Raw genomic sequence first — 55616 nt, forward strand, 5'->3', positions numbered from 1 at the left:
GCAGATTGACCCACAGTTGGATGCCGTGGAACCAGCCGCCCGCGATGACCAATTCCTCGGCGGGCAGTTCATCGTGCAGGATGCCGGAACCGGCCGTCATCCACTGGGTATCGCCCTCGCTGATGACGCCACCGCCGCCATTGGAATCGTGATGCACCATGGTGCCGTCCATGACGTAGGTGACGGTCTCGAAGCCGCGATGTGGATGCCACGGCGCGCCCTTGGCCTCGTACGGCTCATAGGCGACCGGACCCATCTGGTCGAGCAGGATGAATGGATCGGCCGAGCGCAGATCCATGCTCGGGAACGGCCTGCGCACCTCGAAGCCCGCGCCTTCGCGCTGCTGATGTGCGGTGCTGATGCTGCTCACCTTGCGTTCCCGCGTCGAATCCGTGGGTCGAGGGAGTCGCGGCAGCACCATGATGTCGGGGACGGTGATGGCCGGCATGGGCACCTCCTGAATAGTTGGTGTCCATGTCAACCAATCGCTGGCTAGGATCATTCCCGTGGTGCGTTGGTTGAGCGATGACGAGCAGCAGACCTGGCAGGCCTTCATCCGGCTGCGCCAGCGCCTCGATGCGGCACTATCGGCCGGGCTGGCCCAGGACGGCCTGTCCACCGCCGACTACGAGCTCCTGGTGCCGTTGTCGGCCGCGCCCGGCGCCTGTCTGCGCGCCAAGGAATTGGCCGCCGAGGTCTGCTGGGAGAAGAGCAGACTTTCGAAACACTTGGCGCGCATGGCCGCTCGCGGACTCGTCGACCGTCGCCCGGCCGAGGACGACGCCAGGGGGATTCTGGTCGAACTCACACCCCAGGGACGCAAGGTCCTCGAGAAGGCGGCCCCGAACCATGTCGAACTGGTGCGCCGGATCTTCGTCGATCCGATGACACCCGCCGAGGCGCGTGCGCTGCGCTCGCTGGCCGACAAGGTGGTCGTCGAGGCCGAGAGCGAGTCCGAACTCGGCTACTGAATCACCACGGGGTGATCGGCGGTTTCACCCACAGCAGCTTCTCGTCGCTGTGATTGCGCTGTGCCGCAGGATGATTCGGATGACGAGCGGCCCAGGTGTCCTTCTCGTCGAGCAGCTTCGCCACAGTCGTCCACGTCTCGTCGGTGCTCGGCGGATTCGTCTCGGCCGCGCGCGCCAGCTTCCGGCGGACCGCGGCCGGCATATCCAGCAGTTCCGTTCCGGTGATGCCGCGATCCCAGATAAAGGTGGCCAGGCGGCGCGCCTTCTCGGCGCGGCTCTTCGACGCATGGTCGGAGTGGGCGTAATCGGTCATGGCGGAATCCGCATCGGTGGTGGTCGGTCCTGGTCGACCCTACGACAATGCCTCCCCGCCATCGGGCGGGGAGGCATTGTTCGCGAAGTCGTGGATCAGTACGCCGAGTTGACGTTATCCATCGAGCCGTAGCGGTGGGCCGCGTAGTTGCAGGCCGCGGTGATGTTGGCGACCGGTTCGTAGATGTCCCAGGAAGTGCCCTCGACGTGGTAGGCGTTGAAGGTTGGGTCGATCACCTGGAGCAGGCCCTTGGACGGGATGCCGGCGGCGGCGTTGGAGTCCCACAGGTTGATGGCCTGGGGGTTGCCGCCCGATTCGCGCATGATGTTGCGGTAGATGCCGTCGTAGCTACCCGGGATGCCCTGCGCGCCCATGATGTCGAGCGCGTGGTGGATCCAGCCGTTGAGGTTGTCCTCGTAGACCGGTGCCGGGGGCGGCGGCAGGGGCAGGCCGGGGACCTGCGGCAGTTCCGGCAGCGCGGGCAGACCGGGAATGAGCGGCGCATCGACCGGCGTGGCCGCGGCATCGACCGGTGCGGCCGCGGGGGCGGGCTGCTGCTCGGCGACCATGGCAATGCGCGACGGAACGCTGTCGTCGGCCAGCGCGACTACGGAGGAGGTGCCGACGGCGATGACACCGGCCGCGGCCACAGCGAGGGTGACACTGTCACGCAGCGATAGGCGGCGGAAAGAGGGGAGGCGTTTGTCGAGCATTTCGAAATCAGTTCCTTGATCGTTTCCAGAGAGGCGATCCGGCCCGGTTCAGGCAGCGCGGATCTCCGACGGGGCACCCGGTGGGAAGGCCCGCCTGAATCGGTTCCGTATGCTGTTTTCGGGTTTTGTTATGAAGGCCAGGCGAGCCCTGGCGCGCGACGCGGTGTAAGCCACCCGGGGTCGGTTCCCGGCGGGTGCCGCTGTCGAGCGAGGAGAAGGCGGTCACGGGCTGTGGTGCCGCTGGTATCTCCGGCGACCGCGGCGGGTGAAACCCATCTGCCGTTTCGGTCGTTTTCCGACTGTGTGTGGATTGCTCCACGGTGTAACCAAACTGTAGGTCTGCTTGCGACCTGATCTCAGCTTGGTCACGGTCGGTTAACGCAGCATGAACGAATAGTGAATGGCAGGGGTTGCCGATCTTGGAAAGCCCTGGTCGAGCTCCTGGAAACCCTCCGTATGCGGGGAGTTTGCCGCTAAACGTGATGTGACGCAGGTCACGGAAATTTCAGGGTAACCCAGGCCACTTTGTCTCGATTTGGTCACCAAGAGGCCGGACGGACCCTTCCGGGGGCCACCACGCGGGTCAAAGTGTTACGCAATTCGGCCACCGTGGAATCGCCCAAAACGGACGCCCACTGATCGGCGAATTCGGCCGCGGCGGCATCGGCCGCGCGCGTGCAAGCCCACCCCTTCGCGGTCAGTGTGATCATCCGTGCACGCGCGTCGTCCGGATGCGCGTTGCGCTCGGCGTAACCCTTGCGCACGAGTTCGTCCACCAACTGGCTGGCCGCCTGTTTGGTCACTCCCAGATGTTCGGCCAACTCGCCGACCGTTGCCCCGTTCGGCGACAGCCGCACGAATGCGAACCCGTGCGTCGGCCGCACATCGGCGAATCCGGCCGCGACCACCCCGGCGTGAATGGCGTCGGTGGCAGCAGCCCCTGCGGCGAGTAGCAGCAGCGCGAGATCCTGGCCGGGTCGCAGGGTCGAAGCGGGTTTCAGATTCGACATGACTGACATCTTGACACGTATAGGCAAGTTGCTTGACTATATAGTCAACCTGCTTGACCAAATGAAGGAGTTAGGACATGCCAGTAACCCGCGCCGCAGATGCCGAAGTCCACGAAATGCACGGCACCCGATTCACCTCCTACATCCGCCCTGGCACCGGCAGCACCGAACTCTGCGTCTGGCAGATCCAGGTGTCGGCCGAGACGGAAGGCGTGCCGCACAAGGTGTTGCGCGAGGAGGCCTTCGTAGTGATCCAGGGGGCGGTGACGATCACGATCGATGGGCAGGCGGAGGCGCTGGTGGCCGGTGACGCTGCGGTGGCACCCGCGAATTCGATGATCTCCCTGACGAATTCGGCCGCCGAGCCAGCCGTGCTCGTCGTGACGGTTCCGGTCGGATTCCAGGGTGAATTGCCCGACGGAACCGTCATCAACCCGCCCTGGGTCGGCTGAGCCGCGATGCCCCCGCGTGGCGGACCGGGTGATGAACACACCCGGCGTTACCGCTTCGATGGCGGTGCGTAACCGGAGCCGCCGGTTGGTGCAGTAGGCCACGAACTTGTGCAGCCACGCACAGCGTCGAGGCGCTATCCGCCGAATCCGATCAGTGCGTCCGCGAGGTTATCGGTGTCGAGCACATCGAGGGCGCGCTGACGTACGTCGGGGCAGGTCTGGACGGTGACGCGGTCGATGATGGTCTTGTCTCGGATGACGTCGTCGTTGAGGCCGTCGTTGCGGATAGCCCAGTCCTGGACGGTGCCGTTGAAGCTCACCTTGGCGATGACCGTGCCCTGGTCGCGCCAGTTGTCGATTTCGGTTCCGATCATGTCGCACAGCTGACGGGCTGCCTGGGGCGTGATGTCGGGACCCGTCGACGGCGAAGACGTCGGCCTCGAGGTCGTCGGCAGAGTGCGCGTCACTACCTTCTCAGCGTTGTCGTTGTTGTCGGAGCATCCGGTGAGGGCTGCCAGACCCAATGTGCCGACAGCGAGAAACGAGCGTGCGATGTGGTGGTGTGTCGACATGGCATCTCCTTCGGGGAGTATCGATCTGGGCATCACATGGGGACGACGGTCTTGACCCATCCGTCTTCGCGGCGATCGAATGTCTCGTAGGCGTCGATCATCGACAGCGGCTCCGCGTGCTGGGTGATGAACCGCAGCTGGGGTGTGGCGTCGTCATGATCGCCTGCGCCGCAGGATGATCCAGGTGAGCACGGCGGCGGAACCGGCGGTGATCGCCGCGACGGGCACGCGGCTCCTGCGAGCCGAATCCGCGACCTGTTTGCCTACGTCCTGGAGCGGTTCCGATACCGACGGCGTCGGGTTCTCGACCGGCGGGGTATAGGGGAGGTCTCCGGTCATCGTCGACTCCGATCTGCTCCGGTGGCCCGATCCTGCAAGCGAACTCGCCGCGTCTCGGCATGCACGCGGTGCGTCAACCGCATGGTCGCATCGGCGACTGGTCTCGACGTCGGACGTGTTTCGGTGTCCGGTCGGTTCCGCGTGTGGTGGACCATGGATACCTCACCTCCTGTGCGCCGCCTACCCGTCGACGCCTGGATGAAACGGGAACACTCCGTGCGAGCTTCTCGACGCGCTGCGACCGCCCTCGGACGTGCCGAGCGTGCACGGATTCGTTCCTGCTGCGTCGGGTAAACGGGGACAGTCAGCTGATCGCTCGTGGAGCGGTCACAGGCGCGATGACGTCGAGCGTCGCTGGGCGCGGGAGGAAAGGAGTGATCTCGCCGAAGGCTTGGACCCGCCGCGGTGAGGTGGGTGCACCGATATCGGTTCGCGCTCGCTAGCGATCCGGGTGCGGTACCGAAACCCGTTGCCTGGCAGTGCAGTTAGCTGGTCGGTAGTGAGGCGTGATCGCAACGCAGGTTCGACGTAGTCGAAAAAGACGGTGAGCGATTCGGGTTTCGCAACCGCAGGTGTGAGTGCGACTGACGTCCGGTTGTATTCGTGGCCGCAGGTGCCGTCACTGCCTGTTCGAGCGTTTCGGCGTCGAAAGTGAGGCAGCGCGGTGGGACCCAGGGTTGCGGAGGCGGCACCGAGCCTTATTTCGACTTGCGCGACCGTTTCGCTGGGGCTGGCTCGGGTAGGTGCTTATCCGGGCACGGATCCTTTGTGACTGTGACTGCCGGTGCGAGACCAGCCCACGCGCCGGAAACGACCTGGCGACCAATCGGAAGAAGGCCCATGATGCGGCGAAAGTCCGGCCCCGAGGTGCGGCAGCTCAGCTCTGGCACATTGACGGTCACGCTGTGGGTGCCCGGCTACCACGAATTCGTCTTCAGCGCCGACTCGATTCATGTCCCCACCGCCGATGGTGCACGCGTGATCGAACCCGGACACCGTCGACTGGACATCACAGTCGACGTCGGGGTGCTTACGGTGCGTGCTGGTGCGAAGGAGTGGCTGGCCGCGTTGCACGGCGGACGGCTGCGGGCCGATGACGACCAGGTTCGTCTCGTGGCCGAGACCCTGGAGTTCGCCGAGCGCATCGATGTGGGCCGAGCGCGCGCCGCGCAAGCGGATGCGGCGCAGCGGCTGGAGTCCGATCGTGCGGATACCGAAGCCCATGCGGCCTTGCGGCGCGCGAATCTTCGGCTGGCGGTCGCGGCCCGCGTTCACCCTGATCCTGGCTCGTGCACTGTTTCACCGGCCTGAATCCGGACACCCTGCATAGCGGATCGGATCGACCCACGGCGTGGCCGTGATCGCTAGCCGCGCATCCCGGTCACCACGAAGACGGGAGAAATCCAAATCGCTGAGTGCGCGATCGTCGGCTATGAGGATGGCGCCCACAAGATTTTCGGTGACGTGGACGATTGCGGGGCCGCCGATGTCGGGGTGGGCATGTCGCGCTCGGCGTGGATCTCCGCGCCTCACGGTGCGATACCCGGCCGTGCCTTGTTCGCCTATTTGGGGCGCACGATGATCATCGGGATTTCCGCTGAGTGCAGGAGGACGCTGCTGGTGGAGCCGAGGATCATGGTGGCGAAGCCCCCGCGGCCGTGGCTGCCGACGATCAGGAGTTGGGCATTGGCGGATTCTTCGAGGAGGCAGCGGCCGGGCCGATCGACGACGACGATCCGACGGACCGGGACGTCGGGGTATTTGGCGGTGTAGCCTGCCAGACTTTCGGCGAGTACGACCTGTTCCTGCCGATGTAAGTCCTCCCAGTCGCCGATCGGCAGATCCAGGCCGGTGACGTCGCTCCAAGCATGCAGGGCGATAACGCCGACGCCGCGTAGCGAGGCTTCCTCGAAGGCCAGTTCGACGGCGGGAACGCTGTTGGCGGTGCCGTCGACGCCGACCAGGATCGGCTTGGTCGCCGACACCGCGTCGATTCCGGACGTGCTGTGGATCACCGCGACCGGGCAACGAGCGTGGTGAGTGGCAGCCGTGCTGACCGAGCCGAGCAGCTCACGCCGGAATGCGCCCACGCCGCGGCTACCGACAACCAGCATTCTGGTGTGGTCGCTTCGATCGATCAGCGTGGGAATGATCGAGTCGAACGTCACCTCGCTGGTGATATCCGGCTCTGTGCCGTGCGCGGCCGTGCGGGCCACACGCGTTGCCTCGTTCAGGACCCGTTCACCGTCGTGGCGCAGCGACTCCAGGTCGGTTTCCCCGAGCGACATGCCCGGACCGAAGCCGGTCGGGATCGCCATCGAGGTGAGAATGTGCAGCGGGCTGCGATGCAGCGTGGCTTCTACCGCCGCCCAAGCGACGGCATGATAAGAGCTGGGCGAGCCGTCCACGGCCGTGAGAATCGGTGGATTGCCTACCATGGGTTACCTTTCGCTGCAGAGATCACTACTTGGTCGCATGCGGGATACCCGGTTCCGGCGGCGCGACGCCGAGCCGCGATTCAGTTGGCCGACGCGGGAATCGGTTTCGGGCCTGCCAATGGCGAAGCGCCTCGCGCAGGACTCCGGGTGGTAACCCAGGTGGATTCGCCCACTTCATTTCGTGGGTGCGCTACGACGCCGTCGCTGTCCGAGTCGACCCGCCGAGCAACTCGATGTGCTACGCGGCCTCACCGCGCATGAAAGCCAGTTTCCGGCGGAACGGTCGGGGCGAGCAACCGCCTCCGCGGTGCGGTGTCGTCGCCACAATGACGGGTATGTCGCTAACGACCCTCGACGTCGAGCGAAGGAGCGGACATGCGAGTCGTTGTCGTCGGCGCGACCGGAAACGTCGGAACGAGTGTGCTGGAGGCGCTATCGGACGAAGCGGAAGTCAGCTCGATCGTTGGGGTTGCGCGGCGCGTACCGGGCAAGCTCCACGCCGGCGTCGAATGGGTGCGTGCCGATGTGCGGACCGACGATCTGGAATCCTGCTTCCATGACGCCGATGTGGTAGTTCACCTGGCGTGGTTGTTCCAGCCGACCCATCGGCCGTTGGTCACGTGGCGCGCGAACGTCGGCGGCACCGAACGTGTGCTGCGCGCCGTGGCGGCGGCCCAGGTACCCGCATTGGTATACGCCTCCTCGGTCGGTGCGTATTCCCCGTGTCAGGACGACCGGCCGGTACCTGAGAGCTGGCCGACCGACGGCTGGCCTCCGGCCGCGTATATGCGTGAGAAAGCCTACGTGGAACGGCTTTTCGACCGATTCGAGGCCGAGCACCCAGAGCTCCGGGTGGTTCGGATGCGACCGGCGTTCACCTTCTGCCGGGAGACAGCGAGCCAGCAGCGGCGATTGTTCGCCGGTCCACTGCTACCGAATCGCCTGATCAGACCCGGGATCACGCCGGTCCTGCCGGTTCCGCGCGGCCTGCGGTTTCAGGCCGTGCACAGCCGTGACGTCGGTCGCGCCTACGCACTGGCGATCAATTCCGATGCCCGCGGTCCGTTCAACCTGGCCGCGGAGCCGGTGATCGACCGTTTGCGTCTGGCCGAACTGTTCGGTGCCCGTGTGGTGTCAGTGCCGCCCGCACTCGCGCGCACGGCGCTCGCGGTGGGATGGCACGCGCGAGCGCTGCCTGCGGCGCCGGAGTTGTTCGATGCGGTGATGCACCTGCCGATTCTGGATACCGGGCGGGCCCGAGCCGAGCTGGGGTGGACGCCTCGTTTCACGGCGGTCCAGGCACTCCGACAGATGCTGGCCGGTCTTCGTGCAGGCACTGGAGAGGACACCCCACCCCTGACAGCCGACGCGGGCGGACCATTGCGATGGCGCGAGTTCCTTTCCGGAGTCGGTGGTCGAGACCTCATCGACCAGCGGGGCTGAGATCCCGGTTGCCGTTGCGGCGGCTGAGGCAGTGTCGGTTTTCGGCCGATATCGGCGGGTACGGCCTGGATATGACGGCTCGCATCGACATCGAGATCACCCACGCGGACCGGGTGCTGTTCCCGGCCGACGGAATCACCAAGGGCGACCTCGTCGACTACTACGGCGAGGTAGCCGCCGTGATGTTGCCGCACCTGAAGGACCGGTCCGTTGATGCTGCAGCGGCATCCGCGCGGCATCGGGGAGCAGGGCTTCGTTCAGAAGGATTTCGCCGACTCACTGCCGGACTGGATGGACCGGGCAGAAGTCGCCAAAGCGGGTGGGACCGTTGTACACCCGCTCGCCGAACACCGTCAGTCACTCGAATGGCTGGCCAACCAGGACTGCAGCACGCCGCATACCTGGCTGTCGCGGCAAGGCCGCCTCGACACACCGGACCGGATCGTGTTCGACCTCGACCCCTCCGACAATGACTTCGCTGCGATACGCGCCACGGCCCACACCCTCGCAGCCGTACTGAAAGAAATCGGGCTGGTCCCCTACGTACAGACAACAGGCTCACGGGGACTGCACGTCGTCGCGTCGTTGCGCGCCGAGGCCGACTTCGACACGGTCCGGCAGTTCGCCCGCGACGTTGCCGAACTGGTCGCCGACGATGATGCCGCGCACCGCACCATCGAGGTTCGCAAGGAAAAACGCGGCGACCGGATCTACCGAGACATCATGCGCAACGCCTACGCGCAGACCGCGGTCACCCCGTACGCGGTACGGGTCCGCCGCGGCGCGCCGGTCGCCACCCCGCTGGAGTGGGACGAACTGGACAGCAACGACATGCGGCCGGACCGGTTCACACTGCGCGACATACCCAAACGGATCGCCGCGCAGCCCGACCCCTGGGCCCACCTGAACAGGCACGCCCGCTCACTGACCCGCCCGAGCCGGCGCCTGTCCAGACTGCGAGGCGACCCTTCCTGAACTGAACACGACAAGGCCACCTGACAGCCCGTTCGAGGCGGTTGCTGGCACGCACCCTGCAGCCTCAGCGGATTTGCGCGCGGATGATCGCAGCGTGGGCGTGCAGGACGGTGGGCAGCGTGCCGATAAGAACGGCGGTCGAGGCTTGATCGATGACCGAGGTATCGGCGCGGCATACCGTGAGGTTGCAGCCGATCAGCGGCCGCTCCAGTAAAGACAAGGCTCGGGTCCAATGGTCGATGTCGATGCGGCGGGCGAGCTCATCGAGCGCGGCGGCGACCTGCGTGCCGCTGCCGATGTGATACACGCTCCACCACACGCCCCGACCAGCGGGCCAGGTGAGGTCGACCAGGCAGTCCAGCTGCTCCGCAGGGCTCACTACCGATCGGGTGGCCACCGAATCATTGTCCTCCTCATGATCGACGGCGGCGACTCATACGGCTAGACGCAGCGTTTCCCGCCTGTGCAGACCCGATCTCGGGCCAGGCAAATCGATATGAGCCGGCGCGCTCCGGCGAAGCCGGTTGATTCAGTGCAATTCGTACGTAGACAAGCCATTTCCCAATCGGAAGGATTCGACGAGTTCTTTCAGCCCGAGCCTTGCCATGCTTCGCTGTCGTGCGGCACCGGTTCCGTGGTGTTCAATCCCGGTCAGCAATCGTCTGGCCACCGCGGTGTCACCGGCTTCTTCGAGTTCGTCGGCGATCCACTCGATCAGATTGCCCAGCATTTTCAAAGCGGGCACCTGTACTTCCTCGACCGTATCGATCGCGGGTCCGGTGAGACCATGTCGGGCAGCCGACCAAACCGCGGCCGCCCCGACCTGTTGGTCGATATGCGGGCCCTCGATTCCGGCGTCCAGTGCGGCGATCGCGGTTTGCACCAGCCCACGTGTCAGTACCGCCTGCAGGACGGCATCGTCGACGGTCGCGGCAGTGTCGGCGGCGCGAACTTCTACGGTGGGGTACACGTCGGAGGGGCGAGCCAGCCAGAACGACATGTGGTCGTCGATGAGGACGCCGGATTCGACGAGCGTCGCCACTCGATTCTCATAGTCGTCGGCCGAACGCGCATACGGCGGCAACCCCGAACCAGGGAACCGAGACAACTCGGCGATCCGCCACGAGCTGTAGCCGGAGTCGTGACCTTCATGGAAGGGCGAATTCGCGCCGACCGCGATCAGCGTCGGTAACCATGGCCGTAGATGATTCACCACGGCGACGGCCTGGTCGTCCCCGTCGACGCCGACATGCACATGCGCACCGCAGGCGGTATAGGTTTGCGCCATTTCTCGATATCGGTTGTGGATACGCGCGTATCGGCTGTCCTCGGTGCCGCCACAGTGCGGGGTGCCGCAGATGGGCGCGTAACCGATCGGGAGAACCAGCAGTTCGCAGTCGTGCCCAGCGGTCGCGAGTTTGCTGCGTGCCGCGCTCAAATCCGACTGCAGGGTTTGCATCGTCGTGTGGACGAGGCTGACCGACTCGATCTGAACGCGTTGCAACTCCGGTTTGAATCTGTTCGATTCATCGGGTCCGAGATTCGTATGGATCCAGTCGATAACCGCGTCCACCCCCGCGACCGGCACTCCACCGACGTCGAGTAGGAGAAATTCTTCCTCGAATCCCACTGTGCGCCGTTGCGGCATCGGATCTACCTTCGTCGCGAATACTCCTGCCAAGTCGGCATACCCGCGAAATATTGTGGCAAACACCTGGCATCCGCAGCGTGTGCGCAGCGCACGCCCCGTTGGCCCGCGCCCGGCAGGCGAAGCTCTGCCGCGTGATCCGCCTGTAGTCGATAAACGTTTCTTTGCAATCAAGGCGTTTCAGTGGCCCATTCGGGCTCACGCAGGGAACTGCACGCCCCGTCGCGCACGTCGAATTCTCAGCCCGCAACCGAAGCGGATCAGGTTTCCCATCGGATCCGGCCCGGTTGCCGTGTCTCACCGAGGTAGCCGAGGTTCGCGTCCGTCCGGACTCGTGGCCATCTCCCGCTTCGCGACCCGGCCGGACCCCGGCGAAGCCCTCGAGACCTGAGCGTCCAACCGTGCTAGGTGTTCGCCGGGCCGGGAAGCGCGCGGGCGGTGATCATTTCGTGCGGGGTTTGCTGATGGCGTCTTTGGCGCGGTCCATCATGGCCGCGAATGGTCCGACGAGCAGATTCGCGCTCGCGGACTCGACGCCGGGGTGCGGACGTGTCGGTGCCATGGCTTCGGCGAATTTCACCGCGTTGCGCAGGCGCTCGAGCTCGTTGGGTTCCAGCTGGGAACGCAACCGGTTGAACTCCTCGTGCTCCTCGTGTTCGGCGTGTGCGAGCACTCCGTCGCGCAGGGCCGCGAGCTTGGCGTCGAACTCGGGAGAATTGATGTCGACTGCTTCGATGTCGGCGAGCTGGCGCTTGGCTTTGTTCTCTTCCTCGAGTCGAGCCTCGATGATGTCGGCGCCGTCGTGGACTTCTCGCCGGAAGCGCGGGTGGATGATTTCTTCCTCGGCGGTTTCGTGGACCGCCAGCAAGCGGCGCAGTTCGTAGAATTTCTGCTCTCGCTGTTCTGCTGTTGGGGCCTGCTCGACCTGGGCGAACAGCTCGCGGATGCGCACGTGCTGCTCGATCAGGAACGTGACGACGTCATCGGTGGTGTTGATCGATGTTGCTTCCACGATCGTCTCCTTCGGCAAGTAGTACGGTCAGCGCGGATTGCGCTGCTGCGGCCTTACCCCTGGAAGGGGACAGCAAACACCTCGCATGCTTGGGGAAACCGTCCGCCGGGCAGTCGAGGGAGTCGACGGATGGACACCTTCAGGGCGGCGTCGGCGAGTTGCAAGCCGTCAGCGGTCTCACTGTTTCCTCGGCCTGTCCGGAACGGGTTTCCAGGAGCCGACGGTCTAACCCGCCGCCTAGGGGTGGAGTGGTGCGCGATCCGCACAACTTCAACCGGACATGGCGGGACGCACGAGGCATTCGGTACAAGGATGTGACTCAGTACACATTCTGGAAGACAGTCGCAACGCTGATTGCTGAGGGGTCGGATTCGAAGACGGCCGCGAAGCAGTTGGGGCATTCTCGTGAGGGCATCACGGAGCGGCATTACATCGTCTCGCCGGAGCAGCCACCGGACTCATCGCCTGTGCTGGGCACGGCCAGCTGAGAAACCATTGGTGGTGACTTTTTGATGTTTGTTTGGTGACGGTCCGGTAGAGCAAAACAGGCCCGATCATGAAATCGGGCCTGAACTGCTAATTTATGTGCGCCATCAGGGACTCGAACCCCGAACCCGCTGATTAAGAGTCAGCTGCTCTGCCAATTGAGCTAATGGCGCGTGTCTTGCTGCGCTCCGTGTTCCGGTGCGGGACAAAGATTAACAGGCCGAGTACCCAGAAGTGAAATCGCTTTCTGACCGGGGGCGATGGGGGAGTTCGCGATGGGTGTTAACACCCGGCGGGGTGCGGATGATCTAACCGGTGGAACTCGCCTGTGACGGAGTGATTTCACATTGGACTGGACCCGTTGAACTGGCAGAATGTCTGGAGCGTGGTCCAGACCGAACTCCGTCGGCGTTGCGGGAGGAGCGTGGTCGGGTTGGATCCGAAGCCGTCGGTGCCCTGGCTGCATCGGCACTTGAAACGGGGTTGGTAATGAGCGTTGGTCAGGGTCGACATCGGTCGATGAGAAAGATCACGGGACCGGTAATCGTATGCGCGGTGTTGGCGCTGGCCTTGACGGCGTGTTCGTCGTCCAACGCCACCGACGCCTCGACGGTGGCCATCGACCGTAATCCGATCACCGAACTGATAAAGCCCAAGCTGTTGTCGCCGGTCAAGGACGGTGACATGGGAGTTTCGCCGGGCGTGCCGCTGACCTTCAAGGTCGACGACGGCAAGTTCACCACCGTGACATTGACCAGCCCGCAGGGTGTTCCGGTCGCGGGCAAGCTGGCAGCGGACGGCCGGACCTGGGAGAACACCGAGGTACTCGGCTACGGCAAGACCTACAGGCTGAAGGCCGACGCGATCGGTCTTGGCGGCGCGAACTCCACGATGTTGAGCTTCACCACCAGCTCCCCGGACAGCCAGACCAAGCCGTATCTGCTGCCGGGCGAGGGCGAAGTGGTCGGCATCGGCCAGCCGGTGGCCGTGCAGTTCGACGAGAACATCCCGGACCGCATGGCCGCGCAGAAGGCAATCAAGATCACCACGGAGCCGCCGGTCGAGGGCGCCTTCTACTGGGTGAACAAGCGCGAGGTCCGGTGGCGGCCGGAGCATTTCTGGGCGCCGGGAACCAAGGTCACCATCGATGTGAACGTCTACGGCCGTGATCTCGGCAGCGGGCTGTTCGGCCAGGACAATATCCACTCGTTCTTCACCGTCGGCGATCCGACGATCTTCACCGCGGACGACAACACCAAGGAGGTGACGGTGGAGATGAACGGTCAGGTGGTGCGGACCATGCCCACCTCGATGGGTAAGGACAGCACCCCCACCGATAACGGCATCTATATCGTCGGTGACCGCTTCGACCGCATCATCATGGACTCCTCGACTTACGGCGTCGCGGTGAGTTCGCCGAACGGCTACAAGACGCCGGTCGACTACGCGACCCGACTTTCCTACTCCGGCATCTTCTTTCACTCCGCACCGTGGTCGGTCGGTGCGCAGGGCTCCTCGAATACCAGCCACGGCTGCCTGAACCTGAGCCCCGCGAACGCGCTGTGGGTTTTGCAGAACGCCAAGCGTGGCGACATCACCATCGTCAAGAACACTGTGGGCGGCACGCTTTCGGGCGTCGACGGACTCGGTGACTGGAACATTCCGTGGCCGGAGTGGAAGGCGGGCAACGCCGACAACCGCTAGGCAATCGCCTCTACGCGCAACTGAGCGTCGCCCCGACGGCGCTCCCGAGCGCGGCACACAGCAGCGGCCCGCCGAACAGCAGATTCTCGAAGCCGGACATCGCGGCACCGGCCGAGCCGGTGCCCGAGGAGCCGGTGGTGGTGACACCGCCGGCAGATCCGGTGGTGACCGAGCTCGAACCCGTGCTGGATCCGGTGCCCGGTTCGATCGCGATATCCGCGGTTGCGGTACCGGTGGCGCCTGCGAGCAGGGTTGTGCCGACGAAAGCTGCGATTACCGCGGAACGCATCACGAACTTGGTGTCTTTCTGATCAGCCGGGGTGGCGTCCCGGTGACACCGCCCCTGATGACCGCAGTCTACGGAGTGAAACGGCGATCTGTCAGATAATCGGTGATAGTAAACGGCTATCGACAAGGGGTTGATATGCCAAGCTGTGAAGGTGAGGCTCGAGGGCGTTGAGCTGCGTCGGCTGGGCCTTCCGCTACGCAGCCCATTTCGGACCTCGTTCGGGGTCGAATTGTGGCGCGACATTCTCCTGCTGCGGGTGGTTGCCTCGGACGCCCAGGGTTGGGGCGAGTGCGTCGCACTGCCCTCTCCGAGTTTTTCCTCCGAGTACATCGATGGCGCCGCCGACGTCATCCGCCGGTTTCTGTTGCCGGCGCTGGCCGGCCGAGATCTCGACCCGGATGATGTAGCGCCCACGCTCGCGCGGTTTCGTGGTCATCGAATGGCCAAGGCCGCGTTGGAGATGGCGATCCTCGACGCCTGGCTGCGCTCCCGACGACGTTCTTACGCCGGATATCTCGGCGCGACTCGCACATCGGTGGCCGCGGGTGTCTCGATCGGGATCATGGACGAGATACCCGAACTGCTGGATACCGTTATGGAATATCTGGAACAGGGCTACCAGCGGATCAAGCTCAAGATCGAGCCAGGATGGGATATCGCGCCCGTGCGGGCGGTACGGGAGCGGTTCGGTGACGCTCTCGAGCTGCAGGTCGACGCGAACGGCGCCTATACATCGGCCGATGTAGACCGCCTCGCTGGTCTCGACGAGTTCGGACTCGAACTGCTGGAACAGCCTCTTGCCGCGGACTGCTGCCGCGATCACATCATGCTCGCCCGTCGCTTGCGTACGCCGATTTGCCTCGACGAATCGATTCTCTCGGCCCGGGGCGCTGCCGATGCGATCGAGCTGGGGGCGTGCTCGGTGGTGAATATCAAAGCCGGACGTGTCGGCGGCTATCTCGAGGCACGCTCGACGCACGATGTCTGTGTGACACACGGCGTACCGGCATTTTGCGGCGGAATGCTGGAAACCGGGCTCGGTCAGGCGGCGAATCTGGCGGTAGCGGCGCTACCCGGTTGTACGTTGCCCGCGGACATCGTGGCCTCGGATCGCTATTACGAACGAGACATCATCGAACCGCTGCGGCTGGAAGCCGGATACATCACAGTGCCGGACGGGCCCGGCCTCGGTGTCGACCCGTTGCCGGATGCGCTGGAGGCGGCAACGACGAGTAAGGAATGGTTGTCGCCGATATGACCCGAACCGCGGGGGCGAAAAGATCTCCGCCGAGGAGGTCGAGAACCTCGTCTACCAGCTAGCCGAGGTCAGTCAGGTTGCGGCGGTCGCGATGCCCGACCCGATACTGGGAGAGCGGGTGTGCGTCTATGTCGTGCTCAAACCTGGTGCGCCGCTCGCCCTGGAGGAAATCCGGTCGACGATGGACCGCGCCGGTGTCGCCCGCTTCAAGCTTCCGGAACACCTGGTGATCGTGGACGAGCTGGCGACAACCAAAGTCGGCAAGATCGACAAGAAGGCATTGCGAGGCGGATATCGCCGGACGGACATAACGATCCGGCTGGGGTACTAGGCGCGTGCGGTGGCCGCGCCCCACTCGTGGGCCAGTGCGGCCGCCTCGCCGCGTGAGCCGACGCCAAGCTTCTCGAGGATCTTCGCCACGTGAAACTTCACCGTGGACTCACTGATGTGCAGTTCGCCGGCGATATCCCGGTTGCGCCGTCCGCGGGCCAGCTGAGCCAGCACTTCCAACTCCCGCGCGCCCAGCACGGTCAGCGGGTCCTCCCGCGGGGTGTCCGGCGGTCCGAGCGGGACCTGGACGGTCACCGTCGTGCCCCAGCCCGGTACCGCGTCCACCTCCAGCCGCCCGCCCAGCGGGCCCAGCCGTTCGCTGACCCGGCGTGCGTCGAGGGCGCCACGCGACAGCGCGCCGGGGCCGTCGTCCCGCACGGTGGCGCGCAGTTCGGCTGCGTCGATCTTCCAGCTGACGTGGATCCGCCGCACCTGCCGCTGGTCGTCCAGCATCGCGTGCACGACAGCCCGGACCACCGCGCGTGCCGCGGCGGCGACGTCGGCGGGCAGCACCCGGTCCGCGCCTTCCTCCGCGCCGGGCGTGCCCAGTTCCAGCAGCACGCCGCGGGGGCGCAGGACGCGGCTCAGCGACTTGGCAAGCCGGTCGAACGCGTCGCCGGCCCGCTCCTCGGCCATCGCGTGGTCCAGTTCGGCCCGTGCACGCAGCTCGACCAGCGCAGTGACGGCGAGGTCGACGGCGCGGGTCCGGGCGTCATCGTCACTGAGCGAACGGTCGCGCAGGATGCGGAGCAGGGCGGTCAGCGCGGTCCCGTGCGCGTCGCCGAGGTCGGAGATGGCTACGGCGCGTGCCGCCGCGGCCGCCCGGGACATGGCCAGCCATTCGGGCGCGGCCTCGTTCCGCAGGCCCTCCCGGTGGGCGGTCACTATGTCCCACACCGCCAGGGCGGACGCCAGCGCCTCTTCCGGCACCGGAGTGTCCTCGGTCCGCACGAGGACCAGCAGCGCACCTTGCTCGGTGGCATCGCTGGCCAGGGCCAGCACGGGCACCTCGACGCCTGCCATTGTGGCCCGTCCCTGCCAGGTGCCCCGCGCGGGCATCAGCGGCCGGATCGCGGCGAGGTCGGCGATCGTGACGGACGAACCCGGCGCGCCGGGCGACTCGCCGTAGGTCTTGAACGGCGCGAACGGGCAGTTGGCGGACAGCTGGGCGAGCGTCCGGTGCGGGATCGCCTCAGCGAAGGCCGCGGACAGCAGCGTCTGGGTCTCGGTCAGGGGCGCCCGGATCACCTCGACGGCCGACATCAGGTCCATGGTTTCCGAGCTTAGCTGTGCGCAACACACGTTCCGGCTGTCCTTTCGGCCAGGGCGAACTGGCCGAACGGCTGGCGGGGGTGGAGCCGGTCCATCTTCAGGATGGAGTTGTCACCGGAACAACTTGGGAGTGAGAGATGAAGGCGATCGTTTACGCCGAGTACGGCGGTCCGGAGGTCCTGCGGTTGGCGGACGTCGAGGAACCGCACGCTGCGGTCGGACAGGTGCGGCTGAAGGTCGTGGCCGCCGGCGTCAACCCGGTGGACTACAAGATCCGCAGGGGCTGGATGCAGGACATGGCGCCCGCGTCCCTGCCGGCGATCCCCGGCTTGGAAGCGGCCGGCGTGGTCGATGAGGTCGGGGCGGGTGTCACCGGTGTGGCGGTGGGCGACGAGGTGATGGCCTGGACAGTGACCGGCTCCTACGCCGAGTACGCCTTGGCCGACGACTTCGCACTCAAGCCGGCCGGGCTCGGCTGGGAGACCGCCGCCGCGCTGCCGGTGGCCCTGGAGACCGCGAACCGCGTGCTCGACGTCCTAGGGGTGACGGCCGGGGAGACGCTGCTGGTGCACGGCGCAGCAGGAGTGGTGGGCGCGTTCGGCGTCCAGCTCGCGGTGGCCCACGGCGTTACCGTCGTCGGCACCGCGTCGCCGCGCAACCACAACTACCTGCACTCGCTCGGCGCGATCCCGGTCACCTACGGCGAAGGACTCGCCGACCGGGTCCGGGCCCTCGCGCCGCAGGGCGTCGACGCGGTCTTCGACGTCGCCGGGCAGGCCGCCCTGGACGTGTCGATCGAACTGCGCGGCGGCACCGACCGGATCGTGACGATCACCGACCTGCGGGCCTTCGAACTGGGCGTCGTGTTCTCCGGCGATAGCCGGCGGTTCGGGGCGCAGCTCGCCGATTACGCCCAGCTCGTCGTGGACGACGCGCTCGGCGTGCGCGTCGCCGCGAGCTTCGCGCTGACCGACGCCGGCCGGGCACACGACCTGAGTGAGACCGGCCATGCGGACGGAAAGGTAATCCTGGTCCCGTAGCGAGGAAGCGCGGGACCCGGCCACGGGGCGGGCGGATGGTGTCGGCCTTGTCGGCCGACACCATCCACTCCGACAGTCAGCTGGTACACGATTCGCCAGATCCAGCGCGCGGACCGTCAGTGTGAATCGTCATACCACTGCTGCGGGACCGACCAATCCCAATGCCCGCGTTGATATTTGGATCGCTTGTACTCGGCGTATGCCTGAGATCCACCGTGTACGCCACCGAGTGCGATCAGGCCCTCGATCAGATACTGGTACAGACGAGAATGTGCGATACGTTGCCACATCGTTCGATCGCCGCCGAGCGGGATTCGGTGGCGGCCGGTGGCCCGCCTCGGACCCCGATGGGCAGTTATCGAGGCACCGGCTGGTATCGCGATGCGGGTGTGGGGCGGTTGCCGCCGTTGAGCACGCCGGTTTCGGCGGCAAGCAGCGCGTCGAACGCGGCGGTCGCGTCCTCCAGTCCTGGCGCGCAGATCGTCTCACCGAGCTCGATACCGGCCAGGCTCGCGGCGGCGACGTCTTCGGGGCTCATTGCGAACGGGACCTGTTGGCCGACACCGCCGTTGAACTCTGTGGCGACCACGCCGGGGCAGACCACCTGCGTCCGGATGGCAGTGTCGGCCAGTTCGTGGGCGAGGGTGCGGGTGAAGGCCAGGGTAGCGGCTTTCGCCGCGGCGTAGAGGGTGCGGTGCGGCATCCGTGGATCGGTTTGGCCGCCACTGAATGCCAGTAGCGACGCGACCGTGATGATGGTGCCGTCGCCTGCGGCGAGCATGCCGGGCAGGGCGGCGCGGACCAGTTGGATCGGCGCAATGGCATTCAGCGTGAGCGACGTGTCCACCTCGGCGAGGTCGACATCGATCAGCGGTGCGTATCCGCCGGCACCGGCGTTGCTGATCAACAGCCGGACGTCACCGGTAGCCAATCGGCCGGTCACCACGGCCAGCCCTTCCGGTTTGCTGAGATCGGCAGGCAGGACCTCGACTTCGGCGTCGGCCGCCTGGAGTTCTGCGGCTAGGTCGGACAGACGATCGGCGCGGCGAGCGACCAGCACGAAGTCGCAGTCCCCGGCGAGCGACCTGGCGTAGGCGGCACCGATACCGGAGGAGGCGCCCGTGATCAACGCGAGAGTCCGAGTCATAACACCCATGGTGCGTCAAACGCCTGGTTGATGTCAAACGTTTGATATCCATACGACGTAATATCCTCTTCGGGTGGACGAGAGCAGAATCGACCCGACGGATCCCGCACTGCACAAGCGGGTCACCTGGGCATTGCGGCGGACCGAGATCGCCGTGCAGGCCGTCAAGGAACAGGGATTGCGACCGTTGGGCATGGCGGTGGCGCACTACTCGTTGCTGATGTCGCTCCACGTCGACCCCGGTTTGACCGGGGCGGAACTGGCTCGTCGGCTGGGTGTCACGCCACAGGCCGTCGCCTCGCTCGTCGCTCGGCTGGAGCAGCGGGGTCACTTGGAACGGCGCGCGCATCCCCGGCACGGTCATGTGCAGGAGTTGTACGTGACCGATGCGGGACAGCAGGCGCTGCACACGGCCGATGCGGTGATCGCCGAGATCGAGCAGCGGATCACCCAACAGCTCGGCGATGACAGCACGAGACTGGTCGCATTACTCGAGCGAGTTATCGACACGGTTGAAGACAGACACGTCCACACAGCTCGCCGCGGACGATAGCCGCCACCGGGTCGGCTCGCTGCACGAGATCCACCACTGGCGCGGAGCACCCCCGCGGCGCCGGACTCCACGCTGGAGGTGGGGCTCGCTGGTTACCGTCATGACCAGCGCGCTCATCATCGTCGCCGATAGCACGGTCGCGATCCTCGCGACAATGGTGCGTTCTCCGGGTGCGGTATCAGGCCATGGCTCGATCACCGTCGCGCCACCGCGAGCGGCCGCACGACTACGGCGGTTCGTGCGTTATTCGGGGCAGTGTCCCAGTGTGCGAACCGGAGTTGCTCAGGTTGTCTCTAGCTGGGCGAAAGAAGAGGGCGCGAACCGTTTGGTTCGCGCCCTCGCGTAAGGGTGGCTGACGGGACTCGAACCCGCGACAGCCAGGATCACAACCTGGTGCTCTACCAACTGAACTACAGCCACCATCGCCGGTGAATCACCAGCGCGGTCGATATTAGCGTGTCAACCCCTCGAGTCCCTAATCGGTTTCTGACGTCGCGTTTTGCTCGGCCGTCTTGTCGCTACCGCTCACTTCGTTGGCAACGGCGGTGATCTCTGCGGTCGACGGGCCGGGTGCGGCGACGAAGGCCGTGCGTCGGTAGTACTCGAGTTCGCGGATGGATTCCTTGATATCGGCCAGGGCGCGGTGGGTCAGGCCCTTCTCCGGCTGGCCGAAGTAGATGCGGGGGTACCAGCGGCGGCACAGCTCCTTGATGGAACTCACATCGATCATCCGGTAGTGCAGATGCGCATCGAGGGCGGGCATATCGCGGGCGATGAAGCCGCGGTCGGTTGCGATGGAATTGCCGGCCAATGGGACCGTGCCCGCGGTCGGTGCGTATTCGCGGATGTAGTCGAGTACCTGTTTTTCGGCATCGGCGAGGGTGACCGTGGAGCGGCGCACTTCCTCGGTCAGGCCCGAACGTGCGTGCATATCGGCGACCACCTGCGGCATGGCGGCCAGGGCCGCGTCGTCGGCGTGGATGACGATATCGACACCGTCACCGAGAATATTGAGGTCGCTGTCGGTCACGAGTGCGGCCACCTCGATCAGCTTGTCGCTGTCGAGGCGCAGGCCGGTCATCTCACAATCCATCCACACCACGTATTTGTCGGACACCCCGGCAACATTAGCTGTATTTATCGGCGATGCCTTCGGCACCGCGTGTTCTCGCTTCACTCGAAACCGGAGGTTGTTCCGGTGCTGGTTGTGTAGGAGTGCACGTCACCACTGGGTTGAGCCGTCTCAGGGGGAGCAGCGGCGATAGAGTTTGCGGGAGATCGGCGTATGCGTTTTCGGCACGACAGCTAACACTGCGGACCAGACGGAGGACGCGCGATGACAACCCCTCAGGAGAAGGCGGCTGCGGCACGGAAGGCGGCCGAGGAGGCGGCGCGCGTGGCCGCGGAAGCCGCCGCTGCGGCCGAAGCCGCTGAACGCGAGTTGGCCGAGCAGGAGGCGGCGGCCGCGAGCGCGGATCCGAATGCGGCGAATGCGGTGGCGCAGGCCGAGGCCGCGCAATCGAAGGCCGCCGCGACGACGGAGACCGCGGTCGCCAGCGCTGCCGCGGCGGAATCCGCGCAGTTAGCGGCGACCAACACCGCGCAGGCCGCGGAACAGTCGGTGGCGCAGCAGATCGCTGCCGGATACGCGTTCGACGGAGCAGCACTGGAATTGGGCGCAGTTGTCGTGGACGGTGCCGTGGATTCGACTGCGCGCGTGCGGATTCCGATGCGCACCATGAATCGGCACGGGCTGGTCGCCGGTGCGACCGGCACCGGTAAGACGAAAACACTGCAGGGCATCGCCGAACAGCTTTCGCGGGCCGGGGTTCCGGTGGTACTCGCCGATATCAAGGGCGACCTGTCGGGGCTCGCGCAGCAGGGACAGGCCAATGAAAAGCTCAGCGCCAGGGCCGCCGAGACCGGTGCGCCGGACTGGGCGCCGACCGGCTATCCGACCGAATTCGTCTCGCTCGGCACCGGCGGTATCGGGGTGCCGATCCGCGCGACCATCACCGCATTCGGGCCGGTGCTGCTCAGTAAGGTGTTGGAGCTCAACGAAACTCAGGAGTCGACACTCGGGCTGATTTTCCACTGGGCGGATAAGGCGGGTCTCGGTCTGCTGGATCTGAAGGATCTGCGCGCGGTTATTACCCATCTCACGAGTCCAGAGGGCAAGGAGGATCTCAAGGGAATCGGCGGGGTTTCGGCTGCCACCGCGGGGGTGATCCTGCGCGCGCTGGTGAATCTCGAGGCCGACGGTGGCGACACCTTCTTCGGTGAGCCCGAACTGGATCCGGCCGATCTGCTGCGCACCGCGGGCGGTCAGGGCGTGATCACGCTGTTCGAACTCGGTGCGCAGGCGGCCCGACCGGTGATGTTCTCAACGTTCCTGATGTGGGTACTCGCCGATCTGTTCCAGACGCTGCCCGAGGTCGGTGATGTCGAAAAGCCGAAGCTGGTCTTCATTTTCGACGAGGCGCACCTGTTGTTCGCGGATGCCTCGAAGGCTTTCCTGGAGCAGGTGGAGCAGACGGTCAAGCTGATCCGGTCCAAGGGTGTCGGCGTCTTCTTCTGCACCCAACTGCCCACAGATATTCCGAATTCGGTGCTCTCTCAACTGGGTGCGCGCATTCAGCACGCGCTGCGTGCCTTCACGCCCGACGATCAGAAGGCGTTGTCCAAGACGGTGCGCACCTACCCGAAGACCGGTGTCTACGACCTGGAGCAGGCGCTCACCTCGCTGGGTACCGGTGAGGCGATCGTGACGGTGCTCTCGGAGAAGGGCGCGCCAACTCCCGTGGCGTGGACCAGGATTCAGCCGCCGCGCTCGATGATGGACACCATCGGAGCGGATCAGATCAAGTCGCGGGCGCTGTCCAGCGCGCTGGCCGCGAAATACGGCCAGACCATCGATCGTGAGTCGGCCTACGAGATCATGGCCGCGAAAGTCGCTGCGGCACAACAGGAACCGGCTCCGGCTCCCGCACCGGGGCGTTCGAAGGCCGCTCCCGAGGAGGAATCCGCCGCCGAGCGCATCATGAAGAATCCGGCGGTGAAGAGCTTCCTGCGTTCGGCCGCGACCGCCGCGGGGCGCGAGATCAGCCGCAGCATTTTCGGCACCCGCAAGCGCTGAGCGCGCGAGTACCGATGACGCCGATCCCGATCAGTGCTGGTCTGCGGATCAAGGGGACGGTGGACCTGCAAATGGGCCGCCGACCACGGCGCCGACGTCATCTCGTCTAGTCGGGTCCGGCCGATGGACTCTGGTTCCAGCCGGACGATACGGCGCACGATCAGGTCGTGCCGGGGGCCGCAGTGCGCATCAGGTAGCGCTGCGCAGCGAGCGCTCCACCATCGCGAAACCGTAGTCGAGCATTTCGGTTTCGTAGGCGTGCACCGCGTCGCGCAGTGAACCGGTCCGCTCGGTAATGCGGCGGCAGAGCAGGGCGGCGTCGCGCAGGGCTGTCGCCGCGCTGCTCCCAGCGGGGATCATGGTGTGGATGGCGTCGCCCATCAGCGTGACCGGCCCGGTTTCCCAGTACGGCAACGGTTTTGCCGTCCGGATCGTGGTGTTGTGGACGGACTCCGGATCGGCATGCCACACGAGTGCGGCGAGATTCTCGGGCCAGTCGGCGATCAGTTCCGCGGCGACCTTCTGCAGTTGCTGCTTGTCCATCGCGGACAGGTCGGCCGGAATCAGTGTGTCCGGCGCGGCGACCACCCACATCACGTAATCCTCGCCGTCGCCGGAGGTGAATTCGTGCGCGGCCAGCGACATGAACCGGCCGTCGTCACCGGCGACCACGCTGAATCCATCCAGTGCGGCCTCCGGTGTCAGCGTGCGGATCTCGTCGGTCAGCGATGTCTTGCCGTAGATCTCCGCTTTGCCGGTCTGGATTACCTCGGCATCCGGCAGCCACTGGGCGCGGATGCGGGAATGCGTGCCGTCCGCGGCGACCAGTAGATCCGCATCGGTGACTGTGCCATCGTCGAAGTAGGTCCGGACCCGGCCGTCGTCGAGCAGTTCGAAGCGTTGGAACGATGCACCGTGGTGGACGTCGATCCCGGTGAGCAGGATCTTGCGCAGCGTGAGTCGGTCGACGGTCAGATGCCGCCCATGCACCTCCTCGGCGGCCGTCGGTGGCACCAGGATCTCGCGGACGACGTGCAGTTGTGGGTCGAGGAACCGAACGCCCGAACCGCGCTTGCCCGCGGTGGCGACGATTCGTTCGTAGCGGTCCGGCGGCAGACAGGCGCGCAGTGCGAGGTCGCCCTCCGGGTCGAGGGCGATGCGATAGCCCTGGCCGCAATGGCCCGCGGCTTCCCGTTCGTAGAGCTCGACGGTGATTCCGGCACGGTGCAGGCCCTGTGTGAGCAGAGGTCCGGCCAGCCCAGCTCCGACGATGACAATCTTCATATGTCTAAACTATCTGAATTCAGACGATCTGTCATCGGATATAGTTTGCCCGTGGCGGAAACTTCGGAGCAGCTCGGCGCCCAGATCGGTGGTCAGCTCTATCTGGCGCACCGCTATGCGCGTGCGGCGGCCAATCGTGCACTGCGGGAACAGCGGCTCGAGCTGCGTCACCTCGGGGTGCTCGGCTGTCTGGCCGAGGCGGGGCCGCTCAGTCAGCGCGCGTTGGTCGATCGGCTGCAGCTGGACAAGTCGTCGATGGTCTACATCATCGATGAGTTGGAGCGGCAGGGGCTGGCGGAGCGGCGTAAGGATGAGCGGGATCGTCGCAGCTATGCCGTGCACATCACGCCGAGCGGACGGGAGCGGCTCGATGCCGCCAATCGCACCGCCGATGCGGCGGTGGTCGAACTGCTCACGCCGTTCTCAGCGGCCGAACGCCGACAGTTGCACGAACTTCTCGGCCGGTTCATCGAGCACGCCGCCGGACAGGCCTGAGATCGGCCCCTCAGTTGCCGATATCGCGGGCGAGTAGATCGTCGGTGGTTTCGCGGCGGATCAGTTGGCGGGCGCGTCCGTCGCGTACCGCGATGATCGGTGGACGACCGACACTGTTGTAGGACGAGGCGAGGCTGTGGTGGTAGGCGCCGGTACACGGCACCGCGAGAACCTCGCCGGGGCGCAGGTCGGCCGGGAGCCGGATATCGGTGGCCAGCACATCACCCGCCTCGCAGTAGCGACCCGCCACCGTCGCGGTCATCTGTGGGCCGCAGGGATGCCGATTGGCAATAACCACTTCGTAATTCGCGCCGTACAGCGCGACGCGGGCGTTATCGCCCATGCCGCCGTCGACGGTGACGTAGGTCCGTCCGCCATCGATATGCTTGACCGACAGCACGCGATACAGCGTCACGCCTGCGCGCGCGACAATGGCGCGACCCGGCTCCAAGGCGATATTCGGGCGCGGGAAGTGGTTCCGCGCGCAGGCCGCGTCCAAGGCGTCGTCGATGATGTCGGCGAGTTCGGACAGATTCATCTCGGCGTCGCCGCTGCGGTAGGCGACCGCATGCCCGCCGCCGAGGTCGAGATCGGTGAGTATTCGACCGTGATCCGCACGGACCCTTGCCATTTCGGCGATCATCCGGCGCACCGCATCGCCGTAGTGGTCCGGATCGTAGATCTGCGAACCGAGGTGGCAGTGAAAGCCGATCAGCTCGAGGTTCGGCTGGCGCATAATGCGTTCGACCGCCTCGGCGGCCATATCGCTGCCGAGCGGAAAACCGAATTTCTGGTCCAGCACACCGGTTTTTACGGCCGGATGCCCGTGCACATCGATGCCGGGCGACAGTCGGAGCAAGACCTGTTGGGGTCGGGTGGCCAGTGCGGAGAGCAGGGTGATCTCGGTCATCGAATCGATCACGATCCGGCCGACACGGCTGTGCACGGCGGCTTCGAGTTCGTCGAAGGATTTGCCATTGCCGTGCAACACGATTCGCTTCGGGTCGACACCGGCCGCGATGGCGATGGCGAGTTCACCAGCCGAACATACGTCGACCGAAAGTCCTTCCTGGGTAACCCATTCCGCGACCGCGCGGATCATCAGCGCCTTGCCCGCATAGATGATCTCGGCCTCCGGGAAGGCCTTCTTGTAGGCGCGACAGCGGGTGCGGACCTCGTGCTCGTCGAGCACATAGGTGGCGGTGCCGTACTGGTCGGCGATATCGGCGAGGGCGACCCCGCCGAGGGTGATTTTGCCGTCGTCGTCGTAGTGGGTGTCCTGCGGCCAGACCGCGGAGTCGAGGCGCGAAGGCATTCCCGACCGCAGCGACGGGAAGATCTCGAGCAGCGTCACGTCGTTCTCCTGGGTGTGCCCCCGCTTTCTCGGCATGCGGGGCCGATATCAGGACTACGCCGGTTCGTACTGATCATGGGCGATGCTGACGGATCCTTGACGCACCCGAAATATTTACTGACGGATTGCTGACTGGCGCTGTGATGCGGACCGCGCTCGAATCGTGCGGTGACGGCGGAGCTTCTTTCGCTCAGCCGCCGAGCTTCTTGTAGAACGCACCGGCGACGGGGGCGGTGAGGGCGCGGGGGCCGTATTGGCCTGCGACGCTCATGCCCTTGCTGATCAGGCCGGGGACCACACGCATCTTGTTGCGGGCCAAGGCGTCGATGGAGATCTTGGCCGTGTATTGGGAGGTGACCCACATGAAGTCGGGCACCATTCGATCGACGATGGAGGCGTCGGTCGGATCGGGGGTTTCGGTGCGGACCGGGCCCGGGGCGAGCAGGGTGACGTGCACGCCGGAGCCCTTCAATTCGCCGCGCAGCGATTCGGAGAAGGTATTGGCGAAGGCCTTGCTCGCCGCATAGGTCGCATTGTTCGGAATCGGCATATTGCCCGCCGCCGAACCACTGATCAGGATGCCACCGCCACCCCTGGCGATCATGCCGGGCAGCACGGCCAGGGTGAGGTCGTGCACCGCGACGGCATTGAGCTCCATTTGGGCCCGCTCATACGCCGGATCCAATTCGGCGACCGCACCGAAGGTCGCGATACCGGCGTTGTTGCACAGGATCGAAATATCGCGGGCCGCCAACTCCTCGACCAGCGCCCCCCGCGCCGTCCGATCGGCCAGATCGACCGCCCGCACCTCCGCGGTAATCCCATGCGCCAACGTCAACCGCTGCGCAAGCTCGGTCAACACCTCCCCGCGCCGGGCAACCAGGATCAACGAATACCCGCGAGCAGCGAGCTCAGCAGCAAGCGCCGTCCCGATACCAGAAGAGGCACCAGTAACGACCGCACGATTCTCGGAGGTAGCAGAGGGCAAACTCACGAGAGGAGCCTAGGCGATACGGGTGGGAAGTGGCCCCAGCACCCATTCCGGGTGCGGCGGGCTCATGCCAGGCGGTAGAGGGCGGGCTGGGCGGAGATGTTGTTGGCATCATCGCCGACCCAGGCGGATGGCTGACAGAATCCATGCCCGGCATCTGCGCGATACGCGGAAGCCAAGAGGGGCACGGCGTGGCGAGAGGAGTCGCTACAGGCGAGCTGCCAGGCGGGTGCCCTGGTCGATTGCGCGCTTGGCGTCCAGTTCGGCGGCGAGGTCTGCGCCGCCGATCAGGTGGATGTTGGCGCCGGCGGCGCGCAGGGGTTCTTCGAGTTCGCGTACGGATTCCTGGCCTGCGCAGACGATGACGTTGTCGACCGGGATCAGTTGGGGGCGTTGGCGTTTCTCGCCGAAGCTGATGTGTAGACCGTTGTCGTCGATGCGTTCGTAGTTGACGCCGCCGACGTGCTCGACACCTTTCGCCTGCAGCGCCGCGCGGTGCACCCAGCCGGAGGTCTTGCCGAGATCCTTTCCGAACGGAGTCGACTTGCGTTGCAGCAGAACGACTTCACGCGCGGCTGGTGCCGGTTTGGGTTTGGTGAGCTGGCCGCGGGACTGTTCGTCGGCGGAGTCGACGCCCCACTCTTCCTTCCACTCGTCGAGCTTGAGGGTGGGATGTCCTTCGACAGTGAGGAATTCGCTCACGTCGTAGCCGATGCCGCCCGCGCCGATAACGGCGACGCGCTTGCCGACGGGCCGCTCCGCACGGACCAGTTCGGCATAGGACAGCACCATCGGGTGGTCGATGCCGGGGATATTCGGAATGCGCGGGCGCACACCGGTGGCCAGCACGATCTCGTCGTAGCGGGCGTCGAGTAGCTCCGCCGCGGTGACCCGCTTGTTCAGATGCACGGTCACTCCGGTGACCTCCAGCATCCTGGTGTAGTAGCGGATCGACTCGTTGAACTCTTCCTTGCCCGGAATGCGGCGGGCGATATCGAACTGCCCGCCGATCTTGTCGTCGGCCTCGAAAAGGTCGACCCGATGCCCGCGTTCGGCGAGATTGACCGCTGCCGACAGTCCGGCCGGGCCTGCGCCGACGACCGCGACGCGCTTGGTGCGCCGAGTCGGGAGCAGCTTCAGCTCGGTCTCGTGACCCGCCCGCGGGTTCAGCAGGCAGGACACGGTCTTGTGCTGGAACGCATGGTCCAGGCAGGCCTGGTTGCAGGCGATGCAAGTGTTGATCTCGTCGACCCGGTTGGCGGCAGCCTTGTTCACCCATTCCGGATCGGTGAGGAACGGCCGTGCCAGCGAAACCAGTTGCGCGTCACCTCGAGTGAGGATCTCCTCGGCGATCTCGGGCATATTGATCCGGTTGGACGCGCAGACCGGAATGTTCACCTGCTCGGTGATCTTCGCGGTGAATTCGACGAAGGCCGCCCGCGGTACCGAGGTGACGATGGTCGGTACGCGCGCTTCGTGCCAGCCGATATCGGTATTCAGAATGCTGGCGCCCGCGGCTTCGAGTTCCTTTGCCAACGCGACGATTTCGTCGAAAGTCTGCCCGTTCTCGACCAATTCGGCCATGGACAAACGGAATACGATGATGAAGTCGGGCCCGACCGCAGCGCGGGTGCGGCGCACGATCTCCACCGCAAGCCTGCGCCGGTTCTCCGGCGAGCCGCCCCACTTGTCGGTGCGCTTATTTGTGCGCGGCGCGAGGAATTGGTTGATGAAATAGCCTTCACCGCCCATGATTTCGCAACCGTCGTAGCCCGCGAACTGGGCCAGTTTCGCACAGCGGGCGTAGTCGTCGATGGTCTGCTCGACCCCGCGCGCGGAGAGCTTGCGCGGCCGGAACGGATTGATCGGCGCCTTGATCGAGGATGCCGAAACACTGCCCGGCATATAGGAATAACGGCCCGCGTGCAGGATCTGGATGGCGATTTTGCCGCCCGCTTCATGCACGGCCTTGGTGATCACCCGGTGCCGGTAGGCCTCGGACTTATTGGTGAGTTTGGCGCCGAACGGCAGCAGCCAGCCGGTGCGGTTCGGGGCGTAGCCGCCGGTGATGATGAGACCGACACCGCCGCGGGCGCGCTCGGCGAAATAGGCGGCGAGCCGGTTGGTATCCCAGGCGCGATCCTCCAGGCCGGTATGCATCGACCCCATGATCACCCGATTGCGCAGCGTGGTGAAGCCGAGATCGAGGGGCTCGAAAAGATGGGGGAACGAACTCATCGCTGAGTCTCACCTTTCTACGGGTCCGCGTGCAGGGCTGTTGCACGCCGGTTGCAGGGCTTGCAGTACTTCGTCGCACCATTCGACGAATCCGGACTCGACGCGGATGCCCGCGCGCAGCACGAGGTACTGGTGCAGCGGGGTGCCGGAGAGCTGATCCGGAGCAGGGAAGTCGCGTTTCTCGATGAGCAGGAACAGCTCGAGGCGCTGATTGTGCTGTTCCCGATGTCGGACGACCTCATCGCAGAGCGCGCCGATATCGCCGTGCGCTGCGGCGCGGACCTTCACGCCGAGTTCGTTACGCGGCATGGAGGTATCGGTCGGCGCGGCGATCCAGCGCGCCAGCTCTGCCTGGCCCGCCTCGTTGACCGAGTAGACCTTCTTGTCCGGCCTGCCCTCCTGGGCCACCGCCTCGCTGCTGATCCAGCCGGATTCCTCCATGCGCTTGAGCACGCGATAGATCTGCTGATGGGTGGCCCGCCAGAAGAAGCCGATGGACTTGTCGAAGCGGCGCGCCAGCTCATAACCCGAACCGGCGCGCTCGGTCAGCGATACCAGCAGCGCATGTTCGAGTGCCATGACGTCAGGTTATCGTTACAGCCGGTACTATGCAACTGAGTGCATAGCCGGGACGGTATCGAGTGTTGGCCCGCCCGCCGCCGAAATCCGCACTAGGCTGCGCCCATGAGCGCCGCATCGCGCAGCGGATTCGACGAGGGTGGTGGCCGGGTGACGGACGAGCTGGAGGTTGACGCGCGGGCGACTGTCGGGCAGGCCGCCGGGCGCGGACAGGTGGTGGCATGGGGGTTGTGGGACTGGGGATCCTCGGCATTCAATGCCGTGATCCTGACCTTCGTATTCTCGGTGTACCTCACCGATAAGGTCGGCGACGATCTGCCGGGCGGGGTGTCACCGAGCGCATGGCTCGGCTGGGCCCTCGGCCTCGCGGGTTTCGTGGTCGCACTCACCGCGCCGATCAGCGGCCAGCGCTTCGACGCGAGCGCGAAACGTAAACGCTCACTTGGCGTATTGACCGCGCTGACCATCTTGACGATGGCGCTGATGTTCTTCGTCCACGACGACTACCACCACTTCTGGTTCGGCCTGGTCCTGCTCGGCTTCGGCTCCGCATTCTTCGAATTGGCGGGCGTGCCGTACAACGCCATGCTGCGTCAGGTCTCCACCCCGGCCGATGTCGGTCGTGTGTCCGGATTCGGTTGGGCCATGGGTTATTTCGGCGGCATCTTCATCCTGTTGATCAGCTACTTCGGCTTCATCTCCGGTAATGGTGACAACCGCGGCCTACTTGGCGTGCCCATCGATGACGGTACGAATATCCGCTTGGTCGCGATGCTGGCCGCGGTCTGGTTCGCCGCCTTCGCGTTGCCGGTGCTATTCGCTGTACCCGAACTACCGCCCACCAATGCCGATCCCGGTGCGGCGAAGGCCGGATTTTTCGGCTCGTACCGGGTGCTGTGGCGGGATCTGCGCGAGCTGTGGGCCGTGGATCGACGCACCGTCGGCTTCCTTATCGCCAGTGCGATCTTCCGCGACGGTCTGGCCGGGGTATTCACCTTCGGTGCGATCCTGGCCGTGCGGGTCTACGGCATCGACGACTCCGACGTGCTGCTGTTCGGCATTGCCGCGAATATCGTTGCGGCACTCGGCGCGGTCACCGCCGGTCGTTTCGACGACCGCGTCGGCCCGAAGATCGTGATCGTGGTCTCGTTGATCGCCATGGTGATCTGCGGCATCGCGCTGTTGATCGTGTCCGGACCGGCCATGTTCTGGGTCTTCGGCCTACTGCTCACCATCTTCGTCGGCCCCGCCCAATCCGCCGCACGCTCCTTCCTCACCCGCCTGGCCCCACCCGGCCGCGAGGGCCAGATGTTCGGCCTCTACACCACCACCGGCCGCGCCGTATCCTTCCTCGCCCCAGCACTTTTCGGCTTCTTCGTCTGGGCGTTCGACGCCGACCGCGCGGGCATTGTCGGCATTGTGGTAGTTCTCGCCGTCGGTTTGGTGGCGTTGCTCCCGGTCCGCAAGCCGGATCGCGCCGTTGAGCCCGCCGAGTAAATTCGTGCCGCGAGATCGGCTGTCTAGCATGGGATTGTGGCTGTTTCGTATGTGGTGACCGGCGGTGGCCGAGGGATCGGGCGGGCGATCGTGCAAAGCCTGCTCGGCACCGAGAACACGGTGGTGGCCATCGAGCGTGACGCGGCGGCGCTGGCATGGGCGGGCGACCGGGTGCTCGCCGTGATCGGCGACGCATCGTCGGTCGAGACCGCCGAGCGCGCCGCGGATCTCGCGCAGGCGGTAGGCCCGCTGGTGGGATGGGTGAACAATGCGGCGGTTTTCCGGGATGCCGTGGTGCATACCGCGCCCGCGCCGCAGGTGCTCGAGCTGATCAATGCCAACCTGGCACCCGCCGTCATCGGCTGCACGACCGCGGTGCGCCGGTTCCTCGCGGCGGGAGCTGGGGGCGCGATCGTGAATGTCAGCTCGCACCAAGCACAGCGGGCGGTGCCGGGTGCACTGCCCTACAGCACGGCGAAGGCGGCGATCGAAGGGCTGACCCGGGCCATCGCGGTCGAATATGGGCGCAACGATATTCGGTGCAATGCGGTCGCGCCGGGCTCGGTGGATACCGAAAGGTATACCGAATTCCTGGCCGGACTGAGTCCTTCGGCATCGGCGAAGGTGGAGCGGGAAATGGCTGCGCTGCATCCGATCGGGCGTGTGGCCACGACGGGTGAGGTCGCGGCAGCGGTTGCCTTTCTCTTATCGGCGGATGCGAGCTTCATCAACGGGGCGGTGGTCCCGGTGGACGGTGGCCGCTCGGTGCTCGCACTCGATCCGGAAGCCGGCTAGCGCTCCTTGCTCGGCCACCAGGCGGCCATGCCGAGTGCGATGAGACGGACCTGGCGGACGGTGCGGTCGATGATCGCGGGTTGGTCGCGTGGAGTGGCGGCGACGTAGTCGGCAATGCAGTCGGCGACCGTGGAGACGATCAGGTCGGCGGCCAATTCGAGGTCGTCGGCGGACCAGGAGTCCAGGTCCGGGATACGGGACAGGTCGACGACCAGTTCGCGGACGATCAATTGCAGTTCGAGTGCGATGGCGTGTTGCAGGGCGGCCGAGCCGCCGCGGCGTTCGCGGGTGATGAAGCCGAAGAGTTCGCGTTTTATGGCGACCTGATCGAAAACAAACCGCACGGTCTCCGAGAGTCGGGCGTCGGGTGTGCGGCGCAGTTGACGCAAGGCCAGGCGTAGCGCCCGGATGCCCTCGTCGACCAGAGCCGCGCCGAGATCGTCGAGTGAGGCGAAATGCCGGTAGAACGCGGTCGGCACAATGCCCGCGGAGCGGGCGATCTCACGCAGGCTCAGCGCGCCGAAGCCGCGTTCGGCGGCCAGTGCGAGCGTGCCGTCGAGCAGGGCCTGCCTGGTGCGCTCCTTGCGCTCGCCCCGGGTAGCTGCGGTCTCGGTCATCACAGTGAGCATACAGCCGTTCACCATTCGTCTATTCCTAGGATGTAGTTCGGGTCACATCATTTCCTGGTTGACACTGGACCCGGTCCATCGGTCACACTAGTTGAGTGTACAGGCGTGCACTGAAATCTTCGCCGATGAGGGTTCAGGAGTACGCCGCGGCCCGAAAGTAGAGGCAACCGCATGGTGGGACTCATCGACCTGGTGCAAACCCTGACCACACCGCACCCGCTCGACCGCTACCTGGAACTCGTCCGCCCCACGCTGACGGTTCGGGAGTTGCGGGCGGAGATCACCCACGTCCGCCGCTCGGTGCCGGGTTCGGTGACGCTGACCCTGCGCCCCACCCGGCAGTGGCGCGGCCACGTCGCGGGGCAATATGTGCAGATCGGCGTCGTGATCGACGGCATCCGGCACACCAGGTGCTATTCACCGGTCAATCCGGCTGGTCGGCGCGACCGGCACCTGCAACTGACGGTCAAGGCGCATCCGGGCGGCCTGGTATCGCAATACCTCTACCGCAACGCCGTACCCGGCATGGTGGTCAGCTTGGAACCCGCCGCCGGTATCTTCCAACTGCCCGAACCGCGCCCCGAGCGGGTGCTGCTGATCAGCGGCGGCAGCGGCATCACACCGGTGCTGTCCATGCTGCGCACGCTGGCGGATGAGGGCTATCCGGACGAACTCGCCTTCCTGCACTATGCGAAATCACCGGAGACGGTGCCGCATCGGGCGGAGCTGGAGGCGATTGCACAGGCGCACAAGAACTTCCGCATCGAATTGCGCTATCCCGGCGATGGCTCCGGCCATTTCGACTACGACCAACTCGAATACGTCGCACCATGGTTCGCCGACGGCGAGACCTACGTCTGCGGGCCCCAGGGCCTGATGGACGCGGTGCGCAAGATCTTCGAGGCAGAGCAGTTGGACGCGCGGCTGCACACCGAGGAATTCACCCTGTCCAGCACCCCCGTCGACGCCGACGAGGCCTTCGGCACGGTCAGTTTCTCGGCCAGCGGACGCAGCGCCGAGAACAACGGTGCGGTCCTGCTGGAGCAGGCCGAGGCCGCCGGGCTGACACCGGAGTACGGCTGCCGGATGGGTATCTGCTTCTCCTGCACCGCGGTTCGGCGCAGCGGCTGCACCCGCAATGTGCGCACCGGCGAAACCGACAGCGATCCGGATCAGCCCATCCAGCTCTGCATCAACGCGCCCGTCGGCGACGTCGACATCGATATCTGACAAAGCAAGGGGACCAAAGCAATGACAATTCTGACCGAAACGAAAGACGGCCCGCTGGTACTGAGCCCGGACCAGGTCGAGGAACTCGGCCGGGCCCTCGACGACCTGCGCGCCCGCGTCGTCGCCGATCTCGGCGATGCCGACCGCGAATACATCTACTCGATCATCAAGGCGCAGCGCGGTTTCGAGGTCGCCGGGCGCGGCCTGATGTATCTCGGCTTCCTGCCGCCGTTCTGGCTGGCCGCGGTGGCCGCGCTGAGTGTGTCGAAGATCCTGGACAACATGGAGATCGGCCACAATGTCATGCACGGCCAGTACGACTGGATGCGCGAGCGCGGCCTGAATTCCCGTGAGTTCGAATGGGATACGGTCTGCCCGGCGGACCAGTGGAAGCATTCGCACAACTACATGCACCACACCTTCACCAATATCCACGGCATGGACCGCGACATCGGCTACGGCATCCTGCGCATGGACGAGTCGCAGCAGTGGAATCCGCTGCGACTCGGCCAGCCGCTCTACGCCTTCGCGCTGATGGTGCTGTTCGAATGGGGCGTGATGGGCCATGACCTGGAGGCGGAGAACATCATCCGGGGCAAGAAGAGCTGGTCGGACGTCAAGCGATTGCTGAAGGGGCAGTGGCGCAAGGCCGGTCGGCAGGTGCTCAAGGACTACCTCATCTTCCCGGCACTGACCGGTCCGCTGTTCGTCAGCACACTCGCCGGAAATACCGCCGCCAATCTGGTGCGCAACCTCTGGGCCTTCTCCATCATCTTCTGCGGCCACTTCCCCACGGGCGTACAGACGTTCACCGAAGAGGAAACCGCCGAGGAGACTCGCGGTGAATGGTACGTCCGGCAGATGCTCGGCTCGGCCAACATCACCGGCAGCAAGCTGTTCCACATCATGTCCGGGAATTTGTCGCATCAGATCGAGCACCACCTCTTCCCGGATCTGCCCGCGAACCGCTATCCGCAGATCGCGCCCGAGGTTCGGGAACTGTGCGAGAAGTATGGATTGCCGTACAACACCGGTTCGCTCGGTAAGCAAGTCGGATCGGTCTGGCTGAAGATTTTCAAGCTGGCACTGCCGCCGTTCTTGGTCGGGAAGGAGTCCACGCCCGGTGTTATCGTGATGCGACAGCAGGCCGTTTCGAGCGACCTGCAAGCAGTCGCTAGCGGAAACACAACCGAAGTGGGCGTGTGAATGATCGGAAAATTCGAAAGTAACAAGGATCTAATTCAAGAATTGACTTCCTCTGGCGCACGACATGTCGGAAATATTGCGAACATCATCACCGGCACCGTCGCGGAGGTCACCCGGGAGATCGGTGAGTGGATCACCGACGCCATCGAGATGAACGAGGCCGCGGCCGCCGCGCGCAAGGATGCCGCGGCGCAGGGCGAGAACGATCTCGTCGACGAGGCCGATGTGTCCTATGACGCGGAGGTCGAGCCGAGCGCGTCGTTCGTCGAGGCAGAGGTGGTCGAGCCGGAGGTGGAAAACCCCCGGTGATCACCACACCGGCAGCCTGCGCCGGTGCTCGGTGACATCGGTGATCAGGTCCTTGTACCCGTCGGCCAGTTCGGCCAATCGGCTCCACTGCAGCTGGGCGTCATCGTCCAACTGCAGTGGATGCGGCGGCTCGACAGGTGCCGACATACCCAATGCATGTTGTGCCGCAACCCATTTCGCCGCCATTCGATCGATGACTGCGCCCAGCGTCTCGGTGTGCAGCGAGGCGCCGGCGCGATGCTCCACATTGCCGGCGACCCAATTGTCGATATGGCCGACCAGTTCGGTTCGGTGTGCGTCGAGGTCGTCGACGAGTTGCAGGCACTGTGCTACGCGGCCGCTCGGCGTGTCCGGCGCATGCGCCGCCTGCAGGGCATTGCGCCTGCGTTCATGACATTCGACCAGTGCGCGTCCCGCGGCCAGGACAGGGTGCCGGTGTTGATTCGGATCGTGGGGTTCGCGAAATGCGCGCAGTAGCGCCGAGGGCGATGGCAGCTCTTCGGCTTCGATACGACCTGCTGCGTATTCGGTAGTCATGATGCACGCCCCTGCGGTGGCGATGGGTGTGTATTTGGATGCGCCAGGGCCGAGGAGGATTTCGGGGAGGGGCACCCCTCGGCTCCGGCGCAGCCCCGCGCCCGGATCGCCCTCCACACAGTCCACCAGCACGGCAAAGAAACCGGGAAATCCGCGACGATGCGATGAGGAAGACGGCCCGAGAAAATCGGGACCTTTTCAGGAAAGCGCGATAGTCGAATCGGCGCAATAGAATGGTGTAGAAACAGATGAGCTGCCGGGAAATCGTTATGATCCGTTACGGATCGGTCACATAACTGCCGACTTTCCTACCTTCGTGAAATCGCTGAGCGCATGGGCAGCAACCACTTCCGGCGAGGCGGCCGCACGACGTTGTTCGATCGACTAGCCTCGGTGTTTGTGCCCGCTTATGTGTCTTCGCCCGAGTTGACGTTCGGGTTCATGTTCGCGCTGGAAGATCCGGAGCGAATCGCCGAGGTCGTGCGCACGCTCATCCTCCGCAAGACGGTGTCGGTGTTTCGACTCGCGCGCCTGTCCGACGACGACGGACCCCCCGAACGCTATGTCGTGAACTGGGCGGTGATTCCGCAGATCTCGATCACCACCAGCGCCCCCGACCCGGACGAGCTGGAGGCTGGGCAGATCATGCTGGTGAATGCCTTTCTCGGTGAGGAGGGCGAGGTCAGTCTGTACTCGGCCCAGGGGCAGGCGCCGGACTGAGGCCTGCGGCAGGGCCGTTGCGGCGCTGCGCGATTCGCCACGACGGCGGCCACCTTTTCGTTGGCGTGTCGGTATCGGAACGTGGTCTGACCGGAAGTCCGATACGGGACAATCGGGACATTCCACTCGTTGTCGAGGCATCGAAGCACCTGGAAGGAGCATCGATCATGGAGCCCGAGAACACCGTCGCCGTCGCTACCGCGGCCAATCCGGTTCGTGTCCGAGGAGATCTCGATCCCGCGCTATCGCGCTGGATGTGGCTGGTCAAATGGGTCCTGGCCATCCCACACGCCATTATTCTGGTATTCCTGTACATCGCGTACGTGATCGTCTCGGTGGTCGCATTCTTCGCGATTCTGATCACCGGTAACTATCCGCGCGCACTGTTCGACTTCAATGTCGGCGTCATGCGGTGGGGATGGCGGGTCGGCTTCTACGCCTACTCGGTGCTCGGCACCGATAGGTATCCGCCGTTCAGTCTGCAGTCGGATCCGGACTATCCGGCGGATCTGGAAATCGACTATCCCGAGCAGCTGAGTCGTGGTCTGGTGCTGGTGAAATGGTGGCTGCTTGCCATTCCGCACTACCTGATCGTCGGTGCGATATTCAGTGCGGGTATGGGCGGCGAGTACGGCTGGGGCGGATTCACGCTGGCCAATGTGCTGGTGCTGGTCGCAGTGGTGGCATTGCTGTTCACGGCGGTATATCCCAAGGCAGTGTTCGATTTCCTGCTCGGCCTGCACCGGTGGTCCATCCGGGTGGGCGCCTACGCCTCGCTGATGCGTGACGAATACCCGCCGTTCCGGCTCGACCAGGGCGCTCGCGAACCCGAAAACAACTGAATATCAACCGAATCGGGAGCCGGACAGCGGCGTCGGTCACCAGGCGGATTCATAGATCCGCCGGACCACGTCCTCGATGTCCGGCTCCTCTATGGACAGGTCGCGCACCTCGGCTCGATCGGAGACGGCGGCGAGAACCTGTGCGGCGGTGGTCGACTCGGCATCGAAGGCCAATCGCTGGCGCATGCCCCCGCCCTCGCTGATCAACAATTCGGCGTTCGGCAGATCGTCGAGATCGCGGGTCGGCTCGGCCAGATCGACGACCAGTACCCGCCGCGCACCCACCCGCACCGCCAGGCCGGTCAGTGAACCGTCGTACACCAGACTGCCGCGGTCGACGACGAGCACCCGGTCGCAGAGCCGTTCTATATCCCCCATATCGTGCGTAGTGAGCAACAGCGTGGTGCCGCGCTCGGTGCGTTCGGCGCGCAGGAACTCACGTAGTCGCTGTTTCGACAGCACGTCGAGGCCGATGGTCGGTTCGTCGAGGATGACCAATTCGGGGGAGTGCAGCAGCGCCGCGGCGACCTCGGCCCGCATGCGCTGGCCGAGCGAGAGCTGGCGCACCGGAGTGTCGAGTGTCTCGGCCATCTCGAGTTGTTCGACCAACTCGTAGGTACGTTTTTGCGCGACATCGGATTCCAGCCGATGGATCGCGGCTAGAATCGAAAATGATTCGCGCAGCGGCAGATCCCACCACAACTGGGAGCGCTGTCCGAACACCACCCCGATCCGGGCGGCGAGTTCGCGCCGCTGCCGTACCGGATCCAAGCCGCAGGTGCGCACGGTGCCCGAGGTGGGGACCAGGATGCCGGTCAGCATTTTGATCGTGGTCGACTTGCCTGCCCCGTTCGCGCCGATATAACCCACCGCAGAACCGCGTTCGATGCGAAACGTCATCCGGTCCACCGCGGTGAGTGTTTCGCGGCTGCGTCGCCAGCGCTGCCCGTTTCTTCGATACAGAATGAATTGCCTTGTCAGGTTCTCGATCTCGATGATCGAGTTCGATAACTCGCTGTCCGCCACGCTTATCCGCCGCCTCCCTGATAGTGCCGAGTGCCTAGTCGCCACAAACCCAACGCGAGCAGCCACACCCACAGCGCCGCCAACGGTGCGCACCAGGCCAGCCAGGACGGCAGCAGCGGTGGGCCGGGTAGGTGCAGCAGTGCGATGGTCGGTAGATACGCCGTGAAGGCGACCGGAATGGCGAAGCCGAATACCAGCTGCAGCGACGTCGGAAATACCGAAGCCGGTTGCATGGCGGCGAAGGAGCCGCCGTAGGTGAAGCTGTTGGTCAGTTCCGCACCGTCGATCAGGTAGAACTGCGCGCCGGCGGCGCAGACGAACAGGCCGCCGAACAGGGCGATGCCGCTGAGCAGGGTCGTCACCAGCAGTGCGAGAGTTTGCGGACCCCAATCGAGATCGTTGCGAACGAGGCCGAGTCCGAGCACGATGATCGCCACCGAGGCGCGGGCGAATCTGCGCAGTGAGATGTCACTGGTGATGAGCTGCAACAGGAGTGGCTGGGGTCGTAGATGATAGGCGTCGAGCACTCCGAGCCGGATGAGCGTCGGCAGTGAATCCAGGTGCCCGAACAGGACTTGGGCCAGTGCGAATCCGGAATTGCTCAGGCCGAACAGCAGGAGCGCGCCGTCCAGATCGAGCCCGCCGAGCATCCGGACATTGTGGTAGATGACCCACACCTCGGCGAATTCGACGATGCCGATCAGGAACGCGCTGAATACTTCACTGGCGAAGGACAATCGGTATGAGCGCTGGGCTCGCATCCGCGACCGCAGCACCGCCGCGTACGGGGTGAACCAGGTACCGGCCGGTACGGGCGTATACGGGGGCTCAGCCACCCTGCACCTCCAGCCTGCGGCGCCCGGCCACCAGCAGCGCCCGGCCCACCGCACCGACCGCGAGTACCCAGAACACCTGTGCGGCAACGACCGTCACTGCATCCATCCCGGTGACCCGACCCGACAGGATGTCGATCGGCGACTGCAGGATCGACGGGAACGGAGTGGCATGCGCGACGGTGCGCAGCCATGCCGGGAACATGTGGACCGGCACGAACAGCCCGGCCAGAAACGTGCCGCAAATCTGGTATAGCACTCGGAGCCCGCGGGTTTCCACCACCCAAAATCCGATCAATCCGACGGCGAAAAGGCATAGAAATGACAACGCTACGGCCAGCACCACGCTGACCAGCCCGAGCACGTAGGGTCCCGGTGTGCTGGGCATGACGAGCCCGAAAGTGAGCACGCCGACCAGTACGCTCGGCACGCCGCGCGGCAGGATCGTGCAGGAAGCTCGGCCGAGATCGATGGCGAGATAACTGAATTGGACATCGACCGGGCGCAAGAAGTCGATCGCGATATCGCCGTTCTTGACACGATCCACCAATTCCAGTGGTGGTCCCATGAATTGGGTCGCGCCGAGCAGGGCCTGGGACAGCCAGACGTAGGCGCTGATCGATCCCGCGTCGTAACCATCGAAGCCGCCGGAGGCGCGTACCGCGGCCATCATCACCGCCGCGCGCACGAATCCGAAGACGCAGTTGGTGAACAGGCCCGCGAACATCGCGAGTTTGTACTGGGATTGACGTCGGAAACCGGCTCGGACGAGGTAGGTGTACAGCCGCGCGGTCCGGAGTGCGTGCAGTGCGGCGAGCCGCGATCTGTTGCCCTCCACTCTGCCGCGCACAAACGGTTAACTCTACGGTGCGTCGGGGGACGCGCGGTAGGTAAGCGCGCGTTTTTTGGAAAAGTGCGACAAACCCGCTGCACCAATGTTAGAAACACAGTCACTTCAGATTTGCCCCGTGGGCGCTCGCACACGACAGGAAGGATCGTCGATGACTGTCGCCGCTAGCGGCTGCTTGCAGGTCGCTCGAAACAACACCGCGATGACCGTTTTCGAGACGCTCGAGTCGAATGTGCGCGGGTACTGCCGGGCCTGGCCGACCGTCTTCGATACCGGCAGCGGGGCCTGGCTGCGCGATGAGAACGGCAAGGACTACTTGGACTTCTTCGCGGGCGCGGGCGCACTCAACTACGGCCACAACAATCCGGTGCTGAAGCGGGCGCTGCTGGACTACATCGTCGGCGACGGGATCATGCACAGCCTCGACATGTCGACCGTCGCCAAGCGACGGCTGCTGGAGGCCTTGCGCGACACGATCTTCGAGCCCCGTGAACTGGACTACAAGGTGCAGTTTCCCGGTCCGACCGGCGCGAATGCGGTCGAGGCCGCACTGAAGCTGGCGCGCAAGGTCACCGGACGCCAGACCGTTCTCAACTTCACCAACGCCTTCCATGGGATGTCGCTCGGCGCGTTATCGGTGACCGGCAATGCCGCCAAACGGGCGGCTGCCGGTGTGCCACTGCCGCATACGATGCCCATGCCCTACGACGGCTTCCTCGATGTGGCCGACGACCTGCGCTGGATGCGGCGGGCCCTGGACGACTCGTCCTCTGGTTTGGACAAGCCCGCCGCGGTGATCGTGGAGACCGTGCAGGGCGAGGGCGGGGTGAATGTCGCACGCTCGCAATGGCTGCGGCAGCTGGCCGAATTGTGCGGAGCGCGCGGAATTCTGCTGATCGTCGACGATGTGCAGATGGGTTGCGGACGGACCGGTGGGTTTTTCTCGTTCGAGTTCGCGGGCATAACTCCCGACATCGTGACGCTGTCGAAATCCATCGGCGGGTACGGGTTGCCCATGGCGCTGGTGCTTTTCAAACCCGAACTCGATCAGTGGGCGCCCGGTGAGCACAACGGCACCTTCCGCGGCAACAATGCGGCATTCGTCACCGCGCGGGTTGCGCTCGAGCACTACTGGTCCGATACCGCGCTGGAGATTTCGACGGTGGCCAAAGGGGAGCGCACGGCACGCGCGCTCGCCGAAATCGCCGCGGCATTCCCCGGTATCTCGACGCGCGGGCGCGGGCTGGTGCACGGCATCGCGTTCGAGGAAGCGTCGCGCGCCGGCAAGGTGTGCCAACTCGCCTTCGAGCGCGGGCTGCTCGTGGAGACCTCTGGTTCGGCCGACGAGGTGGTAAAGCTGATGCCGCCGTTGACAATCAGCGATGACGAATTGGATCGCGGGTTGTCGCTGCTCGCCGGTGCGGTGGAGGAGATCTGCGAATAGTCACTTGCTGCCGATATTGATCACCGGGTGCGCGCTCGGATCCAGCCATCGCATAACGGCTTCGAGATCGGCAGCCGGGATCGATACGCACCCAGCGGTCGGACGTCCGGTCTCGACATGGAGGAAGAAGGCCGAGCCCGCGCCCGCGACGACGGGCTGACGGTTGTAGTCGATCACCACGGCGTGTTCGTACGCCGGACCTGCCTGACCCAGGTTCTCGCTGGCATGCTCATCGAATTCGCAAGTGCCGGTGGCACATTGGACGTAGTGGTTGTAACTCGGCGAGGCGGTATCGGAGACCCACCAGTCCTGTGCGCCGACCTGGCGATAGGGGAGTCGGGACCCGTCGTTCGGCGCGATCCCGAACGCCTCGCTCAGCGTCCACACACCGGCGGGAGTGTGCGCCGAGTCCTCGCTGGCTCGGCCGATGCCGTCGCGCCCGACATAGGCCCGCAGCGGACCGATAGCGGCGCGCCAGCCACCTGAAATGCGCTGCCACGCAGTCAGTGTCGCGGTGGTATCGGCGGCGTTCTCGGCGACGACGGTGACGACCTGGTCGGCGTCTCCGTGGTACGGCAGGGGCAGATCGGACCTGGGTGTGCTGGTGCACGCGGCGACGCCGACCAGCAGCACGATGAGCAGCGTTATGCGTTTCGACAAATGAAACCTCCCGACGGGCGTCGACCCTAACGCAGATTCCGCCCATGCCACCGCAGGCGGATTCGAGTGTCCGCGCGCGGGTACGCGATGAGCATTCCCGCGACATACAGGAGGTCGAATGATGACCGAAGGCAAGGTCGGAAGTCTGCGCACTGTCGTGCTGGATTGCCCGGATCCGACTGAGCTGGCCGAGTTCTATGCCCGGCTGCTCGGCGCCGAACTGACCGATGCGCCGGATGACACCTGGGTCGTCATCGAAGAACCCGGCGGCAGGCGCGTGGCGTTCCAATACGCGCCGCAGTATCGACCACCGCGTTTCCCGGATCCGGAAGCGTCCCAGCAGGTGCATTTCGATGTGCTGGTGGACGAGATCGAAGCGGCCGAGCCGAAAGCCCTCGCGCTCGGCGCGCGATTGGTGCAGGCCAACGACGACAAGCAATTCCGTGTCTACGCCGATCCCGTCGGACACACCTTCTGTCTCATTTGGCTGTAGCGGCGGTCTGCGCGTTGGACCTGCGGGTTTATTCGTTTGTCTACGCAGCGCACGGGTATGACGCAGGTGACTGCCACAAACCGGCAGTCATGGAATCAGTCGCACGAAACGGGCGCCCGTTCGGACGCCTGATTCGGGAGAGGCAGTCACCATGGCCGCGCATCACGCGCAAACCTCAGCCGCGCATTGGACGCCGCTGCGCATCGCGGCGGCGGCGGTCGGCGCGGTGTTCCTGGTGGTCGGCGTGCTGGGCTTCGTACCGGGCATCACCACGAATTACGACAGCATGGAATGGGCCGGACACAGCTCCGACGCCCAACTCCTGGGGTTGTTCAACGTCTCGATCCTGCACAACATCGTCCACCTGCTGTTCGGCGTAGTCGGCCTGCTGGCATCGCGCACAGCGCTCGCATCCCGGGCGTTCCTGCTCGGCGGCGGCATCATCTACCTGGTGCTGTGGCTGTACGGGCTGGTCACCGACCAGCACAGCGATGCGAACTTCATCCCGGTGAACACCGCCGACAACTGGCTGCACTTCGCCCTCGGCGTCGGCATGGTCGCCGTCGGGGCGGCGCTCGGGTGGTCGGGCAGCCGAGGCGTAACCGGGTCGCCGCGTCCGTCGATTCAATAGGTATGAGCCGATGAAGCCCGCTCGGATGTGCGCCGAGCGGGGTCTGTCCATATTCCGCGTTTCCGCTCGTGCATCAACTGGCGGCTCGGGGAATGCCCGGGGTAGGAGTCGCGGTTGCTCGCGGGCTCCGTCGTAGGAGGTGATGGAGGTGTCGGAGTTGCCGACATGGCCGGTACGGATCTGGCGGATGCAGCCCTGGAATCCCAGTCCGCTGATGCGGGTCTCCGATCGTGCGGAGGGGTTCGCCCGCATCCTGGCCGTCCTGGTGCTGCTGATCGCCGTGCCGATCGCGGCGGCGGCCGGTACCGCGGCCTATAGCTCGGCATCCGAGCGTATCCATTCCGAAAACGCGACGAAAGTCGTTGTGACAGGGACGATTGTCGGCACCCCCGCCCGGGTCGCCGCCCCCATCGCGGATCGCAACGGAACGGTGCGCGATCAGTTCGAGGCGCAGGTGTCCTGGACTCACGACGGCAAGTCCGGCACCGCGACCGTCGGTGTTCCCGACGGCGCGGGACCCGGCCAGCCCGTCCCCGTCTGGCTGGGCCCGGATGGAACACCGACCACCCCTCCCGAACGATCCAGTGCGGCCGCCGTGCACGGCATCGGTGTCGGTATCGCAGTCCTACTCGAAATCTGGTGCGGCGCAGCAGCAGCCGTCTGGTCGACCGCCTGGGTCCTGAACCATCGCCGCCACCTCCGCCTGGATCGGGAATGGCGGCAATTCAGCCATCCCACCGGTCAGGGCAGCTTGTGATGCGCTCGGCGGGCAACCGGGCAGCGGACTACGATCCCTCGCGTGAGCGCACCGATACTTCGAGCATTCGATGCGAGCGGACGGACCCTGGCCGATCCGACCGACACCGAGGTGCACGACCTGTTCGCGGACCTGAACGCACGCTGGCCGTTCGCGATCGTGGAAAGGCTGGATCGCGAGCCGTCGGAGCAATTCTACTTCCAGATCCACCTTGATTACGTCGGTGACCAGGACCCGGATCTCGACGAGGAGGTCGATGTCGATTACGACGTCGAGTTCCGGGACGGTGGTCCGGACAAGCACTACCGTGCCAGGATTGCCGGTCTGTACGGCTTCGCCGGGATGGATCTCGTGCACAAGGTGTATTGCGCATGGCGGGCCGAAGATCCCGGGCTGGCGGATCTGCTGTCATGGGAATTGCTGGAACTCGACGGCTGAGATACTCGAACGGTTCCAGCGTTTGATCACTTGCTCAGAGCCTTGCCGCCGTTCGGGGCTACCGCGAACCACGTTCCGCCGACACCCTGCCCGAGCAGATCACCCGCCTTGGTATCTTTCGAGAAGTAGTACACGGGCCAACCGCCGATGGTGATTTGGCATGTGCCGTCGGCACGTTCGATGAATCCGACAAGTTGGGGGTCGACGCCTGCGGCGTAAAGGACTTGATCGCGGGTCACGGTCAGCGGCGGCCAGGTGACGGCACACTGCCCGGCGCAGTTGGATACCGACGGATTCGCCGTATCCTTGTCGAACCGGTACAGCGATCGGCCGGTTCCGTCCGAAACATACTTTCCGACAGCAGGATTGCTGGTTACCCGGAGTTGCACCGCATTGGCGGTTCCGGCTGGGGCCGTGCCGTCGTAGATCTTCAACCAGCCTTGCGTTTTCGCTACCACGGGCGCCTGTCCCGCGACGGGCACCGCGGCCGCGGCAGTGGACGTTTGTGCCACCGCTTGGGCGCCTTTCTCGTCGCCACAGGCACTGAGCAGACCTGCGAGCACGACAGCGGCGGCCGCGACCGGCACGGTGGCACGCTGAAAACGTCTGGCTGAACTCATCTTTCGAACCCTTCGTCGCAATTCGGCAAGGTGCACACCGCATCTCGTCCCCCGTACCACGAGGGACCGCGACCATTTGGTTCACCGGATGCGCCACCGTCGCGGTGTTCGCTACCTCACAGTGGTGTTCTAAAAACGAGTCCTGCACCGATGCCCGGCTCTTGGGCAGAGACAGCTGGTCCAGCTACGCCGATGAGCCGTCCGGAGCCACACTTACCTCGGCCTGGCTCACAGCGTTTCGATGAGCGCCGACACCTCGCGGGCGCAACCGTGGGCGATCGTGATGCCGGAGCCGCCGTGGCCGTAGTTGTGGATCACCGGAATCGATGACGAGTCGGTGTGGGCGATTTCGAGGCGGACTTCGGCACGGCCCGGCCGCAGTCCGACGAGTGTTTCGATGACCTCGGCACCGGTCAACTGCGGTACGAGATCTCGGCAGCGGCGCAGGATCGACTGTGTCAGTTGTGGATCGGGGGTCTGATCCCATGCTCCGGTCTCCAGTGAGCCACCGAGGATGCAGTCGTGGGTGCGGGGGTGGACGTAGGCGCGACCCAGTGGGTGTGCTTCGTCGCGCACCGACACCGAGATGCCCGGGTTGGTAATGCGCACGATCTGGCCGCGGATCGGGTAGACCTCGGCGTCGTCGGCCAGCGAACCGGCGCGCAGGCCCGCACAGTTGACGATGACATCGGGCGCCAGGTCATCGAGTTCGTCCAGGCTCCGGACCGTCCGCCGAACCCGATAAGCGCCGGCCTGGCCAACCTGGGATTCCAGCCACGGCAGGAAGATCGGCATCTCGAGCAGTGGAACCGCGAACCGGAACCCGAATCGGTAGTGCGGCGGGAGTTCGTCCGGCCGCGCCCGCCGGAACTCACGTACCGCCGCCGACCAGGACGGTGTCGCTGGTTCGTCCCGATAGACGGCGAGCGACTCACACATGCGGGCGCCCGGTACGTCCTCGTGTGCCAGTCGCGCCAGATGGGTGAACGTCTCGACGCTCCAGGCGGCCACGCGATCGGTCGGCCCGGCCGCGGTGGGAAACCACACCGCGGCCGCGAGAAATGACGTCGTCGAGTCGATGGGCTCCGCACTCACCACCACGACGTGATGCCCGGCGCGCAGCAGCTCGTATGCCGTTGACAGGCCGACGATTCCGGATCCGACTACCACCGCTCGCACAGCGATAATTCTAACACTATTGAGTGTGCCGTTATTTGACGATACATTATTCAGCGATACGATTCGGGGAGCGTTGGAGGCTACGGTGACTGACGTATTGCGCGACGAGGACGCCGGGTATCAGAAGAGTCTTCGCCCACGTCAGCTACAGATGATCGCGATCGGCGGCGCCATCGGCACCGGACTGTTCCTCGGTGCGGGCGGTCGGTTGGCCAGCGCCGGTCCCGGGCTGGTTCTGGTCTACGCCGTATGCGGAGTGTTCGTCTTCTTCGTGCTCCGTGCGCTGGGCGAGCTGGTATTGCACCGTCCGTCGTCGGGATCGTTCGTTTCCTACGCCCGCGAGTTCTACGGCGAGAAACTCGCCTATGCGGTCGGTTGGATGTATTTCTTCCACTGGTGCATGAGCGGCATCGTGGACATCACGGCCATCGCCACTTACGTCCACTATTGGTCGGCCTTCGGCGCGATTCCGCAGTGGGTCATCGCGCTGATCGCGCTGGCCGTGGTGGTGGCCATCAATCTGGTGTCGGTGCGCTGGTTCGGTGAGCTGGAGTTCTGGGCCGCGCTGATCAAAGTTGTTGCGCTGGTGAGCTTTCTGGTGATCGGTACGGTCTTTCTGGTCGGCCGCTTCCGGATAGCGGGCGAGAGTACCGGGCCCGTTGTCCTGCAAGGTCACGGCGGGCTGTTCCCGACCGGGTTGCTTCCGCTGGTGGTCGTCACGACCGGTGTCGTATTCGCCTACTCCGCAGTGGAATTGGTGGGTACCGCGGCCGGCGAGGCGGAAAATCCCGAGAAGATCATGCCGCGCGCAATCAACTCGGTGATCGCGCGCATTGCCGTGTTCTACGTCGGGTCGCTGGTGCTGCTCAGCCTGTTGCTACCGTATACGGCCTTCCGCGCGGGGGAGAGCCCGTTCGTCACCTTCTTCGCCAAAATCGGTGTGGACGGCGCGGATTCCGTCATGAACCTGGTGGTGCTGACGGCGGCCTTCTCCAGTCTCAATGCGGGGCTGTACTCGACGGGCCGCATCCTGCGCTCCATGTCGATGAGCGGCAGCGCCCCGGCCCGCGCCGCCAAGCTATCGTCGAATGGTGTTCCCTACGTTGGAATTCTGGCCACCGGTGCGATCGCCCTGACCGGCGTCGGACTCAATGCGGTGGTCCCCGAGCACGCATACGAAATCGTGCTGAATATGTCGGCCCTCGGTGTGATCACCGCCTGGGCGGCAATCGTGCTGTGCCAATTGCAGCTGTGGCGTTGGTGGCGCGACGGCCGCGTGGCCCGCCCCACCTTCCGCCTGATCGGCACCCCGTACACCAGCATCGCCACCTTGGTATTCCTCGCCGGTGTAGTGGCGCTGATGGCGAGCAGCGGGAGCACAGAACAACGCAGCGCGATCGTCGCAGTACCGCTGATCATGGTTCCGGTGCTGGTCGGAGGTTGGTTCCTCAGGCGGCGTCGCGACATCGCCGAGCCGGTTCAGACAGCGGCGGACTCCGAACCATCTCACTGATCGTCGGTTGGGTCTCGGCGAGTCGACCTCGAGCGAGATCGTCCAAGGTCGCTGGCCTGCAATTCTCGTTGCGGGTGTTGAGAATTGTGACTCGCAGCCGTAAGTGGCGGTGATTTTCGCATTATCAGGTGGCGTAGCCCAGCCGGGTTATTTCGCGGGATCTGATCGGTCGGTAGTGCCGGAGAGCACGAACCCGGCGTGGCGCAGCAGGCTACGCAGGTATGCGGTCAGGTCTGACGGTTGCGGGTCTTCGTTTGCGTGGGATCGGGCTGGTTCCAGCAGCAGGTGATGGATGATCGCGCCGTTGAGCATGTCGAGCAGGATGTCGAGGTCGGCGGTTGGTGAGAGGGCACCGGCGGCCTGGGCTTGCTGGAGCAGGGCGCGCGAGCGTTCGCGCCGGGGCAGCACATGGTGGTGCCAGTACGCGTTCAGCAGTGCCGGGTGGCTGGGGCCGGCTCCGAGGAGGCGCGCCGCGAGCAGGCGATACTTGGGGTGGGCTAGGGTCGCACCCCATTGCGGGAGCAGAGCCTCGATCAGGTCGGGCAGGTCAGTGGCAGCGGTAGTCGGTGGCACGCCGGGGATGTCTTCGCGCGCCTGCTCGATCGCTTGGGCCAGCAGGTCCTCCTTCGATTTCCACCGTTTGTAGACGGTGACCTTTGCGACTCCGGCGCGTTTGGCGATGGCTTCCATGCTGGTGTTGTCGATGCCGCGTTCGATGAGCAGGTCAACGGCGGCGCGCAGGATGGCGGCGTCGGCGTTGGGATCGCGAGGACGTCCCGGTCCTTCGCGTCGCGGAGTGTCGATGCTCATGCCTCCATCTTCGAGCAGAGCGTTTCGGCGAACCACTTGTGTAGCGCGGCGGGGTCCTCGCCGCGCCAGGCCAGGTGCCCGTCGGGGCGGATCAGTAATGCAGGGTGTGCAGTTGCCGGGTCGGTCAACACGGTGACATTCGAGCCGAGATGCTTCACGGCCACACTCGCCAACGCAGCGGTGGACGTGTCGGGCTGAGCGAGGACGACCCATGCGGGTTGCAGTTCGGCATACAACCGGGTCGAGCTGCCGTCGAGGTGCGCACATTGACGGTCGGGTATCCGATCCCCGGGCCGGGGTGCGGGCCCTCGGCGGCGGCCCAGTGGCCCTTTCCGATAAGTGACCCACAGTTGCGACGCGGTGCGCGTCGCTTTCTGCTGCACCTTCGGGGAATCGAGTAGCGGGATGAAGATCCGGTCCCGCACGAAACGCGCCAAAAGACCCTCGCCGACAAGGATTTTCGTGTTGGCGGTGGTGTTGCGGAGCACGTCCGTGGCCAGTGGACGCCGCTCGGCGGTGTAGGTGTCGAGCAGCCTCGCGTCCGCGTGGCCGCCGACGACCAGGGCCAGTTTCCACGCCAGGTTCTCGGCATCACCGATTCCCGTGTTCATGCCCTGCCCGCCGATCGGGCTGTGGATGTGGGCAGCGTCGCCAGCCAACAAGATGCGACCGGACCGGTAGTCCGCGGCGAGTCTGCGGTGAATCCGGAACACCGACGTCCACACCGCTTCTCGGATACGCACCTCGGTCTCCTCGGCCCGTTCGCGTAGCAGCTCCTCGAAGCGAGCGACGATATCCGCGGCCGAATGATGCCGATCGACAGCCGCGACATCTGCCATGAGCCGCCACCGGTCACCACGATCGTCGTTGCCGCGCATAGGGATCGCCAACAACAGGCCGCTGCGGTGATAGAAGCCAGCCGATGTGGAGCGGTCACGGTCCCAGTCCGCGTCCACATCGGCGAGCAGGAACTGCTCGACCACTGAAACACCGGGGAACTCGATTCCAGCGGCGTGGCGCACCACGCTGTGCGCACCGTCGCAACCGACCAGCCAATCCGTTCGCAGTCGTGTCCCGTCCGCGAATTCCACCGCCACGCCATCGGCGTCCTGGGTCGCGGTCGTGACCGTCCGACCCCACTCGATGTCCACTCCCAGCTCGGTGAGCCGTTGCCGCAGCTGTTCTTCGATCTGGGCCTGCGATACGAACAGCGCCTGCACCGACTCGCGGTCATCCGGTGCGAACCGCATTGTCGCGATGGGACGCGACTGCACATACATTCGCATACCAACCGGAGCCAACGACCGTTCTCGCAGATCACCCATCGCCCCCAACCGCTGCAAAACCTCGACGCCGCGCGCGTGCAGAATGTTCGCCCGCGACGTCACTACCGGGCCGCTCATTTTGTCGACCACACGAACCGCCACTCCTTGCGCGGCCAACCCACGCGCCAGCACCAGCCCCGACGGACCCGCCCCCACCACCAATACCGCTGCGCGTCCCATTCCCCGCCTCCAATTAGCATACGAATACGTTTGCGTATACTAAATGCGGGCGGGATTGCAGTCAATCGGATCAGTACACGCTTCTCGAACGAAGGAGCCGCGCGAGTGGGTCAACAAATGCGTCCGACAAGATTGCCGAACGCCTTCCGGCCGGAGGCCATCCAGAACGCGGCGGACTCCGAACCGTCTCATTAGAAACACCGGCTGGGGCTCGGCGAGTCGCTGAAGAAGTCTGGTTTACCCCGTTTAAAGGCTGCTCTGGTGTGGTACCTATCCCACGGCAGGCCGTGACCTCTGCATACTTCGGGCTATTCGGACGGGATATCGGTCACAGATGTGACAACTGAATCGGTGAGTTCCTTGGTGTGACCCGGGGACGATCCCTCGGACTTGGATCCGCGTGCGGTCGACAGAGGGTGAGACGACGTGCGCGGTACCCGTCTGCCCGCATAAATGCGAACGGACGGGCTGCGTGGCGCCCCCGGCAGGAATCGAACCTGCGACCTAGGGATTAGAAGGCCCTTGCTCTATCCAACTGAGCTACGGAGGCAGTGGGTTCCACCATGGCCGACATTGGCCGTACTGTCCAGCGCGCCAAGTATAGCGACCGTCCAGATGGCTAGGTTCTTAGCCTCAGCAACATTTCAGCCACCTACGGTGTGGGCCAAGCGAGTCGCGGGATGAGCGACATCGCACCTCCGATTCGTTAGCCACCATATCCGCCCAAACCCCGCCGGGCCACGCATTAAGGGCCGACTACGCTCAGTGCCATGTCGTCACCGCAGGACTCGTCCGTCGCACCCGAGCTCGAAGCGGGTAAGCCGGGCTCCGGGGCGACCTTTGCGACATTGACGGTACTGGCCGGCGCGATAGCTGCGGTGGTCGCCGCGATGATCGTCGGACTGTCGGCGGCGCAGGCGCTGAGTCTGCTCGGGATTCCGGATCCGGGACCGCTGACCACCTATGGCCTGCCCGCGATGCGCGCACTCGCCGATCTGTCCGCCGCGCTGACCGTCGGCTCACTGTTGCTCGCCGCATTCCTGGTGCCCCCGCAGGCCAATGGGCTGCTCGATGTCGGCGGATATCGCGCGCTGCGGCGCGCCTCGAACTTCGCATTGACCTGGGCATGCTGCGCGGCACTGCTCATACCGCTGACAGTGTCGGACACCACCGGGCAGCCGGTGGGGCAGATCTGGCGGCCGGAGCAGTTGTGGCACGCGATCGGCCAAGTGGACTTGGCCCAGGCATGGCGGACAACGGCGGTGTTCGCGCTGATCGTCGCGGTGGGTTGCCGACTCGCGCTGCGTTGGGGATGGGCCCCGGTGTTGTTCGGTGGCGCGATCGTGACCATGATGCCGCTGGCGCTGACCGGGCATTCGTCTGCGGGTGGTGCGCACGACCTGGCCACCAACAGTCTGATCCTGCACCTGGTTTCGGCGGCGGTATGGGTCGGCGGATTGTTCGCGGTGCTCGCGCATGCGATGCGCGGTGGCGAGCACACCGATGTCGCGGCCAGGCGGTTCTCGCTCACCGCCACCATCGCCTTCGTCGTGATCGGCGTCAGCGGTGTGATCAATTCCTGGGTGCGGGTGCCGTGGAGCGATCTGTTCACCACCACCTACGGCCGACTCGTGCTCGCCAAGGCCGGTGCGCTCCTAGTGCTCGGTGTATTCGGATATCTGCAGCGCCGCGCCAGCCTTCCGGCGCTCGCCGCGAATCCGCGTGACCGCGCCGCGCTCATCCGATTCGGTGGGCTGGAGGTGCTGATCTTCGCGGCGACCATGGGTCTGGCCGTCGGGTTGGGGCGTACGCCGCCACCGCCGCCGACCAGCGTGCCGACACCCACCGAGGTGGAACTCGGCTACAACCTCGACGGCCCGCCGACCGCGTCGCGAATACTGTTCGACTGGCGCTTCGACTTGATCTTCGGCACGCTGGCCATCGTGCTTGCCGTGCTGTACCTGCTGGGGGTGCGGCGGTTGCGCGCGCGGGGCGATGCCTGGCCGGTCGGGCGGACCATCGCCTGGTTGTCGGCCTGCGCAATCCTGCTTTTCGCCACCTCGTCGGGGGTCGGGCGGTACTCGCCCGCGGTCTTCAGCGTGCACATGGGGCAGCACATGGCGTTATCGATGCTTGCGCCGATTCTGTTCGCGCTCGGCGGTGCGGTCACCCTGGCGCTGCGGGCATTGCCCGCGGCCGGGCGCGGCGGCGTTCCCGGGCCGCGGGAGTGGATTCTGGCCTCGGTGCACAATCCGGTCTCGCGTTTTCTTACCCATCCGATCGTCGCGTCGGTGATCTTCGTGGGCGGGTTCTACGCCCTCTATATGGGCGGCATCTACGACTCGTTCGTCGACTCCCATGCGGCGCATCTGATGATGAATCTGCATTTCCTGCTCAGTGGTTATCTGTTCTATTGGGTGGTCATCGGCATCGACCCCAAGCCGCGCCAGGTGCAGCCGCTGACCAAGCTGGGCATGGTATTCGGGTCCCTGCCCTTCCACGCCTTCTTCGGCATCGCGCTGATGAGCATGACCACCGTGATGGGTGGCTGGTTCTTCCGCAGTCTTGCCCTCGGCTGGAACAGCGACCTGCTCGGTGATCAGCGCACCGGCGGTAGCCTGGCGTGGGCCAGCGGTGAAGTGCCGTTGGTTGTGGTGATGTTGGCACTGCTCATCCAGTGGTCACGCAGCGATGCGAAACTCGCGAAACGGACCGACCGGGCCGCCGATCGCGACCACGACGCGGAGCTGGCCGCCCACAATGCCATGTTCGCCGAACTGGCCAAACGTGATCGAGGAATACGTCATTGAGCTCCCATCGAGGTGCAAGCGTGAGTGAGCGGAGTACCGCGGTGGTCGAGAACAGGCACGCCCGACGGGTATATCGCTCCGATGTGCGTGCGGCCCGCAGACGGCTAGCCGGCCAGGTGCGCAAGACGCCGGTATTCCATACCTCGATCATCGGACCGAACGGGCCGGTTCCGGTCACGCTGAAACTCGAGTACCTGCAGCACGGTGGGACGTTCAAGGTGCGCGGCAGCTTCAACGCGCTGTTGGAGTCGTCGGCTCAGGTCGACCATGTGGTGATCGCTTCCGGTGGGAACGCCGGGATCGCGGCCGCGCTGGCTGCGGCTCGTCTCAGCAAGACGTGCACGGTGGTGGTTCCGGAGTCGGCGCCGCATACCAAGGTGGCCGCGATGTGGTCCTACGGTGCCGAAGTGCTTTGGCACGGAACGACTTACGCCGAGGCCTACAAATACGCGACCGAACTTGCCGAAGAGCGGGCCGCGCTGCAACTGCACGCCTACGACTTGCCTGCCGTGGTCGCCGGTGCCGGTGTGGTCGGGCTGGAGTTGGAGGAGCAAGTGCGCGGGCGGCCGCCGGTGCTGGTCGCGGTCGGTGGCGGCGGGTTGGTCGCCGGGATCGCCGCGGCGTTGGGGCGGCGCCAGCAGGTGGTCGGGGTCGAACCGGAGGGCATTCCGACGCTGAACGCCGCGCTGCAAGCGGACCGTCCGGTGGATGTGAACGTCCGCAGCATCGCGGCGGATTCCTTGGGCGCCAATCGAATCGGGGATATCGCGCTGGATGTCGCGCGACGCTATGAGGTCCGATCGCTGCTGGTGACCGATGATGCCATCTCGACCGCTCGCGAATATCTGTGGCGCGAGTTCCGGGTCGTGGTGGAACTCGCCGGGGCGACGGCATTGGCCGCCGTGCAGAGCGGTGCGTATGTGCCTGCCGAGGGTGAGCGGCCGGTGATCGTGCTGTGTGGCGCCAATACCGATCTGGCGGTGCTTTAACTCGCTCGGGGATGTTTGAAGCGGCGACTGTCCACATGTGGCGAGGTTGTCCACATTCGGGAATCGGGTCGGCCGGAGGGGGTGCGGATCCGTCAGGCTGAAAGGGCATCTCGGTGAGGGACCCGGGAGCCGGACGGATCGAAATGTAAAGGGGCGGAATGATGTATGAATCGATGGTTACCGTGATCGGGACCGTGGTGACCCATCCGGTCAAGCGCGATCTGACCAATGGTGAGCAGGTGGTGAGCTTCCGGATGGCGAGTAATTCCCGGCGGTTCAATCCGGAGACGGGTGAATGGGTCGACAGCGGGACCCTCTACCTCACCGTCAGCTGCTGGCGTCGTCTGGTGGTCGGTGTGGATGCCTCATTGCGACGCGGTGATCCGGTCATCGCCTACGGCCAGCTGCGCACCCACGAGTACCGGGCCAGGGATGGCGTGGAGCGGCGTGATGTCGAGATGCGCGCCACCTCGATCGGGCCGGACCTGTCCCGCTGCACCGCACAGGTGGTCCGGCGCGCGGTTTCAGGCGCGGCGTCGGGACCCAGTACCCTGGCACGGAATAGTTGTGACCGATCCAGCGCTGATGATCGGACACGCGTCGATGGGGAGGGACCGGGGGAGGACGCGACGTCCTTGACTTCCGCACCGCCCCGGCTCGCAGATACCGAGCCCGTCGACGCTTGACCGCAGGCCGGATACCCCCGGCGACAGTGGTGGCTCTGCTGCATTCCATCCATACCCACACCGATAGGCTTCCCTGTATGGCTGAGTTCATCTACCAAATGAAGAAGGTTCGCAAGGCACACGGCGACAAGGTCGTGCTCGACGATGTCACCTTGAACTTCCTTCCCGGCGCGAAGATCGGCGTCGTCGGCCCCAATGGCGCGGGTAAATCCAGCGTGCTGAAGATCATGGCCGGACTGGACCAGCCGAACAACGGAGACGCCTTCCTTTCGCCGGGTGCCACGGTGGGCATCTTGCAGCAGGAGCCGCCGCTGAACGAGGAGAAGACGGTTCGCGGCAATGTCGAGGAGGGCCTGGGCGAGGTCAAGGTGAAGCTGGATCGCTTCAACGAGATCGCCGAACTCATGGCCACCGACTACTCCGATGAGCTCATGGACGAAATGGGCAAGCTGCAGGAGTACCTCGATCACGCCGATGCCTGGGATGTCGACTCCCAGCTCGAGCAGGCCATGGACGCACTGCGCTGCCCGCCGCCGGACGAGCCGGTCACCAACCTCTCCGGTGG

General features: G+C 65.2%; 58 protein-coding genes and 3 tRNA genes (2 of these 61 running past the window's edge). 29 read left to right on the forward strand and 32 right to left on the reverse strand.

The window, feature by feature from the left end:
* On the reverse strand, positions 1–448 hold the 5' end (the start) of the coding sequence (locus tag OIE68_RS40200) for a pirin family protein (RefSeq protein ID WP_327096117.1). It extends 530 nt beyond the left edge of the window; the window shows 448 of its 978 coding nt (coding positions 1–448); its start codon is at positions 446–448; its stop codon lies off the left edge, out of view.
* A 58-nt stretch (positions 449–506) separates the two neighbouring features.
* On the opposite strand from OIE68_RS40200, the gene OIE68_RS40205 reads away from it, so the two are divergent.
* Positions 507–971: a MarR family winged helix-turn-helix transcriptional regulator gene (locus OIE68_RS40205; protein WP_327096118.1), complete on the forward strand. Its 465-nt coding sequence runs from the start codon at positions 507–509 to the stop codon at positions 969–971.
* A 1-nt stretch (position 972) separates the two neighbouring features.
* On the opposite strand, the gene OIE68_RS40210 is transcribed toward OIE68_RS40205, so the two are convergent.
* From OIE68_RS40210 to OIE68_RS40220, 3 genes are all read right to left on the reverse strand, one after another.
* The gene (locus OIE68_RS40210) at positions 973–1284 is read right to left on the reverse strand and encodes a hypothetical protein (RefSeq protein WP_327096119.1); all 312 of its coding nucleotides are present in this window, start codon (positions 1282–1284) and stop codon (positions 973–975) included.
* A 95-nt stretch (positions 1285–1379) separates the two neighbouring features.
* Positions 1380–1997: a transglycosylase SLT domain-containing protein gene (locus OIE68_RS40215; RefSeq protein ID WP_327096120.1), complete on the reverse strand. Its 618-nt coding sequence runs from the start codon at positions 1995–1997 to the stop codon at positions 1380–1382.
* Positions 1998–2536: 539 nt separating this feature from the next.
* Positions 2537–3007: a MarR family winged helix-turn-helix transcriptional regulator gene (locus OIE68_RS40220; RefSeq protein WP_327096121.1), complete on the reverse strand. Its 471-nt coding sequence runs from the start codon at positions 3005–3007 to the stop codon at positions 2537–2539.
* A gap of 77 nt (positions 3008–3084) precedes the next feature.
* On the opposite strand from OIE68_RS40220, the gene OIE68_RS40225 reads away from it, so the two are divergent.
* The gene (locus tag OIE68_RS40225) at positions 3085–3459 is read left to right on the forward strand and encodes a cupin domain-containing protein (protein ID WP_327096122.1); all 375 of its coding nucleotides are present in this window, start codon (positions 3085–3087) and stop codon (positions 3457–3459) included.
* A 134-nt stretch (positions 3460–3593) separates the two neighbouring features.
* Here OIE68_RS40225 and OIE68_RS40230 read toward each other — a convergent pair whose 3' ends face one another.
* Positions 3594–4031, reverse strand: coding sequence for a hypothetical protein (locus tag OIE68_RS40230; RefSeq protein WP_327096123.1), 438 nt, complete (start codon positions 4029–4031; stop codon positions 3594–3596).
* A 153-nt stretch (positions 4032–4184) separates the two neighbouring features.
* A complete protein-coding gene (locus tag OIE68_RS40235; RefSeq protein WP_327096124.1) occupies positions 4185–4370 on the reverse strand; it encodes a hypothetical protein in 186 nt (61 codons plus the stop codon).
* An 840-nt stretch (positions 4371–5210) separates the two neighbouring features.
* Between OIE68_RS40235 and OIE68_RS40240 the strand changes: the two genes are divergently transcribed.
* Positions 5211–5681, forward strand: coding sequence for a hypothetical protein (locus tag OIE68_RS40240; RefSeq protein WP_327096125.1), 471 nt, complete (start codon positions 5211–5213; stop codon positions 5679–5681).
* A gap of 251 nt (positions 5682–5932) precedes the next feature.
* Here OIE68_RS40240 and OIE68_RS40245 read toward each other — a convergent pair whose 3' ends face one another.
* A complete protein-coding gene (locus OIE68_RS40245; protein WP_327096126.1) occupies positions 5933–6808 on the reverse strand; it encodes a universal stress protein in 876 nt (291 codons plus the stop codon).
* A gap of 375 nt (positions 6809–7183) precedes the next feature.
* Between OIE68_RS40245 and OIE68_RS40250 the strand changes: the two genes are divergently transcribed.
* Both OIE68_RS40250 and OIE68_RS40255 read left to right on the forward strand, forming a co-directional pair.
* Positions 7184–8251, forward strand: a complete 1068-nt coding sequence (locus OIE68_RS40250; protein WP_327096127.1) for an NAD-dependent epimerase/dehydratase family protein — start codon at positions 7184–7186, stop codon at positions 8249–8251.
* Positions 8252–8464: 213 nt separating this feature from the next.
* On the forward strand, positions 8465–9226 hold the full coding sequence (locus OIE68_RS40255) for an ATP-dependent DNA ligase (RefSeq protein ID WP_327096128.1): 762 nt from the start codon (positions 8465–8467) through the stop codon (positions 9224–9226).
* Between the two features lie 64 nt (positions 9227–9290).
* Here OIE68_RS40255 and OIE68_RS40260 read toward each other — a convergent pair whose 3' ends face one another.
* The 4 genes from OIE68_RS40260 to OIE68_RS40275 all read right to left on the reverse strand — a co-directional run bounded on the left by OIE68_RS40260 (position 9291) and on the right by OIE68_RS40275 (position 12545).
* Positions 9291–9623: a hypothetical protein gene (locus OIE68_RS40260; protein ID WP_327096129.1), complete on the reverse strand. Its 333-nt coding sequence runs from the start codon at positions 9621–9623 to the stop codon at positions 9291–9293.
* Between the two features lie 132 nt (positions 9624–9755).
* Entirely contained in the window at positions 9756–10874 is a 1119-nt protein-coding gene (locus tag OIE68_RS40265; protein WP_327096130.1) for a carboxylate-amine ligase, read from the reverse strand.
* A gap of 442 nt (positions 10875–11316) precedes the next feature.
* Complete coding sequence (locus OIE68_RS40270) at positions 11317–11886, reverse strand: hemerythrin domain-containing protein (RefSeq protein WP_327096131.1); 570 nt, start codon at positions 11884–11886, stop codon at positions 11317–11319.
* Positions 11887–12472: 586 nt separating this feature from the next.
* A tRNA-Lys gene (locus OIE68_RS40275) sits at positions 12473–12545 on the reverse strand.
* Positions 12546–12861: 316 nt separating this feature from the next.
* Here OIE68_RS40275 and OIE68_RS40280 point away from each other — a divergent pair.
* Entirely contained in the window at positions 12862–14076 is a 1215-nt protein-coding gene (locus OIE68_RS40280) for a L,D-transpeptidase (RefSeq protein WP_419150633.1), read from the forward strand.
* Positions 14077–14086: 10 nt separating this feature from the next.
* On the opposite strand, the gene OIE68_RS40285 is transcribed toward OIE68_RS40280, so the two are convergent.
* Complete coding sequence (locus tag OIE68_RS40285; RefSeq protein WP_327096133.1) at positions 14087–14365, reverse strand: hypothetical protein; 279 nt, start codon at positions 14363–14365, stop codon at positions 14087–14089.
* A 151-nt stretch (positions 14366–14516) separates the two neighbouring features.
* Here OIE68_RS40285 and menC point away from each other — a divergent pair, with 151 nt between their 5' ends.
* Both menC and OIE68_RS47315 read left to right on the forward strand, forming a co-directional pair.
* Positions 14517–15623: an o-succinylbenzoate synthase gene (menC, locus tag OIE68_RS40290; RefSeq protein WP_327096134.1), complete on the forward strand. Its 1107-nt coding sequence runs from the start codon at positions 14517–14519 to the stop codon at positions 15621–15623.
* A complete protein-coding gene (locus OIE68_RS47315; protein WP_419150634.1) occupies positions 15574–15954 on the forward strand; it encodes an AMP-binding enzyme in 381 nt (126 codons plus the stop codon). Before menC ends, OIE68_RS47315 begins: the two co-directional genes overlap by 50 nt.
* Here OIE68_RS47315 and OIE68_RS40300 read toward each other — a convergent pair.
* Positions 15951–17225, reverse strand: coding sequence for a helix-turn-helix transcriptional regulator (locus OIE68_RS40300; RefSeq protein ID WP_327096136.1), 1275 nt, complete (start codon positions 17223–17225; stop codon positions 15951–15953). The two genes, OIE68_RS47315 and OIE68_RS40300, sit on opposite strands and share 4 nt — an antisense overlap.
* Positions 17226–17362: 137 nt before the next feature.
* Between OIE68_RS40300 and OIE68_RS40305 the strand changes: the two genes are divergently transcribed.
* Entirely contained in the window at positions 17363–18265 is a 903-nt protein-coding gene (locus OIE68_RS40305) for an NADP-dependent oxidoreductase (protein ID WP_327096137.1), read from the forward strand.
* 355 nt (positions 18266–18620) lie between these two features.
* On the opposite strand, the gene OIE68_RS40310 is transcribed toward OIE68_RS40305, so the two are convergent.
* The gene (locus OIE68_RS40310) at positions 18621–19412 is read right to left on the reverse strand and encodes an SDR family NAD(P)-dependent oxidoreductase (protein ID WP_327096138.1); all 792 of its coding nucleotides are present in this window, start codon (positions 19410–19412) and stop codon (positions 18621–18623) included.
* Between the two features lie 73 nt (positions 19413–19485).
* On the opposite strand from OIE68_RS40310, the gene OIE68_RS40315 reads away from it, so the two are divergent.
* Positions 19486–19965 carry a MarR family winged helix-turn-helix transcriptional regulator gene (locus tag OIE68_RS40315; RefSeq protein ID WP_327096140.1) on the forward strand — a complete coding sequence of 160 codons (480 nt, stop codon included), beginning with the start codon at positions 19486–19488 and terminating at the stop codon, positions 19963–19965.
* Between the two features lie 347 nt (positions 19966–20312).
* Here OIE68_RS40315 and OIE68_RS40320 read toward each other — a convergent pair.
* Positions 20313–20385 (reverse strand) — tRNA-His (locus OIE68_RS40320).
* A gap of 55 nt (positions 20386–20440) precedes the next feature.
* Positions 20441–21082, reverse strand: coding sequence for an oligoribonuclease (orn, locus tag OIE68_RS40325; RefSeq protein WP_327096141.1), 642 nt, complete (start codon positions 21080–21082; stop codon positions 20441–20443).
* 219 nt (positions 21083–21301) lie between these two features.
* On the opposite strand from orn, the gene OIE68_RS40330 reads away from it, so the two are divergent.
* Positions 21302–23101, forward strand: coding sequence for a helicase HerA-like domain-containing protein (locus tag OIE68_RS40330; RefSeq protein WP_327096142.1), 1800 nt, complete (start codon positions 21302–21304; stop codon positions 23099–23101).
* A 189-nt stretch (positions 23102–23290) separates the two neighbouring features.
* Here the strand turns inward: OIE68_RS40330 and OIE68_RS40335 are convergent, their stop codons facing one another.
* Complete coding sequence (locus tag OIE68_RS40335; protein WP_327096143.1) at positions 23291–24385, reverse strand: NAD(P)/FAD-dependent oxidoreductase; 1095 nt, start codon at positions 24383–24385, stop codon at positions 23291–23293.
* A gap of 51 nt (positions 24386–24436) precedes the next feature.
* On the opposite strand from OIE68_RS40335, the gene OIE68_RS40340 reads away from it, so the two are divergent.
* Positions 24437–24880: a MarR family winged helix-turn-helix transcriptional regulator gene (locus OIE68_RS40340; RefSeq protein ID WP_327096144.1), complete on the forward strand. Its 444-nt coding sequence runs from the start codon at positions 24437–24439 to the stop codon at positions 24878–24880.
* A 10-nt stretch (positions 24881–24890) separates the two neighbouring features.
* Here OIE68_RS40340 and lysA read toward each other — a convergent pair whose 3' ends face one another.
* From lysA to OIE68_RS40360, 4 genes are all read right to left on the reverse strand, one after another.
* Positions 24891–26234, reverse strand: a complete 1344-nt coding sequence (gene lysA, locus OIE68_RS40345) for a diaminopimelate decarboxylase (protein WP_327101986.1) — start codon at positions 26232–26234, stop codon at positions 24891–24893.
* Between the two features lie 190 nt (positions 26235–26424).
* Positions 26425–27228 carry a mycolate reductase gene (cmrA, locus tag OIE68_RS40350; RefSeq protein WP_327096145.1) on the reverse strand — a complete coding sequence of 268 codons (804 nt, stop codon included), beginning with the start codon at positions 27226–27228 and terminating at the stop codon, positions 26425–26427.
* A gap of 204 nt (positions 27229–27432) precedes the next feature.
* Positions 27433–29463 carry an NADPH-dependent 2,4-dienoyl-CoA reductase gene (locus OIE68_RS40355; protein ID WP_327096146.1) on the reverse strand — a complete coding sequence of 677 codons (2031 nt, stop codon included), beginning with the start codon at positions 29461–29463 and terminating at the stop codon, positions 27433–27435.
* A gap of 9 nt (positions 29464–29472) precedes the next feature.
* Positions 29473–30042, reverse strand: a complete 570-nt coding sequence (locus tag OIE68_RS40360; protein WP_327096147.1) for a PadR family transcriptional regulator — start codon at positions 30040–30042, stop codon at positions 29473–29475.
* A gap of 105 nt (positions 30043–30147) precedes the next feature.
* Between OIE68_RS40360 and OIE68_RS40365 the strand changes: the two genes are divergently transcribed.
* Both OIE68_RS40365 and OIE68_RS40370 read left to right on the forward strand, forming a co-directional pair.
* Entirely contained in the window at positions 30148–31539 is a 1392-nt protein-coding gene (locus tag OIE68_RS40365) for an MFS transporter (RefSeq protein ID WP_327096148.1), read from the forward strand.
* Between the two features lie 36 nt (positions 31540–31575).
* Entirely contained in the window at positions 31576–32334 is a 759-nt protein-coding gene (locus OIE68_RS40370) for an SDR family oxidoreductase (protein WP_327096149.1), read from the forward strand.
* Here OIE68_RS40370 and OIE68_RS40375 read toward each other — a convergent pair.
* Complete coding sequence (locus OIE68_RS40375; protein WP_327096150.1) at positions 32331–32951, reverse strand: TetR family transcriptional regulator; 621 nt, start codon at positions 32949–32951, stop codon at positions 32331–32333. The genes OIE68_RS40370 and OIE68_RS40375 overlap by 4 nt on opposite strands.
* A gap of 183 nt (positions 32952–33134) precedes the next feature.
* Between OIE68_RS40375 and OIE68_RS40380 the strand changes: the two genes are divergently transcribed.
* The 3 genes from OIE68_RS40380 to OIE68_RS40390 are packed head-to-tail and all read left to right on the forward strand — an operon-like array spanning position 33135 to position 35708.
* Positions 33135–34193 carry a ferredoxin reductase gene (locus tag OIE68_RS40380; protein ID WP_327096151.1) on the forward strand — a complete coding sequence of 353 codons (1059 nt, stop codon included), beginning with the start codon at positions 33135–33137 and terminating at the stop codon, positions 34191–34193.
* Positions 34194–34214: 21 nt separating this feature from the next.
* Positions 34215–35399: an acyl-CoA desaturase gene (locus OIE68_RS40385; RefSeq protein ID WP_327096152.1), complete on the forward strand. Its 1185-nt coding sequence runs from the start codon at positions 34215–34217 to the stop codon at positions 35397–35399.
* 42 nt (positions 35400–35441) lie between these two features.
* Complete coding sequence (locus tag OIE68_RS40390; RefSeq protein WP_327096153.1) at positions 35442–35708, forward strand: hypothetical protein; 267 nt, start codon at positions 35442–35444, stop codon at positions 35706–35708.
* On the opposite strand, the gene OIE68_RS40395 is transcribed toward OIE68_RS40390, so the two are convergent.
* Complete coding sequence (locus OIE68_RS40395; RefSeq protein ID WP_327096154.1) at positions 35709–36245, reverse strand: DUF4254 domain-containing protein; 537 nt, start codon at positions 36243–36245, stop codon at positions 35709–35711.
* A gap of 441 nt (positions 36246–36686) precedes the next feature.
* Here OIE68_RS40395 and OIE68_RS40400 point away from each other — a divergent pair, with 441 nt between their 5' ends.
* Positions 36687–36965, forward strand: coding sequence for a hypothetical protein (locus OIE68_RS40400; RefSeq protein ID WP_327096155.1), 279 nt, complete (start codon positions 36687–36689; stop codon positions 36963–36965).
* Positions 36966–37132: 167 nt separating this feature from the next.
* On the forward strand, positions 37133–37807 hold the full coding sequence (locus OIE68_RS40405) for a DUF4389 domain-containing protein (RefSeq protein WP_327096156.1): 675 nt from the start codon (positions 37133–37135) through the stop codon (positions 37805–37807).
* Between the two features lie 36 nt (positions 37808–37843).
* Here the strand turns inward: OIE68_RS40405 and OIE68_RS40410 are convergent, their stop codons facing one another.
* The 3 genes from OIE68_RS40410 to OIE68_RS40420 form a co-directional block, all read right to left on the reverse strand.
* Positions 37844–38707, reverse strand: coding sequence for an ABC transporter ATP-binding protein (locus OIE68_RS40410; protein ID WP_419150845.1), 864 nt, complete (start codon positions 38705–38707; stop codon positions 37844–37846).
* A 128-nt stretch (positions 38708–38835) separates the two neighbouring features.
* Positions 38836–39594, reverse strand: coding sequence for an ABC-2 family transporter protein (locus OIE68_RS40415; protein WP_419150846.1), 759 nt, complete (start codon positions 39592–39594; stop codon positions 38836–38838).
* Positions 39595–39661: 67 nt separating this feature from the next.
* Positions 39662–40516, reverse strand: a complete 855-nt coding sequence (locus OIE68_RS40420) for an ABC transporter permease (RefSeq protein WP_327096159.1) — start codon at positions 40514–40516, stop codon at positions 39662–39664.
* Between the two features lie 151 nt (positions 40517–40667).
* Here OIE68_RS40420 and ectB point away from each other — a divergent pair, with 151 nt between their 5' ends.
* The gene (ectB, locus tag OIE68_RS40425; protein WP_327096160.1) at positions 40668–41960 is read left to right on the forward strand and encodes a diaminobutyrate--2-oxoglutarate transaminase; all 1293 of its coding nucleotides are present in this window, start codon (positions 40668–40670) and stop codon (positions 41958–41960) included.
* On the opposite strand, the gene OIE68_RS40430 is transcribed toward ectB, so the two are convergent.
* Positions 41961–42620 (reverse strand): L,D-transpeptidase family protein, encoded by a 660-nt coding sequence (locus OIE68_RS40430; protein WP_327096161.1) that lies wholly within the window; start codon positions 42618–42620, stop codon positions 41961–41963.
* A gap of 121 nt (positions 42621–42741) precedes the next feature.
* Here OIE68_RS40430 and OIE68_RS40435 point away from each other — a divergent pair, with 121 nt between their 5' ends.
* The 4 genes from OIE68_RS40435 to OIE68_RS40450 all read left to right on the forward strand — a co-directional run bounded on the left by OIE68_RS40435 (position 42742) and on the right by OIE68_RS40450 (position 44939).
* On the forward strand, positions 42742–43113 hold the full coding sequence (locus tag OIE68_RS40435) for a VOC family protein (protein ID WP_327096162.1): 372 nt from the start codon (positions 42742–42744) through the stop codon (positions 43111–43113).
* Between the two features lie 151 nt (positions 43114–43264).
* A complete protein-coding gene (locus tag OIE68_RS40440; protein WP_327096163.1) occupies positions 43265–43744 on the forward strand; it encodes a DUF4383 domain-containing protein in 480 nt (159 codons plus the stop codon).
* Positions 43745–43892: 148 nt separating this feature from the next.
* Positions 43893–44501 carry a hypothetical protein gene (locus tag OIE68_RS40445; RefSeq protein ID WP_327096164.1) on the forward strand — a complete coding sequence of 203 codons (609 nt, stop codon included), beginning with the start codon at positions 43893–43895 and terminating at the stop codon, positions 44499–44501.
* A 42-nt stretch (positions 44502–44543) separates the two neighbouring features.
* Positions 44544–44939, forward strand: a complete 396-nt coding sequence (locus OIE68_RS40450; protein ID WP_327096165.1) for a hypothetical protein — start codon at positions 44544–44546, stop codon at positions 44937–44939.
* A gap of 26 nt (positions 44940–44965) precedes the next feature.
* Here the strand turns inward: OIE68_RS40450 and OIE68_RS40455 are convergent, their stop codons facing one another.
* Together OIE68_RS40455 and OIE68_RS40460 are read right to left on the reverse strand one after the other, a co-directional pair.
* A complete protein-coding gene (locus tag OIE68_RS40455; RefSeq protein WP_327096166.1) occupies positions 44966–45559 on the reverse strand; it encodes a hypothetical protein in 594 nt (197 codons plus the stop codon).
* A 228-nt stretch (positions 45560–45787) separates the two neighbouring features.
* Positions 45788–46738, reverse strand: a complete 951-nt coding sequence (locus OIE68_RS40460; protein WP_327096167.1) for an FAD-dependent oxidoreductase — start codon at positions 46736–46738, stop codon at positions 45788–45790.
* 85 nt (positions 46739–46823) lie between these two features.
* Here OIE68_RS40460 and OIE68_RS40465 point away from each other — a divergent pair, with 85 nt between their 5' ends.
* Complete coding sequence (locus tag OIE68_RS40465; RefSeq protein WP_327096168.1) at positions 46824–48251, forward strand: amino acid permease; 1428 nt, start codon at positions 46824–46826, stop codon at positions 48249–48251.
* A gap of 147 nt (positions 48252–48398) precedes the next feature.
* On the opposite strand, the gene OIE68_RS40470 is transcribed toward OIE68_RS40465, so the two are convergent.
* The 3 genes from OIE68_RS40470 to OIE68_RS40480 form a co-directional block, all read right to left on the reverse strand.
* Positions 48399–49061 carry a TetR/AcrR family transcriptional regulator gene (locus tag OIE68_RS40470; protein ID WP_327096169.1) on the reverse strand — a complete coding sequence of 221 codons (663 nt, stop codon included), beginning with the start codon at positions 49059–49061 and terminating at the stop codon, positions 48399–48401.
* Positions 49058–50566: an FAD-dependent monooxygenase gene (locus OIE68_RS40475; RefSeq protein ID WP_327096170.1), complete on the reverse strand. Its 1509-nt coding sequence runs from the start codon at positions 50564–50566 to the stop codon at positions 49058–49060. Before OIE68_RS40475 ends, OIE68_RS40470 begins: the two co-directional genes overlap by 4 nt.
* Positions 50567–51039: 473 nt before the next feature.
* Positions 51040–51116, reverse strand: a tRNA-Arg gene (locus OIE68_RS40480).
* A gap of 220 nt (positions 51117–51336) precedes the next feature.
* Between OIE68_RS40480 and OIE68_RS40485 the strand changes: the two genes are divergently transcribed.
* The 4 genes from OIE68_RS40485 to ettA form a co-directional block, all read left to right on the forward strand.
* Positions 51337–53376: a cytochrome c oxidase assembly protein gene (locus tag OIE68_RS40485; RefSeq protein ID WP_327096171.1), complete on the forward strand. Its 2040-nt coding sequence runs from the start codon at positions 51337–51339 to the stop codon at positions 53374–53376.
* A 20-nt stretch (positions 53377–53396) separates the two neighbouring features.
* Complete coding sequence (locus OIE68_RS40490) at positions 53397–54365, forward strand: threonine/serine dehydratase (RefSeq protein ID WP_327096172.1); 969 nt, start codon at positions 53397–53399, stop codon at positions 54363–54365.
* Positions 54366–54526: 161 nt separating this feature from the next.
* A complete protein-coding gene (locus OIE68_RS40495) occupies positions 54527–55051 on the forward strand; it encodes a single-stranded DNA-binding protein (protein WP_419150847.1) in 525 nt (174 codons plus the stop codon).
* Between the two features lie 77 nt (positions 55052–55128).
* Positions 55129–55616, forward strand: the 5' end (the start) of a protein-coding gene (gene ettA / locus OIE68_RS40500) for an energy-dependent translational throttle protein EttA (protein ID WP_327096174.1). The gene runs 1189 nt beyond the window's last position; 488 of the gene's 1677 nt are visible here — the first part of the coding sequence; its start codon is at positions 55129–55131; its stop codon lies off the right edge, out of view.

The organism is Nocardia vinacea (assembly GCF_035920345.1).
Taxonomy (GTDB): domain Bacteria; phylum Actinomycetota; class Actinomycetes; order Mycobacteriales; family Mycobacteriaceae; genus Nocardia; species Nocardia vinacea_A.

What these genes read in the sequence shown, in the direction of transcription:
- OIE68_RS40300 (WP_327096136.1), bottom strand. Translation starts at nt 17,225, where the DNA reads ATGGACCTGATGTCGGCCGTCGAGGTGATCCGGGCGCCCCTGACCGAG.
- OIE68_RS40355 (WP_327096146.1), bottom strand. Translation starts at nt 29,463, where the DNA reads ATGAGTTCGTTCCCCCATCTTTTCGAGCCCCTCGATCTCGGCTTCACC.
- OIE68_RS40385 (WP_327096152.1), top strand. Translation starts at nt 34,215, where the DNA reads ATGACAATTCTGACCGAAACGAAAGACGGCCCGCTGGTACTGAGCCCG.
- OIE68_RS40280 (WP_419150633.1), top strand. Translation starts at nt 12,862, where the DNA reads ATGAGCGTTGGTCAGGGTCGACATCGGTCGATGAGAAAGATCACGGGA.
- OIE68_RS40240 (WP_327096125.1), top strand. Translation starts at nt 5,211, where the DNA reads ATGATGCGGCGAAAGTCCGGCCCCGAGGTGCGGCAGCTCAGCTCTGGC.
- OIE68_RS40305 (WP_327096137.1), top strand. Translation starts at nt 17,363, where the DNA reads ATGAAGGCGATCGTTTACGCCGAGTACGGCGGTCCGGAGGTCCTGCGG.
- OIE68_RS40265 (WP_327096130.1), bottom strand. Translation starts at nt 10,874, where the DNA reads ATGCCGCAACGGCGCACAGTGGGATTCGAGGAAGAATTTCTCCTACTC.
- OIE68_RS40285 (WP_327096133.1), bottom strand. Translation starts at nt 14,365, where the DNA reads ATGCGTTCCGCGGTAATCGCAGCTTTCGTCGGCACAACCCTGCTCGCA.
- OIE68_RS40395 (WP_327096154.1), bottom strand. Translation starts at nt 36,245, where the DNA reads ATGACTACCGAATACGCAGCAGGTCGTATCGAAGCCGAAGAGCTGCCA.
- OIE68_RS40485 (WP_327096171.1), top strand. Translation starts at nt 51,337, where the DNA reads ATGTCGTCACCGCAGGACTCGTCCGTCGCACCCGAGCTCGAAGCGGGT.
- OIE68_RS40360 (WP_327096147.1), bottom strand. Translation starts at nt 30,042, where the DNA reads ATGGCACTCGAACATGCGCTGCTGGTATCGCTGACCGAGCGCGCCGGT.
- OIE68_RS40230 (WP_327096123.1), bottom strand. Translation starts at nt 4,031, where the DNA reads ATGTCGACACACCACCACATCGCACGCTCGTTTCTCGCTGTCGGCACA.
- ectB (WP_327096160.1), top strand. Translation starts at nt 40,668, where the DNA reads ATGACTGTCGCCGCTAGCGGCTGCTTGCAGGTCGCTCGAAACAACACC.
- OIE68_RS40250 (WP_327096127.1), top strand. Translation starts at nt 7,184, where the DNA reads ATGCGAGTCGTTGTCGTCGGCGCGACCGGAAACGTCGGAACGAGTGTG.
- OIE68_RS40335 (WP_327096143.1), bottom strand. Translation starts at nt 24,385, where the DNA reads ATGAAGATTGTCATCGTCGGAGCTGGGCTGGCCGGACCTCTGCTCACA.
- OIE68_RS40400 (WP_327096155.1), top strand. Translation starts at nt 36,687, where the DNA reads ATGTTCGCGCTGGAAGATCCGGAGCGAATCGCCGAGGTCGTGCGCACG.
- OIE68_RS40215 (WP_327096120.1), bottom strand. Translation starts at nt 1,997, where the DNA reads ATGCTCGACAAACGCCTCCCCTCTTTCCGCCGCCTATCGCTGCGTGAC.
- OIE68_RS40405 (WP_327096156.1), top strand. Translation starts at nt 37,133, where the DNA reads ATGGAGCCCGAGAACACCGTCGCCGTCGCTACCGCGGCCAATCCGGTT.
- OIE68_RS40375 (WP_327096150.1), bottom strand. Translation starts at nt 32,951, where the DNA reads ATGACCGAGACCGCAGCTACCCGGGGCGAGCGCAAGGAGCGCACCAGG.
- OIE68_RS40410 (WP_419150845.1), bottom strand. Translation starts at nt 38,707, where the DNA reads ATGACGTTTCGCATCGAACGCGGTTCTGCGGTGGGTTATATCGGCGCG.
- OIE68_RS40210 (WP_327096119.1), bottom strand. Translation starts at nt 1,284, where the DNA reads ATGACCGATTACGCCCACTCCGACCATGCGTCGAAGAGCCGCGCCGAG.
- OIE68_RS40255 (WP_327096128.1), top strand. Translation starts at nt 8,465, where the DNA reads ATGCTGCAGCGGCATCCGCGCGGCATCGGGGAGCAGGGCTTCGTTCAG.
- OIE68_RS40495 (WP_419150847.1), top strand. Translation starts at nt 54,527, where the DNA reads ATGTATGAATCGATGGTTACCGTGATCGGGACCGTGGTGACCCATCCG.
- OIE68_RS40310 (WP_327096138.1), bottom strand. Translation starts at nt 19,412, where the DNA reads ATGACTCGGACTCTCGCGTTGATCACGGGCGCCTCCTCCGGTATCGGT.
- OIE68_RS40435 (WP_327096162.1), top strand. Translation starts at nt 42,742, where the DNA reads ATGACCGAAGGCAAGGTCGGAAGTCTGCGCACTGTCGTGCTGGATTGC.
- OIE68_RS40455 (WP_327096166.1), bottom strand. Translation starts at nt 45,559, where the DNA reads ATGAGTTCAGCCAGACGTTTTCAGCGTGCCACCGTGCCGGTCGCGGCC.
- OIE68_RS40245 (WP_327096126.1), bottom strand. Translation starts at nt 6,808, where the DNA reads ATGGTAGGCAATCCACCGATTCTCACGGCCGTGGACGGCTCGCCCAGC.
- OIE68_RS40475 (WP_327096170.1), bottom strand. Translation starts at nt 50,566, where the DNA reads ATGGGACGCGCAGCGGTATTGGTGGTGGGGGCGGGTCCGTCGGGGCTG.
- OIE68_RS40225 (WP_327096122.1), top strand. Translation starts at nt 3,085, where the DNA reads ATGCCAGTAACCCGCGCCGCAGATGCCGAAGTCCACGAAATGCACGGC.
- OIE68_RS40440 (WP_327096163.1), top strand. Translation starts at nt 43,265, where the DNA reads ATGGCCGCGCATCACGCGCAAACCTCAGCCGCGCATTGGACGCCGCTG.
- OIE68_RS47315 (WP_419150634.1), top strand. Translation starts at nt 15,574, where the DNA reads ATGCGCTGGAGGCGGCAACGACGAGTAAGGAATGGTTGTCGCCGATAT.
- OIE68_RS40415 (WP_419150846.1), bottom strand. Translation starts at nt 39,594, where the DNA reads ATGCGAGCCCAGCGCTCATACCGATTGTCCTTCGCCAGTGAAGTATTC.
- OIE68_RS40235 (WP_327096124.1), bottom strand. Translation starts at nt 4,370, where the DNA reads ATGACCGGAGACCTCCCCTATACCCCGCCGGTCGAGAACCCGACGCCG.
- OIE68_RS40330 (WP_327096142.1), top strand. Translation starts at nt 21,302, where the DNA reads ATGACAACCCCTCAGGAGAAGGCGGCTGCGGCACGGAAGGCGGCCGAG.
- OIE68_RS40380 (WP_327096151.1), top strand. Translation starts at nt 33,135, where the DNA reads ATGGTGGGACTCATCGACCTGGTGCAAACCCTGACCACACCGCACCCG.
- OIE68_RS40220 (WP_327096121.1), bottom strand. Translation starts at nt 3,007, where the DNA reads ATGTCGAATCTGAAACCCGCTTCGACCCTGCGACCCGGCCAGGATCTC.
- OIE68_RS40365 (WP_327096148.1), top strand. Translation starts at nt 30,148, where the DNA reads ATGAGCGCCGCATCGCGCAGCGGATTCGACGAGGGTGGTGGCCGGGTG.
- OIE68_RS40470 (WP_327096169.1), bottom strand. Translation starts at nt 49,061, where the DNA reads ATGAGCATCGACACTCCGCGACGCGAAGGACCGGGACGTCCTCGCGAT.